The sequence below is a fragment of the Chromobacterium sp. CV08 genome, from assembly GCF_051129845.1.
Taxonomy (GTDB): Bacteria; Pseudomonadota; Gammaproteobacteria; order Burkholderiales; family Chromobacteriaceae; genus Chromobacterium.
Window position 1 is genome coordinate 4,818,214 of record NZ_CP150453.1, and the last position, 45,898, is coordinate 4,864,111.

45 protein-coding genes are annotated in these 45,898 nt (G+C 66.7%); 18 read left to right on the forward strand and 27 right to left on the reverse strand.

What is annotated here, in order from left to right:
• The first annotated feature begins 184 nt into the window (after positions 1-184).
• The 3 genes from WNM05_RS22100 to WNM05_RS22110 all read left to right on the forward strand — a co-directional run bounded on the left by WNM05_RS22100 (position 185) and on the right by WNM05_RS22110 (position 2,104).
• Positions 185-979 carry a helix-turn-helix domain-containing protein gene (locus tag WNM05_RS22100; RefSeq protein WP_434631161.1) on the forward strand — a complete coding sequence of 265 codons (795 nt, stop codon included), beginning with the start codon at positions 185-187 and terminating at the stop codon, positions 977-979.
• Positions 980-1,076: 97 nt separating this feature from the next.
• Positions 1,077-1,787 carry an AzlC family ABC transporter permease gene (locus WNM05_RS22105; protein ID WP_434631163.1) on the forward strand — a complete coding sequence of 237 codons (711 nt, stop codon included), beginning with the start codon at positions 1,077-1,079 and terminating at the stop codon, positions 1,785-1,787.
• Positions 1,784-2,104 carry an AzlD domain-containing protein gene (locus WNM05_RS22110; protein ID WP_434631166.1) on the forward strand — a complete coding sequence of 107 codons (321 nt, stop codon included), beginning with the start codon at positions 1,784-1,786 and terminating at the stop codon, positions 2,102-2,104. The genes WNM05_RS22105 and WNM05_RS22110 overlap by 4 nt, the downstream gene beginning before the upstream one ends.
• On the opposite strand, the gene WNM05_RS22115 is transcribed toward WNM05_RS22110, so the two are convergent.
• The 3 genes from WNM05_RS22115 to WNM05_RS22125 form a co-directional block, all read right to left on the reverse strand.
• Positions 2,099-3,412 (reverse strand): sodium-dependent transporter, encoded by a 1,314-nt coding sequence (locus tag WNM05_RS22115; RefSeq protein ID WP_434631167.1) that lies wholly within the window; start codon positions 3,410-3,412, stop codon positions 2,099-2,101. The genes WNM05_RS22110 and WNM05_RS22115 overlap by 6 nt on opposite strands.
• A gap of 214 nt (positions 3,413-3,626) precedes the next feature.
• A complete protein-coding gene (locus WNM05_RS22120; RefSeq protein ID WP_434631170.1) occupies positions 3,627-4,997 on the reverse strand; it encodes an amino acid permease in 1,371 nt (456 codons plus the stop codon).
• Positions 4,998-5,253: 256 nt separating this feature from the next.
• The gene (locus tag WNM05_RS22125; RefSeq protein ID WP_434631173.1) at positions 5,254-6,942 is read right to left on the reverse strand and encodes an NAD(P)/FAD-dependent oxidoreductase; all 1,689 of its coding nucleotides are present in this window, start codon (positions 6,940-6,942) and stop codon (positions 5,254-5,256) included.
• 200 nt (positions 6,943-7,142) lie between these two features.
• On the opposite strand from WNM05_RS22125, the gene WNM05_RS22130 reads away from it, so the two are divergent.
• A complete protein-coding gene (locus WNM05_RS22130; protein WP_434631176.1) occupies positions 7,143-7,832 on the forward strand; it encodes a glycine zipper 2TM domain-containing protein in 690 nt (229 codons plus the stop codon).
• Positions 7,833-7,883: 51 nt separating this feature from the next.
• Here the strand turns inward: WNM05_RS22130 and WNM05_RS22135 are convergent, their stop codons facing one another.
• The 10 genes from WNM05_RS22135 to bioB form a co-directional block, all read right to left on the reverse strand.
• A complete protein-coding gene (locus WNM05_RS22135) occupies positions 7,884-8,768 on the reverse strand; it encodes a sterol desaturase family protein (RefSeq protein ID WP_434631178.1) in 885 nt (294 codons plus the stop codon).
• Positions 8,769-8,902: 134 nt separating this feature from the next.
• Positions 8,903-9,553 (reverse strand): glutathione S-transferase family protein, encoded by a 651-nt coding sequence (locus WNM05_RS22140; protein WP_434631181.1) that lies wholly within the window; start codon positions 9,551-9,553, stop codon positions 8,903-8,905.
• A gap of 71 nt (positions 9,554-9,624) precedes the next feature.
• Complete coding sequence (locus WNM05_RS22145) at positions 9,625-10,518, reverse strand: patatin-like phospholipase family protein (protein WP_434631184.1); 894 nt, start codon at positions 10,516-10,518, stop codon at positions 9,625-9,627.
• 15 nt (positions 10,519-10,533) lie between these two features.
• Positions 10,534-11,085, reverse strand: a complete 552-nt coding sequence (locus WNM05_RS22150; protein WP_434631187.1) for a GNAT family N-acetyltransferase — start codon at positions 11,083-11,085, stop codon at positions 10,534-10,536.
• A 23-nt stretch (positions 11,086-11,108) separates the two neighbouring features.
• Positions 11,109-12,017, reverse strand: a complete 909-nt coding sequence (bioC, locus tag WNM05_RS22155) for a malonyl-ACP O-methyltransferase BioC (RefSeq protein WP_434631190.1) — start codon at positions 12,015-12,017, stop codon at positions 11,109-11,111.
• Positions 12,014-12,778, reverse strand: a complete 765-nt coding sequence (gene bioH / locus WNM05_RS22160; RefSeq protein ID WP_434631192.1) for a pimeloyl-ACP methyl ester esterase BioH — start codon at positions 12,776-12,778, stop codon at positions 12,014-12,016. Before bioH ends, bioC begins: the two co-directional genes overlap by 4 nt.
• A 24-nt stretch (positions 12,779-12,802) precedes the next feature.
• Positions 12,803-13,420, reverse strand: coding sequence for a class I SAM-dependent methyltransferase (locus WNM05_RS22165; RefSeq protein WP_434631195.1), 618 nt, complete (start codon positions 13,418-13,420; stop codon positions 12,803-12,805).
• Positions 13,410-16,259: an EAL domain-containing protein gene (locus WNM05_RS22170; RefSeq protein WP_434631197.1), complete on the reverse strand. Its 2,850-nt coding sequence runs from the start codon at positions 16,257-16,259 to the stop codon at positions 13,410-13,412. Before WNM05_RS22170 ends, WNM05_RS22165 begins: the two co-directional genes overlap by 11 nt.
• Before the next feature lie 180 nt (positions 16,260-16,439).
• Positions 16,440-17,594 (reverse strand): 8-amino-7-oxononanoate synthase, encoded by a 1,155-nt coding sequence (bioF, locus tag WNM05_RS22175; RefSeq protein WP_434631200.1) that lies wholly within the window; start codon positions 17,592-17,594, stop codon positions 16,440-16,442.
• A 114-nt stretch (positions 17,595-17,708) separates the two neighbouring features.
• Positions 17,709-18,692 (reverse strand): biotin synthase BioB, encoded by a 984-nt coding sequence (bioB, locus tag WNM05_RS22180; protein WP_434631203.1) that lies wholly within the window; start codon positions 18,690-18,692, stop codon positions 17,709-17,711.
• A gap of 98 nt (positions 18,693-18,790) precedes the next feature.
• Between bioB and WNM05_RS22185 the strand changes: the two genes are divergently transcribed.
• From WNM05_RS22185 to WNM05_RS22195, 3 genes are all read left to right on the forward strand, one after another.
• The gene (locus WNM05_RS22185; RefSeq protein ID WP_434631205.1) at positions 18,791-19,501 is read left to right on the forward strand and encodes a ComF family protein; all 711 of its coding nucleotides are present in this window, start codon (positions 18,791-18,793) and stop codon (positions 19,499-19,501) included.
• Positions 19,502-19,541: 40 nt separating this feature from the next.
• Positions 19,542-20,006: a tRNA (uridine(34)/cytosine(34)/5-carboxymethylaminomethyluridine(34)-2'-O)-methyltransferase TrmL gene (trmL, locus tag WNM05_RS22190; RefSeq protein ID WP_101709969.1), complete on the forward strand. Its 465-nt coding sequence runs from the start codon at positions 19,542-19,544 to the stop codon at positions 20,004-20,006.
• A 103-nt stretch (positions 20,007-20,109) separates the two neighbouring features.
• Positions 20,110-20,922 (forward strand): septal ring lytic transglycosylase RlpA family protein, encoded by an 813-nt coding sequence (locus tag WNM05_RS22195; protein ID WP_434631208.1) that lies wholly within the window; start codon positions 20,110-20,112, stop codon positions 20,920-20,922.
• A 212-nt stretch (positions 20,923-21,134) separates the two neighbouring features.
• On the opposite strand, the gene yihA is transcribed toward WNM05_RS22195, so the two are convergent.
• Positions 21,135-21,758 carry a ribosome biogenesis GTP-binding protein YihA/YsxC gene (gene yihA, locus WNM05_RS22200; RefSeq protein WP_434631211.1) on the reverse strand — a complete coding sequence of 208 codons (624 nt, stop codon included), beginning with the start codon at positions 21,756-21,758 and terminating at the stop codon, positions 21,135-21,137.
• Between the two features lie 92 nt (positions 21,759-21,850).
• On the opposite strand from yihA, the gene WNM05_RS22205 reads away from it, so the two are divergent.
• The 11 genes from WNM05_RS22205 (at position 21,851) to WNM05_RS22255 (ending at position 34,013) form a co-directional block, all read left to right on the forward strand.
• A complete protein-coding gene (locus tag WNM05_RS22205) occupies positions 21,851-22,465 on the forward strand; it encodes a c-type cytochrome (RefSeq protein ID WP_434631214.1) in 615 nt (204 codons plus the stop codon).
• 135 nt (positions 22,466-22,600) lie between these two features.
• The gene (locus WNM05_RS22210; RefSeq protein WP_434631217.1) at positions 22,601-24,616 is read left to right on the forward strand and encodes a cytochrome c biogenesis protein ResB; all 2,016 of its coding nucleotides are present in this window, start codon (positions 22,601-22,603) and stop codon (positions 24,614-24,616) included.
• A complete protein-coding gene (gene ccsB / locus WNM05_RS22215; protein WP_434631220.1) occupies positions 24,616-25,761 on the forward strand; it encodes a c-type cytochrome biogenesis protein CcsB in 1,146 nt (381 codons plus the stop codon). The genes WNM05_RS22210 and ccsB overlap by 1 nt, the downstream gene beginning before the upstream one ends.
• Positions 25,762-25,896: 135 nt before the next feature.
• A complete protein-coding gene (locus WNM05_RS22220; protein WP_434631223.1) occupies positions 25,897-27,480 on the forward strand; it encodes a TerC family protein in 1,584 nt (527 codons plus the stop codon).
• Positions 27,467-27,766: a GIY-YIG nuclease family protein gene (locus WNM05_RS22225; protein ID WP_434631226.1), complete on the forward strand. Its 300-nt coding sequence runs from the start codon at positions 27,467-27,469 to the stop codon at positions 27,764-27,766. The genes WNM05_RS22220 and WNM05_RS22225 overlap by 14 nt, the downstream gene beginning before the upstream one ends.
• Before the next feature lie 140 nt (positions 27,767-27,906).
• Positions 27,907-28,824 (forward strand): glycine betaine ABC transporter substrate-binding protein OsmF, encoded by a 918-nt coding sequence (gene osmF / locus WNM05_RS22230; RefSeq protein WP_434631228.1) that lies wholly within the window; start codon positions 27,907-27,909, stop codon positions 28,822-28,824.
• Positions 28,825-28,840: 16 nt separating this feature from the next.
• Complete coding sequence (locus WNM05_RS22235; RefSeq protein ID WP_434631231.1) at positions 28,841-29,983, forward strand: ABC transporter permease; 1,143 nt, start codon at positions 28,841-28,843, stop codon at positions 29,981-29,983.
• Positions 29,980-30,909: an ABC transporter ATP-binding protein gene (locus WNM05_RS22240; protein WP_434631234.1), complete on the forward strand. Its 930-nt coding sequence runs from the start codon at positions 29,980-29,982 to the stop codon at positions 30,907-30,909. The genes WNM05_RS22235 and WNM05_RS22240 overlap by 4 nt, the downstream gene beginning before the upstream one ends.
• Positions 30,906-31,646: an ABC transporter permease gene (locus WNM05_RS22245; RefSeq protein ID WP_434631237.1), complete on the forward strand. Its 741-nt coding sequence runs from the start codon at positions 30,906-30,908 to the stop codon at positions 31,644-31,646. Before WNM05_RS22240 ends, WNM05_RS22245 begins: the two co-directional genes overlap by 4 nt.
• 752 nt (positions 31,647-32,398) lie before the next feature.
• Positions 32,399-33,658, forward strand: coding sequence for a glycosyltransferase family 9 protein (locus tag WNM05_RS22250; protein ID WP_434631240.1), 1,260 nt, complete (start codon positions 32,399-32,401; stop codon positions 33,656-33,658).
• 166 nt (positions 33,659-33,824) lie between these two features.
• Positions 33,825-34,013, forward strand: a complete 189-nt coding sequence (locus tag WNM05_RS22255) for a hypothetical protein (RefSeq protein ID WP_434631243.1) — start codon at positions 33,825-33,827, stop codon at positions 34,011-34,013.
• A gap of 57 nt (positions 34,014-34,070) precedes the next feature.
• On the opposite strand, the gene WNM05_RS22260 is transcribed toward WNM05_RS22255, so the two are convergent.
• From WNM05_RS22260 to rpmH, 13 genes are all read right to left on the reverse strand, one after another.
• Positions 34,071-35,300 (reverse strand): ABC transporter permease, encoded by a 1,230-nt coding sequence (locus tag WNM05_RS22260; protein ID WP_434631246.1) that lies wholly within the window; start codon positions 35,298-35,300, stop codon positions 34,071-34,073.
• Positions 35,297-35,986 carry an ABC transporter ATP-binding protein gene (locus tag WNM05_RS22265; RefSeq protein ID WP_434631248.1) on the reverse strand — a complete coding sequence of 230 codons (690 nt, stop codon included), beginning with the start codon at positions 35,984-35,986 and terminating at the stop codon, positions 35,297-35,299. The genes WNM05_RS22260 and WNM05_RS22265 overlap by 4 nt, the downstream gene beginning before the upstream one ends.
• The gene (locus WNM05_RS22270; protein ID WP_434631251.1) at positions 35,983-37,197 is read right to left on the reverse strand and encodes an efflux RND transporter periplasmic adaptor subunit; all 1,215 of its coding nucleotides are present in this window, start codon (positions 37,195-37,197) and stop codon (positions 35,983-35,985) included. Before WNM05_RS22270 ends, WNM05_RS22265 begins: the two co-directional genes overlap by 4 nt.
• 6 nt (positions 37,198-37,203) lie before the next feature.
• Positions 37,204-37,923, reverse strand: a complete 720-nt coding sequence (locus WNM05_RS22275; protein WP_434631253.1) for a YIP1 family protein — start codon at positions 37,921-37,923, stop codon at positions 37,204-37,206.
• A gap of 14 nt (positions 37,924-37,937) precedes the next feature.
• Complete coding sequence (locus WNM05_RS22280) at positions 37,938-40,028, reverse strand: peptidase domain-containing ABC transporter (RefSeq protein ID WP_434635186.1); 2,091 nt, start codon at positions 40,026-40,028, stop codon at positions 37,938-37,940.
• Positions 40,029-40,033: 5 nt separating this feature from the next.
• Positions 40,034-40,339 (reverse strand): hypothetical protein, encoded by a 306-nt coding sequence (locus WNM05_RS22285; RefSeq protein WP_434631256.1) that lies wholly within the window; start codon positions 40,337-40,339, stop codon positions 40,034-40,036.
• 82 nt (positions 40,340-40,421) lie between these two features.
• The gene (locus tag WNM05_RS22290) at positions 40,422-40,628 is read right to left on the reverse strand and encodes a hypothetical protein (RefSeq protein ID WP_011137947.1); all 207 of its coding nucleotides are present in this window, start codon (positions 40,626-40,628) and stop codon (positions 40,422-40,424) included.
• A 90-nt stretch (positions 40,629-40,718) separates the two neighbouring features.
• A complete protein-coding gene (locus WNM05_RS22295; RefSeq protein WP_434631258.1) occupies positions 40,719-41,174 on the reverse strand; it encodes a hypothetical protein in 456 nt (151 codons plus the stop codon).
• Positions 41,175-41,545: 371 nt separating this feature from the next.
• A complete protein-coding gene (gene mnmE / locus WNM05_RS22300) occupies positions 41,546-42,898 on the reverse strand; it encodes a tRNA uridine-5-carboxymethylaminomethyl(34) synthesis GTPase MnmE (RefSeq protein ID WP_434631260.1) in 1,353 nt (450 codons plus the stop codon).
• Positions 42,899-43,235: 337 nt separating this feature from the next.
• On the reverse strand, positions 43,236-44,858 hold the full coding sequence (yidC, locus tag WNM05_RS22305; protein ID WP_434635187.1) for a membrane protein insertase YidC: 1,623 nt from the start codon (positions 44,856-44,858) through the stop codon (positions 43,236-43,238).
• 19 nt (positions 44,859-44,877) lie between these two features.
• On the reverse strand, positions 44,878-45,087 hold the full coding sequence (gene yidD / locus WNM05_RS22310) for a membrane protein insertion efficiency factor YidD (RefSeq protein WP_101709984.1): 210 nt from the start codon (positions 45,085-45,087) through the stop codon (positions 44,878-44,880).
• Complete coding sequence (gene rnpA, locus WNM05_RS22315; protein WP_434631263.1) at positions 45,063-45,428, reverse strand: ribonuclease P protein component; 366 nt, start codon at positions 45,426-45,428, stop codon at positions 45,063-45,065. Before rnpA ends, yidD begins: the two co-directional genes overlap by 25 nt.
• A 4-nt stretch (positions 45,429-45,432) precedes the next feature.
• On the reverse strand, positions 45,433-45,567 hold the full coding sequence (gene rpmH / locus WNM05_RS22320; RefSeq protein ID WP_021477546.1) for a 50S ribosomal protein L34: 135 nt from the start codon (positions 45,565-45,567) through the stop codon (positions 45,433-45,435).
• Positions 45,568-45,898: the final 331 nt, after the last annotated feature.

Here is a 45,898-nt window from a genome sequence, read left to right on the forward strand (position 1 = left end):
AAGGCGGAGGGCGCAGGCCTTGGTCATTCCAAGGCCTAGCCTGACAACGCGGCAGATGGCCTCCTGTTTGGACTGCCCTTCGGGGCCGCTTTCTGTCGGCGCATGGCTTTGTCAAACGTCTCTTGCAGTGAGCGACACTGCGGCGAGCCGCTTTCCGCGCCCTGCATCCGGCAGAAAACGGCCGATGCCGCAAAAAGATCGTGAACAGGCTCTTAACGCGCAATACGCCAGGCGGACCTTCCCGCCCCATTTCCACGAAGAGTTCGTCGTCAACACGCTGACGCTGGGCGCCCAGTCCTATCGCCACCGCGGCGGCCTGCACCGCGCCGGCGTCGGCGCGCTGGTGCTGATCAATCCCGGCGAGGTCCACACCGGCGAGACCGCGCACGAAAACGGCTGGGCCTACCGCGGCTTCTATCCGGACGCCGGGATGATGCGCCGCCTGGCCGCCGACCTGGGCGGCGGGCCGGCGCTGCCGTATTTCCGCGACACCGTCGTCGTCGACCCCGGCCTGGCCCGGCGGCTGGATAGCCTGCACCTGCTGCTGCGCGACAGCCGCGACGCGCTGCAGCGCGAATCGGCGCTGGCCGAAGTCTTCGGCGAGCTGTTGATCAGGCATATGCGACAGCGTCCGGACGAGCAGCCGGCCGCGTCCTCCGCGGTGGAGACCGTCAGGCAGATGCTGGCCGACGACCCGGCCGCCAACCACTCGCTGCAGCAGCTGGCCGACGCGGTAGGGCTGTCGCCGTGGCAGCTATGCCGCCAGTTCAAGCGGGAGACCGGCCTGCCGCCGGTCGCCTGGCGCAATCAGCTCAGGGTGGCGCGGGCGCGCCGGCTGCTGGCCGCCGGCATGCGACCCGGCCCGGTGGCGCTGGAACTGGGCTTCGCCGACCAGCCGCACCTGACCCGCGCCTTCCAGTCCTCGCTGGGCCTGACGCCGGCCGCCTACCAGAAGGCGGTGGGCGCGCGCGCCGGTTGATCCGGCCGCAAAATCGTTCAAGACAGCCCCGGCCGTCTGCTCCATCATCAGGAGCAGGAGGCCGATGTCCGGCCCCGCCGCCACGCAGGATATACCGATGCCTTCTTTACACGAGCGCCGCCGCTGGCTGCTGGACGGCGCGCGCGACACCACCCCGATGATGGTCGGCGCGGCGCCGTTCGGCGTGATCTTCGGCACGCTGGCCGTCGCCGCCGGCCTGTCGCCGGCCGCGACGGCGGCGATGTCGCTGCTGGTCTTCGCCGGCTCTTCGCAGTTCATCGCCGTCAGCCTGATCTCGGCCGGCGCGACCGCGCCGGTGATCTGGCTGACCACCTTCGTCGTCAATCTGCGCCACGCGCTGTACAGCGCGACGCTGCTGCCGCATGCGCGGACCTGGCCGCTGTCCTGGCGCTGGCCGCTGGCCTTCTGGCTGACCGACGAGACCTTCGCCGTCGTCGAGCACCGCTTCCGCAGCCTGGGCGCCGACGGCGGCCAGTGGTACTGGCTGGGCTCGTCGCTGGCGATGTATCTGAACTGGCAGCTGTGGACGCTGGCCGGCGTCGCGCTCGGGCGCTCGGTGCCGGGCCTGGACAGGCTGGGACTGGATTTCGCGATGGTGGCCACCTTCGCCGCCATCGTCGCGCCGCAGCTGAAGAAGCGGCCGACGCTGGCCGCCGCGGCGACCGCAGGCGCCGCCGCGCTGCTGGCGCGCGGCCTGCCGTACAAGCTGGACCTGATGCTGGCGGCACTGGCCGGCGTCGCCGCCGGCATGGCCGTCGAGGCCTGGAAACAAGGGGAGGCCGCATGAACGAATGGCAACACTGGGCGGCCATCGCCGGCATGCTGGCGGCCACGCTGGCGATACGCGCGAGCTTTCTGGTCTTCGGCCAGCGGCTGGCCTTCCCCGGCTGGCTGAACCGCGCGCTGCACTACGTGCCGGCGGCGGTGCTGTCGGCGCTGGTGGCGCCGATGGCGCTGGCCCCGGCCGGCAGCATCGACCTGTCCTGGCGCAACGCCTACCTGGTCGGCACCGTCGTCGCCATCGCCGTCGCCTGGAAGAACGGCAAGACGCTGCTGGCCATCGTCGTCAGCTTCGCCGTCTACGGCGCGCTGCGCTGGCTATAGATTGTAGGCCAGCACCAGGCCTATCATCAGCGGGGCCAGCCAGCGGCAGGCGACGCGCATCAGCGCGGCGGCCGGCGCCGACAGCCGCAGCTCGTCCCGCACCGCCGACCACGCCACCCGCCCGGCGAACAGCGCGGTGCCGATGCAGCCCAGCGGCAGCAGCACATTGGACGCGGCGTAGTCCATCAGTTCGAAGGCGTTGCGGCCGAACAGCTTGTAATCGGCCAGCGGGCCGAAGGACAGCGCCGCCGGGACGCCGGCCAGGAAGGCCAGCGCGGCGACCGCCAGCGTGGCCTTGCGCCTGCTCGCGCCGAACTCGTCTATCGGCAGGATGGCCACCACCTCCAGCAGCGACACCGCGGAGGTCAGCGCCGCCATCAGCAGCAAGGCGAAGAAGGCCGTCGCGAACAACTGGCCGTAGGGCAGATGGTTGAACACCACCGGCATCACCATATAGGTCAGGCCGGGGCCGGCCTGCGGGTTCAGCCCGAAGGCGTAGATCGCCGGGAAAATCATCAGACCGGCCAGCACCGAAGTCAGCGCGGTCAGTGCGGTCACCCACAGCGCCGAGTTGCCGAGCCGGGTATCCGGCCCCAGGTAGGAGCCGTAGGCCAGCATGCAGCCGGCGCCGACCGACAGCGAGAAGCAGGCCAGGCCCAGCGCCTCGACCAGCATCGCCGGCGTCAGCCTGGCGAAATCGGGCCGGAACAAGGCCTCGACGCCGGCCATCGCGCCGGGCAGCGTCAAGGCGCGCGCGATCAGGACCAGCATCAACAGGAACAGTAGCGGCATCAGCAGCTTGCCCGCCCGCTCTATGCCCTTCTGCACGCCGCCGGCCACCACCAGCAGCGTCAGGCCGGCGAACAGGCCGTGGCTCAGCAGCGCCTCGAACGGATCGCCGACGTAGCGGCCGAACAGCGTGCCCAAGGCGTTCACGTCGCCGCTCATCACCCGGCCGTCCAGCGCGCGCAGCAGATAGCCCAGCGTCCAGCCGCCGACGACGCTGTAGAAGGAGAACACCAGGAAGCAGCACAGCACGCCGCCGTAGCCCAGCAGCTTCCAGCGCGGCGAACCCAGCTTGGCGAACGCGCCGACCGCGCCGCAGCCGGCGGCCCGGCCCAGCGCCAGCTCGGCCTGCAGCAAGGCGAGGCCCAGGGTGAAGGTGAAGACCAGATAGACCAGCAGGAAGGCGCCGCCGCCGTTCATCGCGGTGACGTAGGGAAATTTCCAGATCGAGCCGAGGCCCACCGTGGCGCCGGCAGAAGCCAGAATGAAACCGAGGCGGGAACCCCATTGCGTGCGTGGCATGACAACTCCTGAGTTGAAACGATTTGCCGCCGCACGGGGATTAAGATACGACAAGGCCGCCCGTGACGGCGGCCTGGAAAGCGGATGTGAACACTCCTGGCGCGCCGGCTTAGCCGCGCCACCAAGCTTTTTTGGTCTTGAGTGCAATATTCCGCTTCATCATCGTTCAAGCATGCCGCTTAACGCCCCAAGGCGTCAAGCCCGGCATCGGCGCTCAGGCGCTCTCATTCGCCAGCCGGGCTTCGGCCGGCCGGGACTTTTTTAGCCTGAAGCCCACCCACAGCAGCGCCAGCCAGACCGGCAGCACGTAGACCGACACCGCCATGCCCGGCGTGAACAGCAGGATGCCGAGTATCATCACCATGAAGGCCAGGCAGAGCCAGTTCGACAGCGGGAACCAGAACGACGGGAACACCATCTTCTGGCCGGCCTTGGCCCGGCGGAACTTCAGATGGGTCAGGCTGATCATCGCCCAGTTGGTCACCAGCGCCGCCACGACCAGCGACATCAGGATGCCGAGCGCCTCGCCCGGCAGCAGGTAGTTCAGGATCACGCAGGCGAAGGTGGCGACGGCGGAGAACAGCGTGGCGTTGACCGGCACGCCGCGCTTGTCCAGCCGGCTCAGCGGCTTCGGCGCGTTGCCCTGCTGCGCCAGGCCGAACAGCATCCGGCTGGTCGCGTAGACGCAGCTGTTGTACACCGACAGCGCCGCCGTCAACACGACGAAGTTCAGCGCATGCGCGGTGAAGCCGGCGCCGATCTGCTGGAAGATCATCACGAAGGGGCTGCCGCCGGCGGCCACCTTGTTCCACGGGTAAAGCGACAGCAGCACCACCAGCGAGCCGATGTAGAAGATCAGGATGCGGTAGATCACCTGGTTCACGGCCTTGGGGATGGTCTTCTGCGGATCGGAAGCCTCGGCCGCGGTCATGCCTATCAGCTCCAGGCCGCCGAAGGAGAACATGATCACCGCCATCATCATGAACAGGCCGCCGAAACCGTGCGGGAAGAAGCCGCCGTCGTTCCACAGATTGCTGAACGAGGCCTGCGGGCCGCCGGTGCCGGACAGCAGCAGATAGCCGCCGAAGACGATCATGCCGACCACCGCCGCCACCTTGATCAGCGCGAACCAGAATTCGGTCTCGCCGTACGATTTGACGTTGGCGAGGTTGATGCCGTTGATGCAGACGAAGCACACCAGCGCCGTCAGCCAGGTCGGCACATGCGGCCACCAGTACTGGACATAGGCGCCGACCGCCGTCAGCTCGGCCATGCTGACCAGCACGTACAGCACCCAGTAGTTCCAGCCGGACAGGAAGCCGGCGAAGCTGCCCCAGTAGCGGTAGGCGAAGTGGCTGAACGAACCGGCCACCGGCTCCTCGGCCACCATCTCGCCCAGTTGGCGCATGATCAGGAAAGCGATGAATCCGGCGATGGCGTAGCCGAGTATCATCGAGGGGCCGGCCGCCTTCAGGACGCTGGCCGAGCCGAGGAACAGGCCGGTGCCGACCGCGCCGCCCAGCGCGATCAGCTGGATGTGGCGGTTTTTCAGCTCGCGCTGCAAACCGGTGTGGGCTTCGCTCACTATCAATTCTCCTTGTTGGACGGGCGGCGCTCGCCACCCGCGAAAGTGCTGCGACATCTAACCATCGCGGCCCCGGCAGCGTCAAACCCCCGTATCAAAATAAAATATCCAAATTATGACTTTTGGTTTTATTTTATTGATTAAATTCCACATTAATTAGAATTTATGTTGATAAATTGCCGAAACATCCGCCTCATCCTGCGAAATATGACCGCAGCCGCCCGATCGGCGGCAATCTCCTGCATTTTCCGCCGCCTCAGCGATAATCGTAGCGGCAGCGCATCTCGTCGAGCGGATTGCCGGCCGCCAATTCGCCGCCGCAGCTGCGTATGACCGCACAGGCGCTGTTGATCCCGGTCTGCACCGCGCCCTCGACCCAGCCGCCGGTGAAGGAGCTGCCGCAGCCGGCCAGGTAGACGCCGCAATCGTCGGCGCGGCCGGCCGACTGGAACTGGAAGAACAGATCGCGCGAATAGCCGTCCTCGCCCGGGTAGTTCAGCTTGAAGGCGCCGAGCGCGTTGGGATCCGAAATCCAGTCGTATTCCTGCACGTGGCGCTCGTAGTCGTCGTTCAGCGGCCGCAGATGCCGGGCGAACTCGGGATTGCATACCGCCAGGTCCTCGACCAGCCGCCGACAGCGCGCCGCCTTGCCGGCCAGCGCCAGCAGCTTGTGCGAGTCGTCCTCCCAGGTGTAGCTGATCAGCACCACGCCCCAGCCGTCCGGATCGTCCGGCTGGTAGTCCAGGCAGTACACGCCCTTGACCAGCGTGTCGGTCTGGATGTTGTGCGGCAGGCCGTGGTCCAGCCAGAATTTGCGCGGCGTCAGGATGAACAGCTTGGACGAGCCGACCAGATGGGTTTCGTTGATCGCGCGGCGGACGTCGGCGTCGAACCAGTGGCCGCCCTGGCTCAGCTTCAGGTTGACCTGCATCGAGCGGTTGGTGCAGGTGACGATCAGCCGGTCGAAGTCCAGCGCCCCGCCGTCGTCCAGCTGAACGCGTATCGCGCCGCCCTCGCGCGTCACCCCGTTCACCCTGGCGTGCCTGACCCGCTCCCCGACGCTTTGTCCGTCGAACACCTCGGCCGCCAGCCGGCCGGACAGCGCCGAGATGCCTTCCGGGATCAGCCGCTGATCGGTCTCCAGCGCGTTGACCACCAGCCGCATGATCTCGATGAAGGACGCCCGGAACACCGGCTGGAAGCCGCCGGAGCCGATGCCCAGCGAGCCGAACAGCTGGAAATCGTCGGGCTTGCACCAGCGCTCGCCGCCCGGCGGCCGCTCGCCACAGAAGATCCTGACCAGCGCCGAATAGAAGGACAGGTCGCCGCAGCTGTCCAGATACCGCTGCCACTCGCCTCGCGCCTCCTCGTAGCGGCCGTCGGCCAGCAGCGCGGTCAGCCGGTGCGGCGCGGCCAGCCTGACGCCGTTGTCCAGCTCGGCGCCTTCGTCGAGGAAGGCGCACCAGCCCCGGTGTACGCGCTGGAACAAGGCCGGCGGCGACTGGTTGGCGGCCCAGGCATAGCCGCGGCCGCGGTAGTGGATTTCGGTGTCGACGACGCCCGGGTCCGGAAAGACCGAGCTGGTGGCGATGCCGAAGCGACGCAGATAATGGAACATCCCGACCTCGCTGGGCGGAAAACGCATCGCGCCGAGCTCGGCGACGAAGCGCGGCTGTTCGGCGCAAAACGCCTTGGTATAGGCGCGGCCGCCGATGCGGCCGGGCTCCGCCTCCAGCAGCGTCACGTCGCTCGCGCCGGCGCGCAACAACTCGTAGGCGGCCACCAGTCCGCTGATGCCGGCACCGACGATGCCTATCCTGGCGCCGGCGGCTTCGGCGGGCAGCCGGCCGATGCCGGCTTCGGCCGATTCGAGAAAGGCGCCATAGTCGTACAACTGGTCAATGAAGGCGAAATGCCTTTCCGGCTTGGGCGTGAACGGCTGCATGCGTTTCCTCTCGATCGAATGGCGTGGTCTGGTGGGCGGCCTGCGGCTGCGCCCGATACCCGAATAGCATAACATCGCTTCCAGTCGGAAATATTCGGTTACCTGCGGTGACAAACGGAAAACACAACTGTTGCAACTGTTTATCGATAATCGCAGTCGAAGACATCAGTGACCAGTGCGTCGCTTTCAGGGAGAGAACAATGAAACAACCGTTATTGATCGCCGGCCTGCTCGGCGGCGGCATCGCGCTCGGCGCGGTCGGCGTGGCCGGCATCCAGGCGCTGAAATCGTCCAAGGCGGAAACCGCCGCCGTCGCCAGCGCCCCGCTGGCCCAGGCCTCCGCTCCCGCCGTGCAGGCGCTGGCGCCTAGCGCCGCCTCGACGGTGGCCGTCCAGCCGGCGTCGCAACCGGTCGCCGTCGCCGCCGCACCCGCCGCCCCGCCCAAACCGGTCCACGCGACCCACGCACGCATCCTGTCGGTGACACCTATCCGCGAAGCCGGCACCGAGCCCAAGCAGGTCTGCCACCAGGAACAGGTGGTGCATCAGGCGCCGGTGCAGGATGAGAATCGCATCGCCGGCTCGGTGATAGGCGGCGTCGTCGGCGGCCTGCTCGGCAATCAGGTCGGCGGCGGCAACGGCAAGAAGGCCGCCACCGTGATCGGCGCGCTGGCCGGCGGCTACGCCGGCAACCGCGTGCAGGAAGGCATGCAGCAGCGCGACCAGGTGACGGGCACCCGCACCGTCTGCAATACCGAGGACGTGAAGACCGAGAAGATCGTCGGCTACAATGTGCGCTACTCGCTGGACGGCAAGACCGGCACCGTGCGCATGGACCAGAAGCCGAAGGGCAAGACGCTGCCGGCCAAGGACGGCAAGCTGCTGGTCTGATCGCCCGGATCAGCCAACGACAAGGCCCGGCATCGCCGGGCCTTTTCCGTGTCAGGCCGCCGCCCGCCTCGCGGCGCCGGCGCGCTGCCGCTCGGCCACCTTCTCCGCCTCCTCCGGCGGTCCGAACAGCACGGTCAGCCGATCGCGCCAGCCGTCGGCGCGCCAGGCCTCGGCCAGCATGTCGCGCCACTCGACCACGCTGACCCACAGCGGATTGAAGCTGTCGACCGGCTTGACCGTGCCGTAGTCGCACGGCACATCGTCCAGTTCCTCGACATAGCTGCCGAACATCCGGTCCCAGATCACCAGCACCCCGGCGTAGTTGTGGTCGATGTAGCGCGGGTTCTTCGCGTGGTGGCCGCGGTGTATCGACGGCGTGTTGAACACGTATTCCAGCCAGCCCAGCTTGGGCGAGGCCTGGGTATGGACGAAGAACTGGAAGGCCAGGTTCAGCAGCACCACCGCCACCACCTGTTCGGGCGGGAAGCCTATCCAGGCCAGCGGCAGCCAGAACGCCCACATGCCGGCCAGCGGATACATCAGGCTCTGGCGGAAGGCGGTGGTGAAATTCATCCGCGTCGAGCTGTGATGGACGCTGTGCGCCGCCCACAGCCAGCGGACGCGGTGGCTGACGCGGTGGAACCAGTAGTAGAGGAAGTCCTGGCCGAGGAACAGCAGGAAGAAGCCCAGCCAGCTGGCGGGGAAGTCCAGCAGCCGGTGGTGCTGATAGATCCAGCCGTACAAGGGCAGCACCAGCACCCAGGCCAGCTTGTCGGCGCCCTGGTGCAGCAGGCCCAGCGCCGCGCTGCACAGCGAGTCACGCCAGTCGTAGCGGGCCAGCCGGCCCTGGCGCCGGAACAGCCACAGCTCCCAGGCGACGAAGAGCAGGAAGACCGGCGCCAGCGCCAGCAATATCAGTTCAACCGGAAATTTCATCGCGACCCACCACAGAGCAAACACTTGATTGGAGTTTAGGCTCTATACCGGGCGCGCTGTCAATCTCCGCCGCCGACCCGGCGAGCTTTCCCCTCCGGCTGTGGCGGGAAAGCCATATCGGGCGGCCGCGCGGCTCAGCCGCGGCGGGCCATCAGCGCCGCCAGCGACGCGTCGCGCTCGGCCCAGACACGGGCCACGCTCTGGCGCTCGCCGAGGCGCCGCAGATAGTCGGAACAGCCTTCCATCCGCTGCGTCATGTCCTCGCCGAGAAAACCCTGGCTCAAGCGCGCCACCACCGGCAGGATGCCGGCGGCGCTGAGATCGGCGAAGCTGAAGTCCTCGCCGGCCAGCCACGGCCGGCGCTGAGCCAGCTTGGCCACCGCGCCTATGCCGCGCGCCACCGCCAGGCGGATCTCCTCGGCCTGTTCCGGCTCCGGCCGCGTGCCTTTCAGCATGTGACGGATCAGCGGACTGGCCGGCAGCATCACGTACAGCTCCAGCATCGCCGTCAGCTCGCGCGCCAGCGCGCGGCCGTTCGGCGTCGGCGGCAGCAGCGAGGCGGTCGGATAGGCGTCCTCCAGCCATTCCAGTATCACCGTCGACTCCGCCAGCGGATGGCCGTTGATCTCGACGAAGGGAATCTTGCCCATCGGGCTCTTTTCCAGCAGTTCCTCCTCCTGCGACGGAGTGGTCACCACTTCCTGGAAATTGACGCCCTTCTCCAGCAAGGCGATCTTCACCTTGTTGTAGTAGGGCGACAGCGGAATACCGTGCAGTCTGATCATGCCGTCTCCATGGGAAATGCGCGGGAGCGGGCCGGCCCGGCCCGGCGGCCCGCCCGCCGGATCATAGCCCCTTATTTGGCCAGCGTCAGGCTTTTCTGCTGCAGCAGCCTGCGGATTTGCGGCAGCATTTGCTGCGCCGCTTTCTCGCCTTCCAGTATCGCCTGGTTGCGGGCGTCGAAATCGGCGGAGCCGATATTGAGCACATTCGGGTGGATCACCACGTCGGCCTGCTGCAGCTCCTGCGTCAGCGCCGGGCCGTTCATGATGCTCAGGCTCTGGTCCAGCATCGACAGGAAGCCGGTGGCGCGACCGCTCTTCGGTCGGCCGGTGATGTCGACGGCGATGACGAACTGGCCGCCCATCTCGCGCGCGGCGCTGACCGGCACCGGGCTGACCAGGCCGCCGTCGACATAGCTCTTGTTGCCTATCTTCACCGGCAGGAAGACGTTGGGGATGCTGGCGGAGGCGCGCACCGCCTGGCCGGTGTTGCCGATGCGGAACACCACCTTGCGGCCGGTGTCCAGTTCGGTCGCCACCGCGGCGAACGGCTTGCTCAGCTTCTCCAGCGGACGGTTGCCGACCTGGGCGTTGATCCAGTTCTGCAGCTTCTCGCCCTTGATCACGCCCTTGGTCGACAGCGTCCAGTCGGTCAGATCGGCCTGGTCGAGCGCGATCGCGCGCTGCTGCAGCTGCATGCCGTTGAGGCCGGACGCGTACAGGCTGCCGACCACGCTGCCGGCGCTGGTGCCGACGACGATGTCGGGCACGATGCCGGCGCCTTCCAGCACCTTGATCACGCCGATGTGGGCGAAGCCCTTGACCGCGCCGCCGCCGAGCGCCAGCGCGATCCTGGGCCGGGCCGCCTGTTGCGGCTGCGGCGTCGGCATCATCGTGGAGTTGCAAGCCGCCAGCAGCGCGGCGGCGCCGGCCAGCAGGACCGGACGCAAAATGTTTCTGCTTATCATGATTCCATCAGACTTTCAGTACAGGCGGCCGGCGGCGTCGTCGGCCGTCACAACAGGCGCATCCAGCATCACATAATTCAGTTGACGCGCGCCCTCCAATTCGAAATGCCATTCGCCGTGGACCGTCATGCCCATCCGGCGGTAGAACGCGATCGCGCGCTCGTTGCGGTGCCATACCGTCAGCCACAGCCGCGGCTGGCCGGGCAGCGAGGCCGCCCACTGCCGCGCCGCCATCGTCAGGCGCCGCCCCAGGCCGCGCCCGGTATGGCCCTCCATCAGATAGAGCCGCTCCATTTCCAGCGCGGGGCCGTCGAAACCGTCGCAGGGACTGTCCCGCTTCAGCTGCACATAGCCGAGCAGATGGCCGTCCAATTCGACCACCAGCAGCCGGCGCGACGGATCGGCGATCAGCGCCGCCAGCGTCGCCGGCGTGAACGCGTCGAACACGTAATCGGCCAGCGCCTGGCGGACGCCGTCCACAGCGTAGGTGTTCAGCCACACCTGAATGGACAAGGCGGCGAGACAAGCGGCGTCGTCCGGACGCGCGGCGCGGATCTCCCCTTCCATCGCGGTTCTCCCGATCGCGCCGCCTATTCGGCCCGCGGCGCCTTCTTGACGAACTCGATCACCTGCCGGCCGTCGTCGCTCATCTTGGCCAGCTTCTTGCCGGTGCCCTTCCAGGCGTGGCCGTACACCACCTCGTAGCTGGCCGGCAGCTTGCCGTCGCGGCGATGCTGCTCATAGGCCTGCTCGACATTGCGCCAGGCCTGCTTGCCCATCAGGCCGCGGCCGCGGCCGGCGGTGGCGTTGTGCGCGCCTATCGCCTTCAGGTCCCGCATCGCGCTCTTGGCGTCGTCGTAGGTCAGCACGATCTTTTCCATGTCCATCACCGGCTCGGCGAAGCCTGCGCGCATCAGCGCGTCGCCGATGTCGTGCATGTCGATGAACTGGTTGACGTGGGTGGCGCCGTCGACGCCGGAGAAGGCCGCCCGCAACTCGAACAGCGTGTCCGGCCCCAGCGTCGAGAACATCAGCAGGCCGTCCGGCTTCAGCACCCGGCGCATCTCGGCGAACATCCGGTCCGGCTCGTTGATCCACTGTATGGTCAGATTGGACCAGATCATGTCGACGCTGGCGTCGGCCAGCGGCAGCCGCTCGATGTCGGCGTTGATCTGCCACGGCAGGCTGGGCTTGAACAGCTTCTTCAGCAGGCCGTCGCCGGCGCGGCCGCGCTCGCGCGAGGCCAGCAGCATCGCATGCGCCAGGTCCAGCTCGACGACGCGCGCCTGCGGATAGCGCCGCCTGAGCTCGGCCGCGCCGTAGCCGGTGCCGGCGCCGGCGTCGAGGATCACCGCCGGCTGGTGCTTGATGTAGTCGAGCCGTTCCGCCATGCGGTCGGACACCTCGCGCTGCAGCACCGCCGCGGAGTCGTAGCTGGCCGCGGCCTTCTCGAACGAGGCGCGCACCCGCGCCTTGTCGGTGTAAAACGCTTCACTCATGCCTGCTTTTCCAGATGCTCGGCAAGCGCGCGCACGAAGTCCTGTTCATGCGACAGGAAGGGGGCGTGCGAGGCCTGCGGGAATTCGTAAAGGACGGCGTCGGCCAGGGCCGCGGCCAGCCAGCGGCCGGCGCCGATCGGGGTGATGGCGTCGCGCGCGCCGCAGAACAGCGCCGTCGGGCAGCGGATGTCGGCGGCCAACGCGCGCGCGTCGGCCTCCAGCAGCAAGCGCAACGCCGGCAGCAGGCCCTGCGGCCGGCCGTGGGCGAACAGCTCGCCGCGCAGCGCCTTCAGGGTGTCGCGCGCGGCCGGCGCGCCCATCATCTGCAGCGCGAGAAAACGCTCCAGCGTCTGCTCGAACGCGGTGTCCAGGCTTTGCGCGACGGCCTCTATCGCCTTGCGTTCCTGCGCGTGCGGCCAGCTCTCGTCGCGGACGAAGCGCGGACTGGTGGCCGCCAGCGCCAGGCTCCTGATCTTGTCCGGATGACGCGCCGCCCAGTGCTGGGCGATCAAGCCGCCCAGCGACCAGCCCAGCAGATGGACCGGCAACGGAAAATGCGCGTCCAGCAGATCGGCGACCGCGTCGGCGTCGAAGCGCGACAGCGCCGGCGAGGCGCCGTGGCCGGGCAGATCCACCAGGTGGACGCAGTAGCGGTCGGCCAGCTGCGCGGCCACACGGGCGAACACGCCGCCGTGCAGGCCCCAGCCGTGCAGCATCACCACGTCCGGGCCCCGGCCCAGCGTTTCGACAAACAGATTCATGAACGGACAAATTGGGCGAAAACCTTATTTTCGCAAGAGTGCGATACGAAAGAAACCTCCGAAGCCGGCTTCTTCGTCGTGAATGCGTTGCAATTTGGTGACGGCGACGATGTCGCCCAGCCGGCGGTTGACGTCGGTGGCCACCGCCCGCGCCAGCAGATTGCCGGCGCGGCGCCACAGCGGGGCGCGCGCGCCGTCAGGCAGGAATTTGTCGAACACCGCCACGCGGCCGCCGGGCTTCAGCACCCGCTCGACCTCGAGCAGGCAGGCGCGCGGGTCCGGCACCACCGCCAGCGCCAGGTGCAGCACCACCGCGTCGAAGCTGGCGTCGGCAAAATCCAGCCGTTGCGCGTCCATCTCGCGCGCATCGACGTCCAGCCCCAGCTTGGCCGCGCGCCCGCGCAGCGTCGCCAGCATGCCCGGCGCGATGTCGATGGCGCTCAGATGGCGGCAGCGCACCAGAAAGTCGAGATCCAGGCCGGTGCCGGCGCAGACCAGCAGCACGCGCTCCTCGGGCTGCGGGTTCAACAGGCCCAGCGAGCGGCGGCGGTGGGCGGCGAAGCCCTGCGCCAGCTTGTCGTACAGCGGCGCGTACAGATCGTAGCGCCAGCGGTTGAGGCGGTTGGCCCAGTCACGCGGCATCGCGGATTTCCTGCTCGAAGCGCGCCAGCCTCGCCCAGTCCAGCCCCCAGGCCGGCGCCGGCGCGGCGAAGTAGAAGCCCTGCAGCTTGGCGCAGCCCATTTCCCGCAGCATCGCCAGCTGGCTGCCGGTCTCGACGCCCTCGGCCACGACGTCCAGGTCCAGCGCGCGCGCCAGCGCCAGGATGGCGCGGACGATGGCCGCCGACTCCTCCTTGCGGTCCAGGTCGAACACGAAGGACTGGTCTATCTTCAGCACGTCGAAACGGTAGCGGTGCAGATAGGACAGCGCCGAGTAGCCGGTGCCGAAATCGTCCAGCGCCAGCCTGACGCCCAGGCTGTGCAAGGCCTGCATAGTCGTCGCGGCGGTCTCCGGCTGGTCTATCAGCGCGCTCTCGGTGATTTCCAGGTGCAGCATCGCCGGCGGCAGCTGGTAATGGGCGATGCGGCCGCCTATCCAGCCGGCCAGGTCCGGATCGTGGAAATTGGCCGACGACAGATTGATGTGCAGCGCGATGTCCTCTCCGACCTGGCCTTCGGCGCGCCAGGCCTGCAGCTGGGCGCAGGCGGCGTTGACCATGTAGCGGTCCAGCCGGGTGATCAGCCCGCTCTCCTCGGCCATAGGCAGGAACAGCGCCGGCGAGATCAGCCCGCGCTGCGGATGCTGCCAGCGCACCAGCGCCTCGAAGCCGGCCAGCTTGCCGTTGCCGGCGTCGATGAAGGGCTGGTAGTACGGGATCAGCTGGCCTTCCTCCTCCAGCGCGCGCCTGAGCTCGCTCTCCAGCGCCAGCTGGTCGGCCTGGTCTATGCGCAGCTGGTGGCTGAACAGCGTATAGCCCTGGCGGCCCTGCTGCTTGGTGCAATACATCGCGTGGTCGGCGTCGCGCAGCAGATCCTCGGCCTTGCGGTAGTGCTCGCGGTCGGCCAGCACCACGCCGACGCTGGCGGTGGAGAACACCTCGCGTCCGGCCAGGATCACCGGTCGCTCGAACTCGCTGACGATGCGGCGGGCGATGGCCTCGCATTCCTCTACCGCGTCCATGCCGAACATCAGCACGGCGAACTCGTCGCCGCCCAGCCGGGCCAGGAAATCGTAATGGCGCAGGCAGGCGCGGATGCGGGCGCCGGCCTCGAACAGCAGATGGTCGCCGGCCAGATGGCCCAGCGTGTCGTTGACCAGCTTGAAGCGGTCCAGATCGATGAAGACCACGGCGAAACGGTCGCCGCTGCCCGCCAGATAGGCGTCCCAGGCGCGGCGCAGCGCCTTGGCCAGATAGCTGCGGTTCGGCAGCTTGGTCAACGGATCGTGCAGGCTGTCGAACTCCAGCTGGGCGTTGACCGCGTCCAGCTCGCTGGTGCGCTCGCGCACCCGCTGCTCCAGCTCGGCGTAGGCCAGCTGCAGGCTTTCCAGCGCGCGCACCCGCGCCAGCGCGGTGCCGATGTTGTTGGCGACGAACTCCAGCACTTCCTGATCGCGGAAGTTGTACACCACGTCGCTCTCGTAGCTCTGCACCGCCAGCACGCCCAGCAACTCGTGGCCGCAATACAGCGGCACGCCCAGCCAGCTTTTCGGCCGGACGGCGCCGTCGTCGTCGTCGCCGGCGCCGACGTCGCTGCCGTACGGGTCGATCAGCAGCGGCCGGCCGCTGTGCAGCACCTGCTCGATATAGCCCTTGCCGGGCTTGCGCGGCTGCAGCGACTGCGCATGCTCGTCGGCGCAGTACGGAAAGGCGATGCGGTCGTTGACGCTGTCGTACAGCGCCACCAGGCAGTTGCGTGCCGCCACCATCTCCGACAGCAGCCGGTGCAGGCCGCTGAGGAAGGCCTCCAGCGACAGGCTGGTATTGGACAGCTCGGCGATGCGGAACAGCACGTCCTGGAATTTCTCGGCGCGCTTGCGGCCGGACACCTCGGCCCGCAGCCTGGCGTTGGCGCCCTCGAGCTCGCTGGTGCGCAGCCACACCTGCCGCTCCAGCTGGCTGCGGTACAGTACCCGGTCCAGCGCGAAGCCGACGTGGCGCGCGGCGAACATGAACAGCAGCTGCTCGGCCGACGAAAACGGCGTCTGCTCGTCGTACAGCTGCAGCACCACCGCGCCGATCAGATTGCCGGCGGCGTTGACCAGCGGCGCCCCCATCCAGAACGACGCCGGCAGCAGCGGCTGGGCCAGCTCGTGCTGCCGGCAGATTTCCAGGATGCGCTCGCGGGTCAGCACCATGGGCTTGCCGCCGCGTATCAGCCAGGCGGTCAGCGAGCTGTTGGCGCCATTGACCGGAAACACGGCATCGGGCGCCGGCGGCGCCGGATCATGCAGGTCGACATAGAACGGAAAGCGCAGCGTGGCGCATTCCTCGTCGTACAGCGCGATGTAGAAATTGCTGGCGTCCATCAGCCGCGACATCAGCCGGTGCAGCCTGGGCAGTATCCGCTCCAGGCTGGCGCCCTCGCCGGCCAGCAGGCTGATCTCCAGCATCGTCTCGTTGGCGACGCGGGCGGCGGCCTGCTCGGCGCGCAGCACCGCGCAATGGAGGTGGCCGGTCAGCAAGGCGGCGATATCGGCCACCGCCTCCGGCGCGCGGCCGCGCCACACCAGCCAGCCCAGCAGTTGGCCGGCGGCCGTCAGTTCCAGCGCACCGCCGTCCGGGCCGGGCAGCCGGCCGTTTTCCAGCGCGTCGGCCGCCGGCAAGCCGGCTGCGGCGCCGCAGGCGGCAAGTTGACGCCAGACCACGCCCTCCCGGCACCACACCGCGGCGGCCGACAGTCCGCCGGTTTGCTGCAGCATGGCCAAGGCCCGCCCCGCGGCCTGCTCCGGGGTTTCCAGATATTCAGCCGTGCTCATCATGTCATTATCGTAGTACGAGTTAGCCGGAAAATCCGCGCCCGACCCCGCGGCCCCCTTCCCCAGGGACCGGCCGCCCCAGCCTGTTTGCAGGCTCGATAGACAAAAGCCCGGAGCGGACTCCGGGCTTGGGTCGTCACAGTAGCAAGCTCATGCCACGACGGCTCCCGCCTCGGGCGGGAGTCAGGCTTCGGCCAACAGCAGCATGGCGTCCAGCAGCGCGTCCAGCTGCGCCGGCTCATGGCGCGCCGACAGCGAGATCCGCAGACGGGCGCCGTTCTCCGGCACCGTCGGCGGACGGATCGCGGGCACCCAATAGCCCTGCTGCCGCAAGCCATGAGCCAATTTCATGGCGCGGGCATCGCTGCCTATGATAAATGGTTGGATCGGGGTGCGGGAAGCCCCCGACGAGAAACGGCTGCCGGCCAGCCGTTCGCGGCAGCGCGCCACCAGCCGCGCCAGCCTCTCGCGCCGGTCTTCGCCGTCGGCGATCAGCCTCAGGCTGGCCGGCACCGCGGCCGCCAAGGCCGGCGGCTGGGCGGTGCTGAAGACATAGGTCCGGCCGCGGTTCAGCAGCCACTCCACCAAGGGACGCGCACCGGCGACGAAGGCGCCGGCGAGGCCGGCCGCCTTGCCCAGCGTGGCCATATAGATCAGCCGCTCGCTGGACAGATCGTGTTCGGCCAGCGCGCCGCGGCCATGGCCCAGCACGCCGAAACCGTGGGCGTCGTCGACGTAGAGCCAGGCGTCGAAGCGCTCGGCCAGCGCCAGCAGCGCCGGCAGCGGCGCCTCGTCGCCGTCCATGCTGTACACGGCGTCCACCGCGATCAGCTTGGTGCCGGCCCGGCTGGCGGACAGCAGCTGCTCCAGATGGTCGAGGTCGTTGTGGCGGAAGCGCTGGAAATCGGCGCGCGACAGCAGACAGCCGTCGTTCAGCGACGCATGGTTCAGCTTGTCGGCGAAGACCGCGTCGCCGCGGCCGACCAGGCTGGTGATCACCGCCAGGTTGGCGGCGTAGCCGGAGCCGAACAACAGCGCCGCCTCGCGGCCGACGAAGCGGGCCAGTTCCTCCTCGGCCTCGTGGTGGGCCCGGCTGTGGCCGGTCAGCAGATGGGAGGCGCCGCTGCCCGCCCCCCACCGGTCGGCGCCCTGCTGCAGCGCGCGCACCAGCGACGGATGGTCGGCCAGGCCGAGATAGTCGTTGCTCGCAAAAGACAGGTATTCCTCGCCGTCGACGACGATCTCGACGCCCTGCGGCGATTCGAGCGTCGCCCTTTGGCGGAGGCGGTGGCTGGCGTCCAGTTCCAGCAATGCTGCGGACAGGTCTTGCAGGCGCATGGCGGGTTGCACTCTTTTACGTTGTTGACCAAACCGCGGCAGCGGGCCGCCCCGGCACGACACACTATATATATGTTTCCATTTAAGACCACTGCGTGGAATTGCTAATGTTTTTTACAGCGCCTGCAGATCCAGCTTGGCCATCAGCGACTGGTCGGCCAGCACGTCCGGATTGCCGGTGGTCAGCAGCTTGTCGCCGTAGAAAATCGAGTTGGCGCCGGCCAGGAAGCACAGCGCCTGGGTCGCCTCGTCCATTTCGCGCCGGCCGGCCGACAGGCGCACATAGCTTTTCGGCATCGTGATGCGCGCCGCGGCGATGGTGCGGACGAACTCGGTCCAGTCCAGCCGCTCGGCGCCCTCGAGCGGCGTGCCGATCACCTGCACCAGATTGTTGACCGGCACCGACTCCGGCTGCGGGTCCAGATTGGCCAGCTGGGCGATCAGGCCGGCGCGGTCACGACGGGTCTCGTTCATGCCGACGATACCGCCGCAGCATACCGACAGTCCAGCCCGGCGAACCTTGCCAAGCGTGTCCAGCCTGTCCTCGTACTCGCGGGTCTGGATGATGTCGGCGTACTTGTCCGGCGCGGTGTCCAGATTGTGGTTGTAGTAATCGAGGCCGGCGTCCTTCAGCTTCTCCGCCTGGCCGTCGCGCAGCAGGCCGAAGGTCGCGCAGGTCTCCATGCCCAGCGCCTTCACCTCGCTGACCATGCGCAGCGTCTGCTCCAGATCGGCGTCCTTCGGACCGCGCCAGGCGGCGCCCATGCAGAAGCGGCCGGCGCCGTTGGCCTTGGCCTGGCGCGCGGCGGCCACCACCTCGTCCACCGTCATCATCGGCTGATCGGCCACCGGCGTGTCGTGGTGCACCGATTGCGGGCAATAGCCGCAGTCCTCCGGACAGCCGCCGGTCTTGATCGACACCAGCGTCGACAGCTGCACCCGGGTCGGGTCGAAGAACTGGCGATGGATTTCGGCGGCGCGGAACACCAGCTCCATGAAAGGCAGGCCGAGCAGCGCCTCCACCTCCTCCACGCTCCAGTTGGCCTGTTCCGGGTGCGGCCGGGACGGACGCTTGAACTCCATCGTTGCAGAATGCATCGTATGCTCCATTACCGTTGGTCATTGTGATGAAGGACCTGCCGGTCCGTCACCCTGCCCGCTTGGGCAGGCCGGCAAAATCTTGGAGCGAGAGCGCGATGCTGTCAAACCTGATATCGCCATTAATTGACAACTGCTCAATTTTTAATCAATCATGCGTCTTGTGCGGCGCGTCCGACGCCCGCGGCGGCCTGTGCCGCGGCTGCCGCGGCATGCTGCCGGCGCTGCCGGCCGAACACTGCCCCCGCTGCGCCGAACCGACGCTCGGCGGCGTCTGTTGCGGCCACTGCCAGCGGCGCGCGCCGGCCTTCGACGCGCTACACGTTCCTTATCTGTTTGGCTACCCCCTGAACGGACTGATATACGCGTTCAAGTACGGCCGGCGCTTACAATTGGCCGGTGTCCTGGCAGGTCTGCTCAGCGATTTCGCCCGTTGTCAAGCCCCGTCATACGACCTTGTCATTCCCGTTCCATTGGCAAATGAAAGACTTGCGGAAAGAGGCTTCAATCAGAGTTCCGAGCTCGCCCGGGCGTTCGCTGTTACAATAAACAGCCGTTTTTCGGAGCGCATGTGTTGGCGAAAATGCAACACATCGCCGCAAGCCTCGCTCGGCCGCGACGAAAGACTGCGAAACGTGCGTCATGCATTCGGCGTAAAACGCCGCTGCGACGGGCTTTCCATTGCCATCATCGACGATGTCGCCACCAGTGGCGCCACCCTGTCCTCGCTCGCTCTCGAGCTGAAAAAACAGGGGGCAAAACGGGTCGACGGATGGGTGCTTGCCCGGGCGTTTTCCCCAAAAACTTGACCAAGATTTTGATTCCTTGGAACAATCCAGCCTGCCAACGATGTTCACTGTTGTTCTATTTCAGCCGGAAATTCCGCCCAACACGGGCAATGTGATTCGTTTATGTGCCAACACCGGCTGTGAACTGCATCTGGTCAAACCGATGGGCTTCCCGCTTGAGGATGCCAAGTTGCGGCGCGCAGGACTCGATTACCACGAGTATGCCCGCGTCGTCGTCCACGAAGATTGGTCCGCCTGCCTGCGGGCGCTTCAGGGACGACGGATATTCGCCGCGACGACGAGGGGCGCCACGCGCCATGACCGGATTTCCTACCAACCCGGGGACGTATTTTTGTTCGGTCCCGAATCCCGCGGCTTGCCGCAAGATGTGCTGGCTGCCCTGCCGGCGCAACAACGGATTCGCTTGCCGATGCGTCCCGAGTCGAGAAGTCTCAATCTCTCCAATGCTGTCGCCGTGACGGTATTCGAGGCTTGGCGCCAGCTCGATTTCGCCGGGGGGGTATAGCGGTTCGCAAGGTTGGCCCAACAGCATAGGGAGGTTTATGCAACCTGTACTCCGATGGCTGTGGCTTCTATTTGTCAGTCTCGTGCTTGTGGCCTGTTCCACCGTGAAGACGGCCAGTGCCACAAACCAGTCGGCGTCGCCGACCAACAAGAAGTCCGTCGCCAAAAACGGAGCTTATTTCCAGAACGACGGTCCGGCCGATCATATCCCGGTCAACCTGAATCTGGTCCCCGATGCCGTGCCGCAGGACGAGCCGCTGATCAAGTCGGCCAACCTGCCCTACTCGGCGCTGGGGATGAGCTTCCGTCCCGATGTGCGTGAAAAGCCTTATCACGCCACCGGCCGTGCCTCATGGTACGGCAAGCAGTTCCATGGACGCAGGACGTCCTCGGGCGAACGCTACGACATGTTCGCCATGACCGCAGCGCATCCGACGCTGCCGATCCCGAGCTATGCCCGGGTGACCAACTTGACCAACGGCAAGTCGGTGGTGGTCCGCGTCAACGACCGCGGTCCGTTCCACAAGAGCCGATTGATGGATCTGTCGTACGCAGCCGCCTACAAGCTCGGCTTCATCAAGCAGGGCAGCGCCAAGATCGCGATCGATCGCGTCTGGCCGGCCGCCGACAATACCTACTCCGCGTCCGCGCAGCCGGCCACCCAGCCGGTAGCCCGCGAATTGCGTGCCGGCGACAATCCGAAGTACCTGCAGCTGGGTTCGTTCAGCACGCTGGCCAACGCCGAGGCGCTGCTGCAGAGGACGCTGGACGAACTGGACGACAAGTACGATTCCAAGCTCGGCATCGTCAACCAGCAGGGGGTGTACAAGGTGCGGCTTGGGCCGTTCCCGTCGGACGAGGCGGTGCGCAGCGCCGCCGAGAACCTGCACGTGGAGACCGTGATCACCAGCCTGTAATGGCTGTCAGCTGAACCGTATGGCAAAGGGCGAAAGGCGAAGGATGCATCCTTCGCCTTTTTTCATGCCCGTCCGATGGGCGCCTCGAACGGGCGCCAAGAAAAAGCCCCGACCTCGGGGCCGGGGCAATGCCTGGATACCAATGATTCAGGCCCCGCTCAGGGAGCCAAGCGGGAGGTGTGAACACCTGCTGCTTAGGCGGGGGACCCGATTCAAAGTTCCTGCCCGGCGATGTCGTCCGCCGGCGGCAGCGCGTCGAACCAGCCCTTGACCACCTGCTCCACCTCGTCGACGCCGGCCTTCTTCAGGCTGGAGAACATCTGCACGCTGACGGCCGGGTAGTCGGCCAGCTCGCGCTTCACCAGCGCCAGCACCTTGCTCTGCTCCTGGCGCGACAGCTTGTCGGCCTTGGACAACAGGATGTGCACTGGACGCCGCGCCTCGCGGAAAAATTCCAACATTCTGCGATCCAGGTCCTTTAATGGATGACGAGCGTCCATAATCAACAGAAGGCCGATCAGGCTCTGCCGGGTCTGCAGGTAGCGGCCCAGCAGCTCCACCCAGTGGGCCCGCACCGCTTCCGGCACCTCGGCGTAACCGTAGCCGGGCAGGTCCACCAGAAAGCATTCGTCGCCCAGCTCGAAGAAGTTGATGTGCTGGGTCCGGCCGGGCGTCTTGGAGACGTAGGCGAGCCGGGTGCGGTTGGCCAGCGTGTTGATGGCGCTGGACTTGCCGGCATTGGAGCGGCCGACGAAGGCGACCTCGGCGCGGGTGGCCGGCAGGTCCTTCATATGGTTGACGGTGGTATAAAAACGGGCGTTCTGAAAAATCGACATGGTAGTAAGGTTGAAATCAGTTGGTATAGAATAACAGGTTTGGAATTGCTACTTTTACAGATATTTTAGGGATCCCCCCTAAAGGAGCGACCATGAGACGTAAAATGCTGTTGGCGATGGCAACCCTGATCCTGGCCGGCAATGCGCTGGCGGCGGCACCGGAGACGAAGGGGGACCCGGCGAAAGGCAAGCCGATCGCCGAGACGGTCTGTGCAGCCTGCCACGGTCCGGACGGCAACAGCGCGGCGGCGACCTACCCGGCGCTGGCTGGTCAGAATCCGCATTATCTGTATAGCCAACTGCAGGCGTTCAAGAAGGGCGAGCGCAAGGAACCGACGATGCTGGGCATGACGGCCACGCTGTCCGACGACGACATGCGCAATCTGGCCGCCTACTTCAGCCAGCAGAAGCCGAAGGACCGCGAGGCCGCCGACAAGGCGCAGATGCCGCTGGGGGCCAGGATCTACCGCGTCGGCAACGCCGCCAGCCACGTGCCCGCCTGTATGGCCTGCCACGGACCGGCCGGCAAGGGCCTGCCCGACCAGTTCCCCCGCCTGGGCAGCCAGCACGCCGCCTACGTCGCCAAGCAGCTGGCCGACTTCAAGGCCGGCACCACCCGCAAGAACTCCATCATGGCCGACATCGCCAGCCGGATGACCGACGCCGAAATGAAGGCGGTGGCCGAGTACATCTCCGGCCTGCGTTGATTCCCGCCATGCCGGCCGCCGCGCTGCATCCGCACCCGCCGCTGACGCGCAGCCCGGCAGGCCGCCGCAACTTCGCCGCTCAGGCGCGCTCAAAAGGGAAGCTCCAGGCGGGCTTCCCTTTTTGCCTATCCGAAAATGAAAAACCAACACCGTCATTCCATCCGCCACGCGCTGTACGAACTGCTCAGCTCGATGCGCTTCGCCATCGGCCTGCTGACGATACTGGCGATCGCCTCCATCATCGGCACCGTGCTGAAGCAGAACGAGCCCTATCCGAACTACGCGTTTGAATTCGGCCAGTTCTGGTTCCAGGTATTCGAACAGCTGGGATTGTACGACGTCTACCATTCCGCCTGGTTCCTGACCATCCTGGCCTTCCTGATGCTGTCGACCACGCTGTGCATCATCCGCAACGGTCCCGGCTTCATCCACCAGATCCGCGGCTATCGCGAAAAGGCCAGCGACGCCTCGCTGGCAGCGATGTCGCACAGCCAGGCCTTCGCCGCCGAAGCCGCCGCGCCGGCGCCGCTGCTGGCCTATCTGCAATCGCAGGGCTTCCGCTGGCGCGAGGCCGAACGCGGCGACGGCCGACTGATCGCCGCCAAGAAGGGCGCGGCCGGCAAGCTCGGCTATTTCTGCGCCCACGCCGCGCTGGTGGTCATCTGCATAGGCGGCCTGCTGGACGGCAATCTGCCGCTGAAGCTGGCCGAGCTGGCCGGCCGCGTGGTGCCGGAGACCCGCGACCTGCCGCAAAGCCAGATTCCGGCGCCCAGCCGGCTGTCGGCCGGCAATCTGTCCTTCCGCGGCAACGTCAACGTCGCCGAGGGCAAGAGCGCCGACGTCATCTTCCTGAACGCCGGCAACGGCTATCTGGTGCAGGAGCTGCCCTTCATCGTCACGCTGAAGAAATTCCACGTCGACTACTACAGCAACGGCATGCCCAAGCTGTTCGCCAGCGACATCGCCGTCACCGACAAGGCGAGCGGCAAGGTCACCGAGGCGACGGTCAAGGTCAATCATCCGCTGATCGTCGACGGCATCGCCATCTACCAGGCCTCCTTCGGCGACGGCGGCTCGCCGCTGCGGCTCAAGGCCTGGAACCTGGCCGCGCCGCAAAGCGCGCCGGTGCCGCTCTCCGGCGTGTCGATGGCCAGCCAGCCGCTGCGCGCCAACGGCAAGGACTACGCGCTGGAATTCGGCGAGCTCAGGGTGTTCAACATCGAGAACGTCGGCAAGCCGGGCGAGGCCGATCCCTCGCTGCGCCAGCGCATGCACGACGCCCGCGAGGTCAAGCAGACCCACGAGCTGAAGAACTTCGGCCCGTCCATCGCCTTCAAGCTGCGCGACGCCCAGGGCCAGGCAGTGGAATACGTCAACTATATGTCGCCGATAGAGCAGGACGGCGCCAGCTATATGATGGCCGGCATGCGCAAGACGCCGGCCGATCCGTTCCAGTACCTGCGCCTGCCGCTGGACGACGACATGAAGCTGGACCGCTTCATGCGCCTGTACGCCGCGCTGCGCGACCCGTCGCTGTACGAGGAGATCGCCGCGCGCGCCACCCGCAAGGCGCGCCAGGGCGGCGTCATCGACGAGAAGCTGGCCCGCCAGTTCGGCGACAGCGTCAAGGGCGTGCTGCAGCGCTTCGCCCAGGGCGGCTTCGACGGGCTGGAGCAGTTCCTGGACCAGAGGGTGCCGGCCGACAAGCGCCAGGCGGTGGCGCAGACCTACATCAAGATACTGCAAGGCGCGGTGATAGACGTGATGGCGGTGGCCGACGACAAGGCCGGCGCCAAGCCGCTGGCCGCCGACGCCGTACACTACCGCTTCCTGCTGGACGGCCTGGTCGCCGCCAGCGGCCTGCAGGACTACGGCGCGCCGGTGCTGCTGCAGCTGGAGGGCTTCGACCAGGTGCAGTCCTCGGGCCTGCAGCTGACCCGCTCGCCGGGCAAGGCGCTGGTCTACCTGGGCTCGGTCTTGCTGGTGCTCGGCATCGTGCTAATGTTCTATGTGCGTGAACTGCGGCTGTGGATACGCCTGGACGGCCGCCAGGTGCGGGTGGCGATGGCCTCGAACCGCCACAACAGCGATCTGGACCGCGACTTCCAGCGTCATCTCGACGCGATCAAACAGCTGACACGGGGAATATGATGGAACTGGCTACCACGACATTCGAACGCCTGCCGCTGTGGCGCCGGCTGGACCGCCGCGACTGGGCGTACGCGCTGCTGATCGCCGTCGCCGCCGGCTACGCCTTCGGCCTCTACCACCACGCGATGGACGGCTACGAGCAGGCGATACTGGCCGGCTCGGCGCTGGGGCTGATCGCGCTGGGCTGGTTCTGGAAAGCCTGGCGCTGGTATTTCCCGCTCTCCGGCGCGCTGGCGCTGCTCGGCGTCCAGCTGTACCAGCACGATCTGGCCCGCGGCCAAAGCGCGTTCTGGCTCAAATACGTACTGGCCAGCCAGTCCGCCATCATGTGGATGTGCACGCTGTTCTTCCTGGCCACGGCCGTGTACTGGACCAGTCTGGCCCGGCGCTCGGCCACGCTGTACAGGATGGGCGCCGGCCTGACCTGGGCGGCGGCGACGATGGGACTGACCGGCCTGTTCGTGCGCTGGTACGAGAGCTATCTGATCGCGCCCGACGTCGGCCACATCCCGGTGTCCAATCTGTACGAGGTCTTCGTGCTGTTCACGCTGATCACCTCGCTGATGTATCTGTACTACCAGGCCAAGTTCGCCGCCGGCCCGGCCGGCGCGCTGGTGCTGCCGGTGGTCAGCGCCGCGGTCGGCTTCATCCTGTGGTACAGCCTGGACCGCCAGGCGCACGGCATCCAGCCGCTGATCCCGGCGCTGCAGTCGTGGTGGATGAAGATACACGTGCCGGCCAACTTCGTCGGCTACGGCGCCTTCTCGCTGGCGGCGATGCTCGGCGTCGGCGAGCTCTTGGTGCAGAAGGGCTGGCTGAAGGACCGCCTGCCGCCGGCCGAGGTGCTGGACGAGATGATGTACAAGGCGATCTCGGTCGGCTTCCTGTTCTTCACCATCGCCACGATACTGGGCGCGATGTGGGCGGCCGACGCCTGGGGCGGCTACTGGAGCTGGGACCCGAAGGAGACCTGGGCGCTGATCGTCTGGCTGAATTACGCCGCCTGGCTGCACATCCGGCTGGTCAAGGGCTGGCGCGGCGCGCCGCTGGCCTGGTGGGCGGTGATAGGCCTCGTCGTCACCACCTTCGCCTTCCTCGGCGTCAATATGTTCCTGTCCGGCCTGCATTCCTACGGCGGGCTGTGACGAGCATCGCGCCAACTCCGGGCCCGGCCGAAGCGCCGGGCCTTTTGCATTTTCCCTGCCCGGCGCGCCGGCATTTGGTATGCTTGTAGCGCTTTTACCGCTTTTTTATATCGCACAGGAACGTTTTACACCATCATGGACTTTTCATGGCTGTCCGACCCCGCCGCCTGGCTGGGCCTATTGACGCTGATCATCCTCGAGATCGTACTCGGCATAGACAACCTGATCTTCGTGGCCATCCTGGCCGAAAAACTTCCACCCGAACAACGCGACCGCGCCCGCATCGTCGGCCTGTCGCTGGCGCTGGTGATGCGCCTCTTGCTGCTGGCCAGCGTCTCCTGGCTGGTCACGCTGACCACGCCGCTGTTCTCGGTCATGGGCGTCGGCTTCGCCGGCCGCGACCTGATCATGCTGGGCGGCGGCGTGTTCCTGCTGTTCAAGGCCACCACCGAGCTGCATGAGCGGCTGGAGGGCGTCGACCACGTCAAGAGCAGCGGCCAGCGCGCCTACGCCGCCTTCGCCACCGTCGTCGCCCAGATCCTGGTGCTGGACGCGGTGTTCTCGATCGACTCCGTCGTCACCGCCATCGGCATGTCCGAACACCTGCCGGTGATGATGCTGGCCGTCATCGTCGCGATGATCTTGATGATCGCCGCCAGCAAGCCGCTGACCACCTTCGTCAACGCCCATCCGACCGTGGTGATGCTGTGTCTGGGCTTCCTGTTGATGATAGGCTTCAGCCTGGTCGCAGACGGCTTCGGCTTCCACATACCGAAGGGCTATCTGTACGCGGCCATCGGCTTCTCGGTGCTGATCGAGGCCTTCAACCAGGTGTCGCAGGCCAACCGTATCCGCTACATGAACCGCTCGCAGAGCTTCCGCGAGCGCACCGCCAACGCGGTGCTGAGCCTGATGGGCAGCCGGCTGTCCGACGCCGCCAGCGCCGAGGCCAAGCCCGAGGCCGGCCCGCAGCCGGTGGAGGACACCGCCTTCGGCCACAACGAACGCGCGATGATACACAGCGTGCTGACGCTGGCAGAGCGGCCGATCCGCGTCATCGCCACCCCGCGCGCCGACATCCACCGACTGGACCTGAGCCAGCCGGAAGCGGCGCAGCGCAAAGCGCTGCGCGACAGCCCGTATTCCCGTCTGATCGTCATCCGCGACGGCAGCATAGACGAGCCGCTGGGCATCGTCGCCCGCAAGGACCTGCTGGCCCAGCTCTTGGACGGCCGTCCGCTGGACGTGGACGCCGCGCTGCGCCAGCCGCTGGTGCTGCCCGAGACCGTCACCGTGCTGAAGGCGCTGGAAAGCTTCCGCCAGCACGCCGCCGACATGGCCTTCGTCGTCAACGAGTTCGGCAGCCTGGAAGGCATCGTCACCCAGAAGGACCTGATGGAGGCGATCGCCGGCGAATTCCCGGAAGAGCACGAGCGCCACGAGCTGCCGGCCATCGTCGCCAACGCTGACGGCAGCTACGACGTAGAGGGCAGCCTGGAGCTGGTGACGCTGGAACAGTATCTGACGCTGGGCGACTTCGAGGACGAGGACTTCCACACCGTGGCCGGCCTGCTGATGGACTGCCTGGAGCGCATCCCGCGCGAGGGCGACGAGGTCGCCGTCGGCGAGTGGAAGCTGCGCGTCACCGCGCAGAAGGGCAACCGCACCGAACGGGTGCTGATCAGCCCGCAGTCCGACAGCTTCGATGCCGGCATCTGATCCGGACCAGGGCCGGTCCCGGCCCTGGTTCCTCTACGTGCTGCGCTGCGCCGACGGCGCGCTGTACACCGGCGTCAGCACCGACGTCGCGCGCCGCTACCGCCAGCACCAGGCAGGCAAGGGCGCGCGCTACACCCGCCTGAACCCGCCGATCGCCGTCGAGCTGGTGATTGAATACCCCGGCCGCTCGGCCGCGCTGCAGGCCGAGCACGCGTTCAAGCGGCTGTCCGCCGCGGCCAAGCGGGATTTCCTGCACCGCCACGGCGATGCCGCCGGCCTGGCCTGAGCCGGCCGATTCGGCCCGGCGCGGCCGCCCCTCCCCTCCGGCGCTGGCCTGCGAGAGGCGATGGACGGTATAGTGAACGCCATCGTCATCGCGTCCGCTCCGCGGCGGCAACCGCGGCCGGGCCACCACCGGGAGGGATCATGCCAGGCACTGTTTCCCGAATCGCCGCGCTATTGGCCGGCGTTCTGCTGGCCGCCGCGGCCAACGCCGCCGACGCCGTCCGCGTCGGCTCCAAGATAGACACCGAGGGCGCGCTGCTCGGCAACATCATCCAGCAGGTGCTGGAGGCCCACGGCGTCAAGACCGAGAGCCGGCTGTCGCTGGGCAATACCAAGGTGGTGCGCACCGCCATCGCCGCCGGCGAGATCGACATCTACCCCGAATACACCGGCAACGGCGCCTTCTTCTTCTCCGACGAGAAGAACCCGGCGTGGAAATCGGCCGCCGCCGGCTACCAGCGGGTCAAGCAGCTCGATTACGACAAGAACCGCATCGTCTGGCTGGCGCCGGCGCCGGCCAACAACACCTGGACCATCGCCGTGCGCCGCGACGTCGCCGCCGCCAACCGCCTGCGCACGCTGGCCGACCTCGGCGCCTGGCTGAACCGAGGCGGCCGCTTCAAGCTGGCCGCCTCGGCCGAGTTCATCGAGCGCCCGGACGCGCTGCCGGCCTTCCAGAACGCCTACGGCTTCAAGCTGCGCCAGGACCAGTTGCTGGCGTTGGCCGGCGGCGACACCTCGGCCACCGTCAAGGCGGCGGCCGAGCAGACCTCCGGCGTCAACGCCGCGATGGCCTACGGCACCGACGGCCCGGTGGCGGCGCTGGGCCTGGTCGCGCTGGCCGACCCCAAGGGCGTGCAGCCGGTGTACGCGCCGACGCCCGTCATCCGCGCCGACGCGCTGGCCCGCCATCCGGACATCGCCGCCTGGCTCAAGCCGGTGTTCCAGTCGCTGGACGAGGCGACGCTGCAGAAGCTGAACGCCGGCATCGCGCTGGAGGGACGCAACGCGCGCCAGGTGGCCGCCGGCTACCTGAAGCGCAAGGGCTTCATCCAGTGACGGCGAAGACGCCGGCATGATGCGGCCGCGCAATCGGGTGCGCCTGGCGCTGGCCATGCTGTTGCTGGCCGGCGCCTGCTGCCCGCTGCTCAGCCACGCGCCCAACCGCCTGCTCGGCGGCCAGGGGCTCTACCTGTCCGCGCTGCCCGGCGCCGCCTGGCTCGCCGCGCCGGCGCTGCCGCTGCTGCTGGCGCCGTGGCTGCCGGACTCGCGCCGCCTGCACGGCCTGTTGGCGACTTGCGCCGCCGCGCTCGCCAACGGACTGTTGCTGCTGGCCGGCAACGAAGCCGCGCGACGGGCCGGCGGCGACCCGGACGCGCTCTCGCGCACCGCCTTCGGCGCCGGCTTCTGGCTGCTGCAGCTGGGCGCCGGCCTCTGCCTGGCCGAAGCGCTGCGCGGCCTGGCCCTGAAACCGCGGCTCCGCGCGCTGGCGGTCTGCGCCGCCGGCCTGCCGGCGCTGGCCCTGCTGGCCGCGGGCCGCTTGGACGCGCTGGCCCTGCTGCGCGAATACCACAACGACGCCGACGCCTTCCGGCAGGCGCTGCTGCGCCATCTGCAACTGCTGGGACTATCGGTGCCGCCGGCGGCGCTGCTGGGCGCGGCGCTGGGGCTGGCGGCCTTCCGCCGCCCTCGCGTCGAGGCCTGGCTGTTCCCCTTGCTGAACACCTTGCAGACCGTGCCGTCGCTGGCGCTGTTCGCGCTGTTGATCGCGCCGCTGGCCTGGCTGGGCCGGCTGTGGCCGCAATCGGGCATCGCCGGCATCGGCCTGGCGCCGGCCGTGACCGCGCTGGCGCTGTACTCGCTGCTGCCGATGACCCACGGCGCGCTGGCCGCGCTGCGCCAGGTGCCGGCCGCCGCCCGCGACAGCGCGCGCGGCATCGGCATGTCGCCGTGGCAGGTCTTCCGCCTGGTGGAGCTGCCGCTGGCGCTGCCGGTTCTGATGGCCGGCCTGCGCGTCACCACGGTGCAGGCCGTGGGCCTGGCGGCGGTGGCGGCGCTGATCGGCGCCGGCGGCTTCGGCGCCATCGTGTTCCAGGGCCTGTCAGCCAGCGCGCCGGACCAGGTGCTGTTGGGCACGCTGCCCATCGTGATCCTGACGCTGTGCTGCGACACCGTCTTCAAACTGCTGGCCCCGCGGCTGGAGCGCGCGCCCCGATGATAGAAATCCGTGCCGTCAACAAATCGTTCCACGGCTGGCAGGCGGTGTCGGAATTGACGCTGGACGTGGCCGCCGGCGAGCTGGCGGTGCTGGTCGGCAGCTCCGGCTCCGGCAAATCGACGACGCTGAAAATGCTGAACCGGCTGCTGGAGCCGGACAGCGGCGAAATCCGCATCGCCGGCCGCGACATCCGCGGGCAGCCGCCGGAGAAGCTGCGCCGCCACATCGGCTACGCGATACAGTCGGTGGGCCTGTTCCCGCACTGGACCGTCGACGAGAACATCGCCGCGGTGCCGCGGCTCCTGGGCTGGCCGCGCCAGCGGATACGGGACCGGGTCGACGAGCTGCTGGCCTTGCTGCGGCTGCCGGCCGACTTCGGCCGGCGCTACCCGCAGCAGCTGTCCGGCGGCCAGCAGCAGCGCGTCGGCGTCGCGCGGGCGCTGGCCGCCGATCCCGACGTGCTGCTGATGGACGAGCCGTTCGGCGCGCTGGACCCGGTCACCCGCGCCAGCCTGCAGCAGGAGCTGGCCCGCATCCACCGGCTGTCCGGCAAGACGATCGTCCTGGTCACCCACGACATCGACGAGGCATTGCTGCTGGGCCAGCGCATCGTGGTGATGGACCAGGGCCGCCTGCTGCAACAGGGCAGCCCCCGCGACATCCTGCTGCATCCGGCCAACGACTTCGTCCGCGACTTCTTCCAGCCCGACGAGGCCGGCGTACGGCTCTTGGGCCTGCTGCGCGTCGCCGAGCGGATGCGGCCCGGCGAACGCGCCGCCGGCGCCGCCGTCCGCGTCGACGCCACGCTGCGCCAGGCGCTGTCCGCCTTCATCGTCCAGGGCGCGGCGGCGCTGCCGGTGGTGGACGCCGCCGGCGCCGAGATCGGCGCGCTGCGCTTCGAAGACCTGCTGGGCGCGCCGGCATGAGACGGCGCGCGGGACTCGTCGCCGCCGCGCTGGCTCTGGTCGCGCTGCTGCTAGCGCTGCCGCATGCCGCGCCGCTGTTCCACCATCTGTTCCCGGAGCTGGACCGCCCGCTGTACCGGCAGGACGGCTTCGCCGAACTGCTGCTCGCCCATCTGGCCATCGTCGCGCTGTCCGGCGGCGGCGCGACCGTGCTCGGCATCGCCGCCGCGCTGTGGGTCGGCCGGCCCGCCGGCGCCGACTTCCGTCCGTTGCTGGAGACGCTGCTGGCCATCGCCCAGTCCTTCCCGCCGGTGGCGGTGCTGGCGCTGACGGTGCCGCTGATCGGTTTCGGCGCCGCGCCGGCGCTGGTCGCGCTGGCGCTGTACAGCCTGCTGCCCATCACCCACGCCGCGCTGGCCGGCCTGGCCTCGGTGCCGGAGGACGCGCGCGAGGCGGCGCGCGGCATCGGCATGAGCCCGGCGCAGATGCTGTGGCGCGTGGAGCTGCCGCTGGCCGCGCCGGTCATCGTCGCCGGCGTGCGCACCGCGATGGTGATCAATATCGGCACCGCCGCGCTGGCGTCCACCGTCGGCGCCCGCACGCTGGGCCTGCCCATCATCGTCGGCCTGTCCGGCTTCAACACCGCCTACGTGATCCAGGGCGCGCTGCCGGTGGCGCTGCTGGCCATCGTCGTCGACCAGGCCTTTCAATGGCTCGGAGACTGGCTGAAGAAGTCTCCGGCCTCTGGCAAACCATAGCCTGCCATCGATACCCATCTCGCGACTTGCACGTCGCCCCCCAGTCATATTGAACTTCACAAAGGTCGATGGCTCTATCGTTGACAACAACGCTTGCCAGGTGCGCAGAAAACGACAACGTCATTCCAATCCCCATGTAAACCGGAATTCTGTAATTGCGCTCTCACCAGTACCTTAATACCCTGTAATCAACAAAAACGATGACGGCACCTCGGCTTTTTCATCGTGAGTTTCGCCAAAAAACAACAACTGCCGATAGTTTGCTATACCGTGAATAAGAACATTTTCAAGAAACCGATCTATCTGAGCCGGTCTGAACAGAATCGTTACTTCATCTTGCAGCATGCAGAACAAGTACGTATTACGCCAGCAACCAAAAATGCCTTTGTCATTACAAATAAATATTGCAGCATTACATGCCACACAATACTTTCATCCAAGCAAATTTAGCTCCTTGATAGACTAGGGCCTAGTGGAGAACCTCTCTGCCGATGATCGGATATCTCTTTGAGGAAGTGCTCCTTTATTAGGCAAAAGCGTTGTCAAGGCAACAGCTCTGGGACTGTCCGACAAAGCGATCCTACAGTAGCATCAACCGAGTATTTGTGCGACATCACATTTCTCAAGTAAAATGGACCCATTTCAGTCAATAACTAGACACTGTATTAATTATTATTACCATCCGGATATATCACCATGCATTACGGCGGCAAGCCAATATTTTCTTATCGCCTTTTTCAAAAGCCTAAACCATGATTCAAAAAAAGTTCCGTCTTGTAGAAAAGCACAGAGAATATAGAAAAAAGATTGTTGCCAATCGCCTTTCTTTAAAAGAAAAAATCTCCGGCCGCTATCAAGAATGGCGCCTTTCGCGATCCAATGCTCAAATAGTGAGCCATATTGCAAGACGTCTGTTTCAAAAAATCAAAAACAAACTTCGTCTTTCATACTCGGTGCATAACAACATTCATCTTTCTCCGCCGAAGAAAGTCAAGCAAAATATTTTTTCCATCAGAATAACTGGCGGAATAGGTGACGCTGTCATCATTGCAAGAATGGCTAGGGACCTGGTTGCCAACATTGGCGAATATCAATTCGACATTTACTTTCAATCTCCCGCAGTCATCAGACCATTCTTTAGTAAAATAAAAGGATTTCGAGAATGCATACACATAGATGCATTTGATCAAACCAAGCACTACTATCAGTTCTCGCTTATTGCAAATCAATTTGTCTATTTCGAGGATGGGGCTATCAACCTCCAAGAAATTACCGCAAAACATCCGAAGTTACTTGGCATATTCTCAAACACTGTCGCCGCAAAAAATAAGTACGATAGATACATAAGACTACACCCCACTCTTGATGGCGCTTTTTCGGACATCGCCACAAAACAGGGGCATCGCCGCTATACATACCTCCATCACACACTGGGAATCAAGTATACGAGCGACCGATTGGATATCGAACTCGTATCTGAGCTTCCTTCAATTTTATTAGATAAAAAATACATTACCATTCATGATGGCTGGGATGGAAATTTCCCAATAAAAAGCCATAGACCCACCAAGTCAATTCCAATAGAAAAATGGGCTGAAATTGTTTCTTTGATAAAAAAAGAAAGAAGCGACATCACGATCGTGCAACTAGGCGGCGCTACGGGATCGAACATTGATGGCGTTGATATTAATTTCAAAAACAAGCTTAATTTTGATCAAGCAACAACCGTGCTCTCAAAATCGCTACTTCACATAGATGCCGAATCCGGTCTTGTTCATATTGCAGCATCCTTAGGTGTTCGCAGCGTAGTTCTATTTGGACCAACCAATTCAGACTGGTTCTCCTACCCAAGCAATATAAACATATTGCCAAAAGAGTGCGGAAACTGTTGGTGGTCAACTAACAACTGGATGGAGAAATGTCCTGCTGGGTTCGACATTCCAATCTGTACAAACAGCATAAGTGCAAAATTGGTTGCCAAAGAAGCTATCAAATTGCTGAATGCTGTATGAGTTCTGCTCCATATAGAACTTGACTAGCTAAAGCTGCAGGCTTGCTCCAGAGATAAATCAACTCATGGGCAAGCCTACTTTGCTGAAGCGCAAAACCACGCTAGCAAATCAGCCGCTACCATCTCCCCTGGTCCAACGCCCGGCCAGCAGCATGGTAGAAAATCCATTGTCGCGAGTCATATCAACTAGCAGTATCGGCGCCCGCACGCTGGGCCTGCCCATCATCGTCGGCCTGTCCGGCTTCAACACCGCCTACGTGATCCAGGGCGCGCTGCCGGTGGCGCTGCTGGCCATCGTCGTCGACCAGGCCTTCCGCTGGCTCGGAGACTGGCTGAGTCCGTCGCACCGCGGCTGAGCGGCCTGTGGATAAAAATCGCCGGCGGGATTCGCTGTGGACAAGTTCCCCGCCGCGCTATTCATAGCGCAGCGCCTCCACCGGCTCCAGATTGGCCGCCTTGACCGCCGGCGCCAGGCCGAATACCAGGCCGACGGTGACGGTGAAGCCCAGCGCCAGCGCGACGGCCCACCACGGCACCGCCGGCGCCGGCAGCGCCGGCACCAGCAGCGAGAACGCGCCGGCCAGCAGATAGCCGCCCAGCACGCCAGCCGCCCCGCCGGCCAGCGACAGGCAGACCGACTCGGACAGGAATTGCAGCAGGATGTGCGCGCGCCGGGCGCCCAGCGCCTTCAGCAGGCCGATCTCGCGCGTCCGCTCGGTCACCGACACCAGCATGACGTTCATGATGCCTATCCCGCCCACCAGCAGCGAGATGCCGACGATGCCGGCCAGGCCCAGGCTCATGCCGTCGACGATGGCGTGGAAGGCCTCGCTCAGCTGGCGGGCGCTCTGAATGCGGAAGTCGTCGGCCTGGCCCGGCGCCAGCCGGTGCAACCGGCGCAGCAGCGCGCGCAGGCGTTGCCGCACCGGCTCCAGCGCCGCAGGATCGGCGACGTTCAGCGCGATCGACAAATCGGGCGGGCTGCCGTCGGCCAGCGCGGCCTGGCCGGCGGAAAACGGTATCAGCAGATAGTTGTCGCGGCTGACGCCGAAGACCGCGCCGCGCGACTCCATCACGCCTATGATCTTGTACCACTCGCCCGACACCTCGACGAACTCGCCCTCCGGCCTCTCCGGCAGCTTCAGCTTGGCCGCCAGATCGCTGCCTATCACGCACACCTTGCGCCGGGAGCGGTCGTCGCTGTTGCGGATGAAGCGCCCCTCCCGCACGAAGGCCTGCTGCACCGTCTGGTAGGAAGCGGTGACCGCGTTGACCGCCGCGAAGGCGGTGCGGCGGCCGTAGCGGACGGTCGCGCCGTAGTCGCCGAACGGCGCGAACGACGCCGCCAGCGCCGCCGTGTCGCCCTCCTGCCACAAGATTTGCCGGTAATCGGCCCAGCCCAGGCGATTGCGCCGCCCCTGCAGCGCCTCTTCCAGCTCGGTCTTGGCCTCCACGCTCAGGCTGTTGGCGCCCAGGCGGTCGAAATTCTCGCTGACCGAGCGCGACAGTCCCTGCACGATCGCGATCACGGCGATCACCGCGGCGACGCCGATGACGATGCCCAGCGCGCTGAGCAGGCTGCGCATCGGATGGCCGCGCAGGCTGCGCCAGCCGTTGCGCCAGCATTCGAGCAGCATCGTCATGCCGCCTCCCCGCTGTCGGCGACCAGACGGCCGTCGGCCATCCGTATCCGCCGCCGGCAACGGGCGGCGATCTCGTCCGAATGCGTCACCAGGATCAGCGTGTGCCCCTCCTGGTGCAGGCGGTCGAACAAGGCCATGATCTCCTCCCCGGTGGCGGAATCGAGATTGCCGGTCGGCTCGTCCGCCAACAGCAGCGCCGGACGGGCGCACAGCGCGCGCGCGATGGCGACCCGCTGGCGCTGGCCGCCGGACAGCTGGTTGGGCCTGGCCTGCAGCCGCGCGCCCAGTCCGACGCTGCGCAGCGCCTCGGCGGCGCGCCGTTCGCGCTCGGCGCCCGGCGCGCCGGCATAGACCAGCGGCAGCATCACGTTCTCCAGCGCGCTCAGCCGCGGCAGCAGGTGGAAGCTCTGGAACACGAAGCCGATGTCGCGGTTGCGCACCCGGGCCAGCTGGTCGTCCGTCATGCCGGCCACATCGACGCCGTTCAGCCGGTACTCGCCGGCGCTCGGGCGGTCCAGGCAGCCTATGATGTTCATCAGCGTCGATTTGCCCGAGCCGGAGGCGCCGACGCAGGCAATGTATTCGTTGGCGCTGACGCTGAGACTCAGCGCCGACAGCGCCGGCGGCGCCGTTCCGTCCTGCTGGTAGCGCTTGCAGATGCCGCGCAGCTCGATCAGCGGCGTCATGACGGCCTCCCGGCCTGGACCGAGACCGCGTCGCCCGGCTTCAGGCTGTACAAGAGCTTGGCCGGCCCGGTCACCACCCGTTCGCCGGCGCGCAATCCGGACAGTATCTGCTGCTGGGCGTCGTCCGACTCGCCGGTCCGGACCCGCCGCGACTCCAGCCGGCCGTCCTTCACCACCAGCACCCTCGCCTCGCCGTCGCCGGCGTCGGCATCGCGGCGGGCCGAGGTTTCCGCCTCGGACAACACCGCCTGCAGCGGCACCGTCAGCGCCTTGCCGGCCCGCGTGGTGAAGATTTCCACCCGGCAGCTCATGCCCGGCCGCAGCAACCCGCGGCCGCTTCCGGACAGCGCCAGCCGCACCGGATAGCTGCGCGCCTGTCCGCCCGGCACGCCGGCGGGCGCGCCGGCCATGCGCTTCGGCGACAGCGGTATCTGCAGCACCGTCGCCGACAGCGGCGCGCCCGGATAAGCCACCAGCTGCACCTTGGCCGGCTGGCCGCTGCCGACGCCGCCGATGTCCGCCTCGTCGATATTGGCCTCGACCAGCATGGTGCCGGTATTGGCTATCGTCATCAGGCTGGGCGTGACCATGCCCACCTGGCTGGCGATGGCCGTCTCGCCGGGCTTGATGTCGATCGAGGTGACCACGCCGCTCATCGGCGCGCGTATCACCGTCTTGGCGGCGCGCTGCCTAGCCTGGGCCAGCACCGCCTCGCTCTGCCGCAGCTGCTCGCCGCCGTTCTTCAGGCCCACCCTGGCCTCGTCCACCGCGTAACGGGCGTCCTCCAGCATCGCGTCCGCCACCATGCCGGCCCGGTGCAGGGCCTCCTTGCGGCGATAGGCGGACTGCTGGTTCGCCAACGTCAGCGCCTGCTGCCGCTGCTGCAGCGCCTGCTGCCTGACCGCGGCCGCCTGCTGCGTCACTTCGGCGGCATAGCCCTCGTCGTCCAGCCTCAGCACCGGCTGGCCGGCCCGCACATGGTCGCCCTCCCGCACCAGCACCGCGCTGACCTTGCCGGTCACCTCGGACGACAGCTGGGCCTGCTCCTGGTAGACCAGGCTGCCGGAAGCCAGCACCGACGAGCGGATTTCCCGCGTCGCGGCGACGGCGGCCGTCACCTGGTACACCGTCTCCTGCCTGAACGCGCGCGCCACGAAAGGCAGCGCCGCCACCGCGACCAGCAGCGCGGGGCCCAACCACTTCCGCTTCATATCCGCTCACCAGGCCTTGACGGCGATCCAGACGCCGTAGAACAGCGCGGCCGGCGCCCAGGCCACCGCGGCGCTGACGGGCCAGCGGTCGCCGCTCCACGTCTTGTAGCCTATCGCCAGCAGGGCCAGCTTCCAGAACGAGCCCAGGTCCACGCTGTCCAGCACGCCGGCCCAGGCATGGCCGACATCCAGGTGGAACAACAGCTGGTTCAAGGACAGCGGATCGAGCTGGGACGGCTCCAGCCGGCCGGCGCTGGCGGCCAGTATCTGCACGGCGCCGGACAGCAGCGCCAGCAAGGCCGGCGTCGACGACCACACCACCAGCGCATACCATTGCCGCAGCCCGATGCCCAGGCCGCGCAGCTTGCCCACGCCGTGGAAATACAGCGCCAGCAGCAGATAGCTCAGCGGCAGCGTGATCAGCGCGCCGGCGATGCTGGAGCCCAGCATCAGCGGGCGGGTCACCGCTTTCAGCGCCGCCTCGCGGTTGCCCGGCATGGCCAGCTGGTCCAGCAGGCGCTCGCGCAGCCAGGCAAAGTCGACCCAGCCGTAGTACCACAGATACAGCAGCGCGGTGCCGGCGACGATCAGCGACAACGGCAGCAGGCTGCGCGGCCGCGCCGCGATCTGCCTGAAGGCCTGGACCGGGTTTTGCACGATGCCGGCCAATAGCCGCCATTGCCCCGGCGCCGCCGCCGGGTCTGCGAGAACAGAAGTCTGATTCATGATGAGCGTCCGTATCAAAAACATTCAGTGAAAAGTTCCGCCGCGGCCTCGTCGACCCGGCCGTCGGCCAGCACCAGCACGCGCTCCGCCGTGGCGATGGTCTCCGGCCTGTGCGCCACCATCACCCGCGTCAGCCTGAGCCCCGCCAGCACCTCGCCTATCGCCCGCTCGTTGCCGATGTCCAGATGGCTGGTCGCCTCGTCCAGCAACAGGATGCTGGGCCGCTTGTACAATGCCCGCGCCAGCAGCAGGCGCTGGCGCTGTCCGCCGGACAGGCCGGCGCCCTGCTCGCCGACCAGGGTGTGGTAGCCCATCGGCATCGCCAGGATGTCCTCGTGCATGCCTACCTGCCGCGCGCAGGCGGCGACGCGGGCGTAATCGACCGTCTCGTCGAAGAAGCTGATATTGCCCAGCAGGCTGCCCGACAGCAGCGTGTCCTCCTGCAGCACCGTGCCGATCAAGGCTCGGTGCCGGCCCGCTCCCAGCCGCGCGATCGGCACGCCGTCCACCAGCACCTCGCCGCTCTGCGGCTGCAGCAGGCCCAGCAGGATCTTGGCCAGCGTGGTCTTGCCTCCGCCGCTAGGTCCGGTCAGCGCGACGCTCTGGCCCGGCGGGATGTCCAGGCTGACATCGCGCAGCACCCAGGGCTCGCCCTCGCCGTAACGGAAGCTGACCCCGCGCAGCGACAAGCGCCCCTGCGCCGGCGTCGTCTCGGCCGCCCCGGCATCGTCCGCCTCCGGCGGCTCGCCCAACAGATCGGCCAGGCGGCCGGCGTGCAGGCCCAGCAGCCGGATGTCCACCCAGCTGTCCAGCAACTGGAACACCCGCCCGGAAAAAGTGCCGGCGTACAGGCTGGCCGCCATCAGCATGCCTATGCTGAGCCGGCGCTCCAGCACCTGCAGCGCGCCGACGTAGAGCAGCGCCAGCGCCTGCGCGCGCAGCAGCGTGACGTTGGCCAGCTTGCACAGCGCGCTCAGGCGTTGGGCGCGCTGCTCGCTGCCTATCTGCGCCCGCTTCAGCCGGCTCCAGTCGGCCAGCCGCGCCGCCTCCCGGCCGAACAGCTTCACCGCCGAAATCGCGCGGACGGTCTCCAGAAAATGGCCGTGCTCCTTGGCGCCGGCATACAGCCGGTGCAGCGCCGCGTCCTGCAGCCGCGGATAGGACAACAGCCTCAGGCCGGCATACAGCGCGGCCGACGCGGCCGCGACCGCGCAGAAGGCCGGGCTGTACCAGGCCAGCATCGCCATCGCCAGCAGCGCCATCATGCCGTCTATCACGCTCTCCACCAGCAGCGAGGCCAGCGCCGCCTCCAGCGCGGTGGCGCTGCCGAAACGCGAAGCCAGGTCCCCCAGCGGCCGGGTCTCGAAGAAGGACGCGCGCAGGCGGATCAGATGGGCGTGCAGCTTGTGCGTCCAGCGATAACCGAGCTCGGCGCTCCAACGGATCAGCAGGCCGCTGCGGGCCCAGTGGATCAGCGCCTGCGTCGCGATGACGCCGGCGAAACCGCAGGCCAGCAGCGTCAGCACGCCGGGATCGACGCCGTCCTGCAACTCGTCTACGAGGTATTGGTTGAACAGCGGCGCCACCAGCGCGAAGATCTCCAGCGCGATCGCCAGGATGCCGAGCTGGACGATGGCGCGGCGGAAGACCGGCGCCTGTCCCAAGAGCTCGCGCCAGGACGCCCGCGGCGGACGGCCGCCGGCCTCGAAATCGGCGGCCGCCGCCAGCTCCAGCGCGATGCCGGTGAAATGCGGCGACGCCGCCTGCAGGCTCAGGCGGCGCTGTCCCAGCGCCGGGTCCAGCACCGTCAGCGTCACGCGGCCGCGCCAGTCGCGCCGGACCGCATGCAAGACCACGAAGTGGTTCAGATCCCAATGCAGGATGGCCGGCAGCGCCAGGTCCGGCAGATCCTCCAGCTCCAGCCGGACCGGCCGCGCGCGCAAGCTCAGCTCGGCCGCATGCCGCGCCAGCTGGGCCAGGGTGGCGCCCTTGACGCTGACGCGGAAGCGTTGCCTCAGTTCGGCCAGGCTCAGGTGGCGCCCCAGCCGCGCGCTGACCATGGCCAGGCAGGCCAGGCCGCACTCTCCGGCCTCCGCCTGCAGCATGACCTTCACGCCGCGTCCCGCTTGCGAAAGCGCCAAAGCCTGCGCGGCAGCAGCAGGTTCAGATAGGCCAGGTCGGCCAGCTTCAGCCACAGCAGCACCGCCGGCACCTGCAACAGCCATCTCTCGGCCCCGCCCGGCGACCACTGCAAGCGGTCCAGCAACAGCCCCAGCAGGACGACGCCGGCCATCGCGCCGGCCACCCTCAACGCCATGCCCAGGCCGTCGCGGCGGCGCAGCGCGCGGGCGAGGCTGGCCCGCTCCTGTTCGGACTCGACCTCGGCGGCCAGCAATTGTTGTACAGACCAGTACATGGACATCCTCCGTTGGCATTTCCGATACGGCCGCGCGGCCGCTCCGGCACCGGCCGGAGCGAGCCGCGCTAGCCGGCGCGCATCAGTCCAGATAGCTGCACAGGCGACGGCCCACCCAGCCGCCGACGCCGGCGCCGGCCGTGGCGCCCAGCACTGCGCCGGCGGGGCCGCCGGCCGCGCCCAGCACGCCGCCCAGGCCGCCGTAGAAACCGCTGACCAGGTCTTGGCAGCCGGCGCCGGCGCCGGAGATGTCTTCCAGTTGCTGCATCGAAACTTCACGGATTGCCATGCTCTACTTCCTTCAGTTGAATCGGCCTTGTCTGCGGAAGGCCGTTACCGCCCGGCCGGATGGCCGAAATCCTGCTGCGATCAATCGGGCTCAGCCCGGGAAGGCGGGACCGGCCTGCGGCACGCCGCTGACCCAACCGCCGGCGCCGGCGCCGAAGCCGCCCGGCGGCAGGCGCACCCGTATCCGGTAGTCGGCCCCGCCGTCCTGCCAGCGCCGCAGGCAGACCCCTGCCTGCCGCGGATCGGGCCGGCCTCGCCCGACGTCGACGACCACGCCGACAAGCGGCGGCGACGGCGGGGACATGCCCTGGTGGTAACGCATGCGCACCGCCCGCCCCGGCGCGACCCCCGCCGCAGATTTGCCGTTAGCATAAAAAGTGACAAAAAATGGCTCGCCCACCCCGTCATCGCCGTCGCGCTGCCCGCACAAGCGGTACTGCCGCGCCTGGTCCAGCATCGCCAGGCCCGCCACCAGCAGCGCCGTCACCAGGGAGGCTACAAGGCATATCCGCCACTTGGGCTCGAAAGGCTCCGGCTCCGGTTCCACGGCCGTCTTTCGCTCGAAAACCTCGCGCCGGAACAAGCCGCGCGCACCGGCCGGAAAAATGTCGTCTGGCTCCATCGCGTTCAGATAAAAATATTTCCCGGAATTGATATCGCTCTGAAACGGAGTAAAAAATATCAATAGATATCAATTAATTATTTCTTCAAATTGAATTCCATCTGCATTTTTATACTCACGTCATTTATTGAAGCCCATGGTATTCAGTCGAAGTTTTTATGTCAACTGGGAATATCAAAATCAGTACTATGATATTTTTAGATATATAAATCACGCAGGACGCCCGGAATGAAAAAAACCCCGGCTGGCGGGGCTTTGCGTACGGGCGTCCGCAGGGACGCGGCGGGCTGCGGGGTCTACTTGCCGATGCAGAAGCGCGAGAAGATCACGCCCAGCAGGTCGTCGGCGCTGAACTCGCCGGTGATCTCGGACAGCGCGTTCTGCGCCATCCGCAATTCCTCGGCGAAGATCTCCACCTGCTCCCAGTCGGCCTCGGCCAGTTCCAGGTGGTCGGCGGCGCGGGCGATCGCGTCCAGGTGGCGCTGGCGCGCCAGGAACACGCCCTCGTCGGCGCCGCTGTAGCCTATCATCTCCAACAGCTTGGCCTTCAGGATGTCGACGCCCTCGTGCGTGCGGGCCGACAGCCTGACCAGCGGATGGCCGTCCAGCTCCGACAGGCCGGCGGCCTCGCCGGACAGGTCCACCTTGTTGAAGACCTGCACCCTGGGCAGCGCCGGCGGCAGCCGCTCGAGGATAGACTGCACCTCGGCGGTCCGGCCCTCGCGGCTGTCCACCAGCAGCAGCGCCAGATCGGCGCGCTCCACCGCCTGCCAGGTGCGCTCTATGCCTATCTTCTCCACCACGTCGTCGGTGTCTCGCAGGCCGGCGGTGTCGATCACGTGCACCGGCACGCCGTCGATGACGATCTCCTCGCGCACCGTGTCGCGCGTGGTGCCGGCGATATCGGTGACGATGGCGACGTCGTCGCCGGCCAGCGCGTTCATCAGGCTGGACTTGCCGACATTGGGCTGGCCCACCAGCACCACATGCATGCCCTCGCGCAGGATGGCGCCCTGCTTGGCGGTGGCCTGCACGCCGACCAGGTGCGCGCGCAGCCGCTGCAGCCGGCCCAGCGCGTCGGCCTGCTTCAGGAAGTCTATCTCCTCGTCCGGGAAGTCCAGCGTCGCCTCGACCAGCATGCGCAGATTGATCAGCTCGTCCACCAGGCCGTGCACCTCGCGCGAGAACGCGCCCTTCAGCGATTTCAGCGCGCTCTTCGCCGCCGTCTCGCTGCTGGCGTCTATCAGGTCGGCCACGCTTTCGGCCTGGGCCAGGTCCAGCTTGTCGTTCAGGAAGGCCCGCTTAGTGAACTCGCCCGGCTCGGCCAGCCGCGCGCCCAACTCCACGCAGCGCGACAGCAGCATCTTCAGCACCACCGGCCCGCCGTGGCCCTGCAACTCGATCACATCCTCGCCGGTGAAACTGTTGGGGCCGGGGAAGAACAGCATCAGGCCGTTGTCCAGCGCCTGGCCCTCGGCGTCGACGAAGTCGGTATAGGTCGCGTAGCGCGGCTTGGGCGTCTTGCCGCCGGAGACCGCCTGCGCGAACGGCAGCAGGTCCTTGCCGGACACGCGGATCACGCCGACGCCGCCGCGCCCCGGAGCGGTGGCGACGGCGCAGATGGTGGCGGGGGTGTAGCTGAGATTCATCGGCATTCCTTGGATGCTTGGCCGCGGACGGCGGGCGGGTACACGGGCGGACATCGGACATCGAGAGTCGGCATCGCCCCTCTCCCCGGCCCGCTCCCGCGAGGGGAGAGGGAGGCCGCCTTGCGCTCATGCTCCGCATCGGCTCCATGCCCGCGGCGAATTCATTTAGAGCGGCTACGCAGAGCGCCTGAGCCAAGGCGCGCCGACGCAGACAATACACATGGTACGGCAAGGAGGCGCAACGCGGGATCAGGGGTTCTGCTAGCTGCTCTTCTTCAATTATCCAGCAAAAAACCCGGCCAGTGGCCGGGTTCGATCAGCAATTAGGACGGGTCGCTTAGGACTGCAGCGCCGCCTTGTTGCTGTTGGCGATCTGCTTGTTGATGAACCACTGCTGCGCGATCGACAGCACGTTGTTCACCACGTAGTACAGCACCAGGCCGGCCGGGAAGAAGAAGAACAGCGCCGAGAAGGCCAGCGGCATGATCTTCATCATCTTCGCCTGCATCGGGTCGGCCGGCGGCGGGTTCAGGAAGGTCTGCAGGAACATCGTGGCGGCCATGATGGCAGGCAGGATGTAGTACGGATCCGGACGGGCCAGGTCGGTGTACCACAGCACCCACGGCGCGCCGCGCAGCTCGACGGACGCCAGCAGCGCCCAATAGAGGCCGATGAACACCGGGATCTGGATCAGCATCGGCAGGCAGCCGCCCAGCGGATTGACCTTCTCGGTCTTATACATCTCCATCACCGCCTGCTGGAACTTCATGCGGTCGTCGCCGTACTGCTCCTTCATCCGCTCCAGACGCGGCGCCAGCGCCTTCATCTTGGCCATCGAACGATAGGAGGCGGCGGTCAGCGGGTAGAACACCGCCTTCACCGTCAGCGTCAGCAGGATGATGGCCCAGCCCCAGTTGCTGACCAGCGCGTGCAGCTTCACCAGCAGCCAGAACAGCGGCGAGGCGAAGATGTAGAACATGCCGAAGTCCTTGGCATACTCCATCCCGTCGGCCACCTTGGAGATCAGGTTGTACTCTTCCGGACCGGCGTACAGCGGCACCGACACGCTCAGGCTCTTGCCCGGGGCGATGGCGGCGTAGTCCACCAGCGCGGCGGCGGAATTCAGCCCGCCGGTCTGGCTCAGCTCGAAGCGGCAGGCGCGCTCGTCCTTGCACACGCTCTTGCCGTCCAGCGGCTTCAGCACCCAGGCGGACAGGAAGTAGTGCTGCACCATCGCCACCCAACCGTCGGTGGTGGTCTTGGCGTAGTCGCCCTTGCCCTTGGCCAGGTCGTCGAAGCTGACCTTCTGGAACTTGTGCTCGGAGGTGTAGACGGCCGGACCGGTGTAGGTGTGGGCGAAACGGCCCTCGCCTTCCGGCGCCTGGCTGTCGCGCAGCAGGCGGTAGTAGGCCATCGGCGCCACCGGGGCGGTGCCGCCGTTGACGATGTCGTAGCGGACGCCGATCTCGTAGCTGCCCTTGCCGAAGGTGTAGACCTTGCTCACCTTGACGCCGTTGGCGTCCGGGGCGGTCAGCTTCACCTCCAGCTTGTCGCCGTTCAGCTCGTAGCTGGACTTCTCGGCGGTGAATACGGTCTTGTGCGTCGGCAGCGCCGGGTTGCTCGCCGCCACCAGGCCGGTCTGGGCCACATAGGTGCGCTTGGCGTCATCCTCGAACAGCTGGAACGGCTGATTGTGGTCTTCGGCGGCGCCGTGCTTCAGCAGCTTCAGCGAACGCAGGTCGCCGCCCACGGTATCGATCTCGGCCTCGACCACATCGGTCTTGACGCGGATGCGCTGGCCATGGGTCAGCTTGTTGCCGTCGACCGGCTGCGCGGCGCTGGCCGCGGCCTCGGTCTTGGCCGCCTGCTGCTGGGCGTGCTTGGGCATGAAGTACTCATTCCACCCAAACAGGATGCCCACAGACAGTAGAACAAAGATTATCAGTCGCTTGGAATCCATCTTCTCGATACCGGAAAGTTCAGGGAACCGGGTCATAGCCGCTGCCGCCCCAGGGGTGGCAACGTCCGATGCGGCGGGCGGCCAGCCAGCCGCCCTTCAGTGCGCCGTGTTTTCTCACCGCCTCGATCGCGTAGCTGGAACAGGTGGGCTGGAAGCGGCAACGCGGTGCCAGCCACGGGCTGATCGCCAGCTGGTAGAAACGGATCAGGAGGATGAGGATGCGCGACATCGTGCCAGTTTAGCAAACAAGGCCTGCAAAGCCGTTACAGCTTCGGCACGCTGTTCGCGGGTAAACGCCGTCTTGGCGCGCACTACGTAGTCCACGCCGCCCAGGCCATGCTGGTTCAGGCGGAACCACTCGCGCACGCAGCGCTTGATGTAATTGCGGCGCACCGCCCGCTTGGCGACCTTCTTGCCGACCACCAGCCCGACACGGGCGTGGTCCAGGCCGTTGGCGCGGGCGTACACCTGGAAGAACGCATTGCTGCGCTGCTGCCGCAAACTAAAAACGGATGAGAACTCATCCGTTTTTAATAGCCGGTGCGCACGGCGGAAGCGGTAAGCCGACAAGGACTTATACGGCCAGCTTCTTGCGGCCCTTGGCGCGGCGAGCGGCGATGACGGCGCGGCCGCCGCGGGTCTTCATGCGGACCAGGAAGCCGTGGGTGCGTTTGCGACGGGTGTTGGAGGGCTGGTAAGTACGTTTCATGATATGGGTTTCCTGTTTCGAAACGGAAATAAACGCGTGATTTGACTCGATATTCGCCGCTTTGTCAACGAGGAATTTTCTCCGACCCTGTGGATAACTTTGCAAAAAACCGTTAGAATGTCTGGGTTTACCGTTGCCGTCCGGCTGCACAACAAATGAACGCCACCAGGGCCCGCTGCCCGCCGCGTTCCACCACCGCAGCCTGCCGGCCGCTTCCATGCCGAATATCCGCCGCCTGCGCGCCTGTTGCGCCCGCGCCGCATGCGGCTCCTCCCGCTGTTGCAAGCCCTGTGCCCGCAGCGGGTTTTTCGCTTTCACTTGCGTATATGTA

Bases quoted from the DNA above. Each gene is read 5' to 3' on its own strand.
- WNM05_RS22270 (WP_434631251.1), bottom strand. From the start codon at position 37,197: ATGAAGCGGAAGTGGTTGGGCCCCGCGCTGCTGGTCGCGGTGGCGGCG.
- WNM05_RS22150 (WP_434631187.1), bottom strand. From the start codon at position 11,085: ATGGAAGGGGAGATCCGCGCCGCGCGTCCGGACGACGCCGCTTGTCTC.
- bioF (WP_434631200.1), bottom strand. From the start codon at position 17,594: ATGCGCCTGCAAGACCTGTCCGCAGCATTGCTGGAACTGGACGCCAGC.
- WNM05_RS22210 (WP_434631217.1), top strand. From the start codon at position 22,601: ATGAAAAACCAACACCGTCATTCCATCCGCCACGCGCTGTACGAACTG.
- WNM05_RS22100 (WP_434631161.1), top strand. From the start codon at position 185: ATGCCGCAAAAAGATCGTGAACAGGCTCTTAACGCGCAATACGCCAGG.
- bioB (WP_434631203.1), bottom strand. From the start codon at position 18,692: ATGCATTCTGCAACGATGGAGTTCAAGCGTCCGTCCCGGCCGCACCCG.
- WNM05_RS22260 (WP_434631246.1), bottom strand. From the start codon at position 35,300: ATGACGATGCTGCTCGAATGCTGGCGCAACGGCTGGCGCAGCCTGCGC.
- WNM05_RS22110 (WP_434631166.1), top strand. From the start codon at position 1,784: ATGAACGAATGGCAACACTGGGCGGCCATCGCCGGCATGCTGGCGGCC.
- yidD (WP_101709984.1), bottom strand. From the start codon at position 45,087: ATGTCGCGCATCCTCATCCTCCTGATCCGTTTCTACCAGCTGGCGATC.
- WNM05_RS22250 (WP_434631240.1), top strand. From the start codon at position 32,399: ATGATTCAAAAAAAGTTCCGTCTTGTAGAAAAGCACAGAGAATATAGA.
- WNM05_RS22290 (WP_011137947.1), bottom strand. From the start codon at position 40,628: ATGGCAATCCGTGAAGTTTCGATGCAGCAACTGGAAGACATCTCCGGC.
- WNM05_RS22165 (WP_434631195.1), bottom strand. From the start codon at position 13,420: ATGCCGCGTGACTGGGCCAACCGCCTCAACCGCTGGCGCTACGATCTG.
- WNM05_RS22280 (WP_434635186.1), bottom strand. From the start codon at position 40,028: ATGCTGCAGGCGGAGGCCGGAGAGTGCGGCCTGGCCTGCCTGGCCATG.
- bioC (WP_434631190.1), bottom strand. From the start codon at position 12,017: ATGAGTGAAGCGTTTTACACCGACAAGGCGCGGGTGCGCGCCTCGTTC.
- WNM05_RS22285 (WP_434631256.1), bottom strand. From the start codon at position 40,339: ATGTACTGGTCTGTACAACAATTGCTGGCCGCCGAGGTCGAGTCCGAA.
- WNM05_RS22275 (WP_434631253.1), bottom strand. From the start codon at position 37,923: ATGAATCAGACTTCTGTTCTCGCAGACCCGGCGGCGGCGCCGGGGCAA.
- WNM05_RS22220 (WP_434631223.1), top strand. From the start codon at position 25,897: ATGGACTTTTCATGGCTGTCCGACCCCGCCGCCTGGCTGGGCCTATTG.
- WNM05_RS22265 (WP_434631248.1), bottom strand. From the start codon at position 35,986: ATGACGCCGCTGATCGAGCTGCGCGGCATCTGCAAGCGCTACCAGCAG.
- WNM05_RS22205 (WP_434631214.1), top strand. From the start codon at position 21,851: ATGAGACGTAAAATGCTGTTGGCGATGGCAACCCTGATCCTGGCCGGC.
- trmL (WP_101709969.1), top strand. From the start codon at position 19,542: ATGTTCACTGTTGTTCTATTTCAGCCGGAAATTCCGCCCAACACGGGC.
- rpmH (WP_021477546.1), bottom strand. From the start codon at position 45,567: ATGAAACGTACTTACCAGCCCTCCAACACCCGTCGCAAACGCACCCAC.
- WNM05_RS22105 (WP_434631163.1), top strand. From the start codon at position 1,077: ATGCCTTCTTTACACGAGCGCCGCCGCTGGCTGCTGGACGGCGCGCGC.
- WNM05_RS22170 (WP_434631197.1), bottom strand. From the start codon at position 16,259: ATGATGAGCACGGCTGAATATCTGGAAACCCCGGAGCAGGCCGCGGGG.
- WNM05_RS22245 (WP_434631237.1), top strand. From the start codon at position 30,906: ATGAGACGGCGCGCGGGACTCGTCGCCGCCGCGCTGGCTCTGGTCGCG.
- osmF (WP_434631228.1), top strand. From the start codon at position 27,907: ATGCCAGGCACTGTTTCCCGAATCGCCGCGCTATTGGCCGGCGTTCTG.
- WNM05_RS22140 (WP_434631181.1), bottom strand. From the start codon at position 9,553: ATGATCAGACTGCACGGTATTCCGCTGTCGCCCTACTACAACAAGGTG.
- yihA (WP_434631211.1), bottom strand. From the start codon at position 21,758: ATGTCGATTTTTCAGAACGCCCGTTTTTATACCACCGTCAACCATATG.
- WNM05_RS22145 (WP_434631184.1), bottom strand. From the start codon at position 10,518: ATGATAAGCAGAAACATTTTGCGTCCGGTCCTGCTGGCCGGCGCCGCC.
- bioH (WP_434631192.1), bottom strand. From the start codon at position 12,778: ATGAATCTGTTTGTCGAAACGCTGGGCCGGGGCCCGGACGTGGTGATG.
- WNM05_RS22115 (WP_434631167.1), bottom strand. From the start codon at position 3,412: ATGCCACGCACGCAATGGGGTTCCCGCCTCGGTTTCATTCTGGCTTCT.
- WNM05_RS22225 (WP_434631226.1), top strand. From the start codon at position 27,467: ATGCCGGCATCTGATCCGGACCAGGGCCGGTCCCGGCCCTGGTTCCTC.
- yidC (WP_434635187.1), bottom strand. From the start codon at position 44,858: ATGGATTCCAAGCGACTGATAATCTTTGTTCTACTGTCTGTGGGCATC.
- ccsB (WP_434631220.1), top strand. From the start codon at position 24,616: ATGGAACTGGCTACCACGACATTCGAACGCCTGCCGCTGTGGCGCCGG.
- mnmE (WP_434631260.1), bottom strand. From the start codon at position 42,898: ATGAATCTCAGCTACACCCCCGCCACCATCTGCGCCGTCGCCACCGCT.
- WNM05_RS22185 (WP_434631205.1), top strand. From the start codon at position 18,791: ATGCTGTCAAACCTGATATCGCCATTAATTGACAACTGCTCAATTTTT.
- WNM05_RS22130 (WP_434631176.1), top strand. From the start codon at position 7,143: ATGAAACAACCGTTATTGATCGCCGGCCTGCTCGGCGGCGGCATCGCG.
- WNM05_RS22235 (WP_434631231.1), top strand. From the start codon at position 28,841: ATGATGCGGCCGCGCAATCGGGTGCGCCTGGCGCTGGCCATGCTGTTG.
- WNM05_RS22125 (WP_434631173.1), bottom strand. From the start codon at position 6,942: ATGCAGCCGTTCACGCCCAAGCCGGAAAGGCATTTCGCCTTCATTGAC.
- WNM05_RS22240 (WP_434631234.1), top strand. From the start codon at position 29,980: ATGATAGAAATCCGTGCCGTCAACAAATCGTTCCACGGCTGGCAGGCG.
- WNM05_RS22135 (WP_434631178.1), bottom strand. From the start codon at position 8,768: ATGAAATTTCCGGTTGAACTGATATTGCTGGCGCTGGCGCCGGTCTTC.